Genomic DNA, 57,671 nt, shown 5'->3' on the forward strand with positions numbered 1-57,671 from the left:
CCCCTTCTTTAAGGCTTATAGAATTTACTACACATTTTCCTTGAACAACCTGTAGACCTGCCTCAATAATATCCCATTTGGAGCTATCGATCATGATAGGGACCCGGGCAATATCCGGTTCGGCTACAATAAGGTTCAAGAACTTTACCATAACCTCCTTGCCATCAATAAGGCCATCGTCCATATTAACATCAATGATCTGAGCTCCGCCTTCCACCTGTTCACGAGCTATATCCAGGGCCTCTTCAAACTTCTCCTCCTTGATCAATCTCAAGAATTTTTTGGAACCGGCCACATTGGTACGTTCCCCCACATTTACAAAATTGCTTTCTGGAGTTATCACCAAAGGTTCCAAACCTGAGAGTTTTAAAAACCGCTTAGTACTATGTTGTTCCTTATCCGTAGTATTGCTCATTATTTATGTATTGACCTCAATATTAAAAACACTGTACAGCATCCTTAAAATGGCAAATTTGATAGTTCTACATTACCTCCCGAGAGGATGATTCCTATTTTTTTATTCCTAAACTTCTCTTTCTCTTTCAACAAGGCCGCAAACGGTACTGCACTGGATGGCTCTATTACCAACTTCATCCGCTCCCAAATTAATTTCATGGCACTGATAATTTCATCCTCCTCCACTCTGATTATGTCAGACACCAATTCCATAATAATGGGTAAATTTATATCCCCTAAGTTAGTTTTAAGTCCGTCGGCAATAGTGTTTACTGATATATTGTACTCTATTTTTCCACTCTTAAAAGCCCTATAGGCATCATCCACTTCCATGGGCTCACCACCTACAACCCTGCAATTGTCCCCTAAATAATGGGCTGCCAAGGCTGTACCTGCAATAAGTCCACCACCACCTACCGGGCTCATAATATATTCCAAATTGGGCTGGTCCTGTAATAATTCCAATGCCGCTGTACCTTGCCCCACAATCACATTAAGATCATTGGATGGATGTAAAAAAACAGCTCCTTTTTCCACAACAATGGTTGCTGCCGATTTTTCCCTGGCTTCCAAGGTAGGCTCCGTTATGGTTACCAACCCTCCGTAAGCTTTCACCGCGTCTATTTTTACGGCCGGGGCACTGGATGGCATTACTATATAGGCATCCACCCCCAAATTCTTAGCTGCCAAGGCCAAGGCCTGACCAAAATTTCCTGAGGAATGGGTTACCACTCCTGCTTTTTTCTGCGAATCACTCAATTGCTGAATGGCATTGATAGCTCCCCGCATTTTAAAAGCACCCATTTTTTGGAGGTTCTCACATTTAAAAAAAACCTCCGCCCCGGCTAATTCATTCAGCAAACGGGAGGTGAGCACCGGTGTTCTATGAACAAAGGGTTCTACCCTTTTTCCCGCCTCAAGAACAATCTGCCTGCTAGGTATCATTGTGTATGCGCTTCTAAGGTATTTAAGATTCTAGGGGAATAATCCTTAACCACATCGGCCATTGCCTTTATATGTTCGGGAGTGGTACCGCAACATCCGCCAACTATATTTACCAAGCCTTTTTCGGCATATTCCTTGATCTGTGCAGCCATTTCCTCAGGTGTTTCGTCATATTCCCCAAAAGCATTAGGCAATCCCGCATTAGGGTGGGCAGAAACCGCATGCTCCGTTTTACTGGAGAGCACCTCCAAATGGGGCACTAATTGGCTAGCTCCCAAAGCACAATTGAACCCTACGGACAATATGGGTATATGGCTTATGGATATCAAAAAGGCTTCAGCGGTTTGGCCGGAAAGGGTCCTACCCGAAGCATCGGTTATGGTGCCACTCACCATAATGGGAACATCTATATTTCGTTCTTCCTTTACCTCTTCAATGGCAAATAATGCTGCCTTGGCATTTAAGGTATCAAAAATAGTCTCTACCAATAACATATCCACACCTCCGTCCAAGAGGGCTTCCACCTGTTGCTTGTAAGCAAGCCGTAGCTCTTCAAAGGAAACCCCCCTAAAACCGGGATCGTTCACATCTGGCGACATACTGGCCGTTTTATTGGTAGGACCAATACTCCCAGCAACAAAACGCGGCTTATTTGGTTCTTTGGCAGTAAATTCATCGGCGACAGCCTTGGCTATTTTAGCCGACTCATAATTTAATTCGTAGACCAAATCTTCCATATGATAGTCGGCCATAGCTATGGTAGTACTGGAAAATGTATTGGTTTCAACAATATCGGCTCCTGCGGCAAAATACAATCGGTGTACCTCCGCTATAGCTTCCGGCTGGGTAAGGGACAACAGGTCATTATTTCCCTGTAAGGGGTGTTCCCAATCCTTAAATCGTTCTCCTCTAAAATCTTCCTCCGTAAACTTATGTCGTTGAAGCATGGTCCCCATGGCACCATCCAACACCAAAATCCTTTCCTTTAGTACGTCTTGAATCTTCTTCATATTACTTTTCAAAAATGTTTGCTCGCCTTAGACCAAACAAAGATACCATCACATAAGGCCCCAAACTATTTGGGACCACAAAATTAAAAAATTGACACCCGAAAAACAAAGGATAACAATCCAGTTATCGGTATCAAAAAAATAAATAAAATCAAGTAAGGAAAAGTTTCGGACCTGCGTCTTTCTTTATGTTATCTATTCCCAAGTGAAATTCTAATTAAATAGAATAAAATATAGGATTAGAACGTAGCACCTTCTTTATTCTTACCGATAGTTACCGACAATGAAAAAGGGTTGCTAAGGCTTCACCGGGTCTAGTCCCTCCGCCTTTCTTGATAACGTTTCAAATTGATAATGAACTAGATGCAAAGTAACGCATCAGTGCCCTTAAAAGCAAGGAAACACTACTTTATTTTAATATTCCAAAAATTGAAATACCGGAATATTATGTAAAAACGAAACCTGCCAGATTTTAAGACCTGGCAGGCTAAAAGATTGGTCTAAAATGGTTATTAAGCCAAAATACTTTGAACTACTTCTTTTTTAGCTTCCTTCTTACTACCGTCAAATCCTTCCACCCCACCTACAGTGGTATATTTCATTACATAACGCTTTCCAGGATTGATCAACTGGTAAGCACTCTGACACATAACGGCTGCTTCATGGAAGCCGGACAATATTAATTTAAGCTTTCCAGGATAGGTGTTTACATCCCCAATAGCATATACCCCAGGAATATTGGTCTGATAATCGTAGGCGTTATTTACTTTAATGGCATTTTTCTCTATTTCAAGTCCCCAATCGCCAATTGGTCCTAATTTTGGGGAAAGTCCGAACAAAGGAATAAAATTATCCGCTTCCACATAGGTTTCACCTTTGGCCTCATCGTTATGTTTTACTACAACAGCTTCCAAATTATCGTCTCCGTACAGTCTGACCACCTCAGCTTCGGTAAATAATTTAATTTTACCCAGCTTGGCCAAATCAGCAGCTTTTTCCACTGAATCCAAGGCTCCCCTAAACTCATTTCTTCTGTGCACCAAAGATACCTCAGCAGCAACATCGGACAGGAATATTGCCCAGTCCAAGGCAGAATCACCACCACCAGAAATAACCACTTTCTTATCCCTGTATACTTCAGGATCTTTAATAATATAAGCTACGCCCTTATCCTCAAAATCCATCAAATTGGGAATCAAAGGTTTTCTAGGTTCAAAAGATCCCAATCCCCCTGCAATAACTACCACCGGAGCATGATGTTTTGTCCCTTTATTTGTGGTTACCACAAAGGATCCATCATCCAATTTATCCAAAGTTTCCGCTCTCTCCCCTAAGGTAAACCCAGGTTCGAAAGGTTGAATCTGCTGCATCAGATTCTTAACCAAATCTCCAGCAAGAATTTCAGGGAATGCAGGAATATCATAAATTGGCTTCTTAGGATAAATTTCCGAACATTGGCCCCCAGGTTGAGGCAAAGCATCTATAAGATGCGTCTTCAATTTCAACAATCCCGCTTCAAAAACCGTGAACAACCCTGTTGGACCCGCTCCAATAATAAGTATATCTGTCTTTATCATACTACTTTGATTAATTCCTAATTTATAATTGCACCCTTAAATCCTGAACTATTTTAGATAGGTACTTTTCTTTATTATTTATAACTCCTCTGAGTGTACTTGTAATGTTTGTGCATAATCCAATACCGCCGATCTGTGCTTTACAACTTCTCCTACCACTATAATTGCTGGGTTGCTTAATTGACACTCGACCACTATTTGCTCTATGGTATCTATTGTACCAATACCCAACTTTTCATCTTCGCGAGTACCGTTTTGAATAATCGCAATGGGCATATCCGCTTTACCTTCCAGTTTAAACAACTCAACGATTTCCGCCAGTTTTCCCATCCCCATCAAAATGACTATGGTGGCATTGGACTTGGCAGCTAAAGCTACATCAGTAGATAATTTATGATTCTTGGTGGTACCAGTAATTACCCAAAAACTTTCAGCTGCACCTCTTTTGGTAACAGGTATATTTTGGGAAGCCGGTACGGCCATCGAGGATGAAATTCCCGGTACCATGGCCACTTTTAGACCTTTACTGGCCGCATATTCCATTTCTTCCGCCCCTCTACCAAAAACAAAGGGATCACCTCCTTTTAATCTTACTACGTGCCCGTGGGTTTTGGCCCTACTTACAATAAGATCGTTTATCTGTTCCTGCTGGTAGGCATAGCATCCTTTTCTTTTGCCAACAAATATATGTTCGGCATTTGGAGCATAATCCAACAAGGCTACATCCACCAGGGCATCGTACAATACCACGTCTGCCGCCTGCAAGGCTTTTATGGCCTTTAACGTTATGAGCTCCACATCGCCAGGTCCAGCTCCCACTACGGTCAACTGTCCAAGCTTATTGGCATCCCCATTTAAATCAAGGTCCACCATCGTGGTATTAACGTGAATATTATCTTCCTTCCCGATCATTACTAAGCGTTTGTCAATTCTAATTTCCTATAAGCTTCCACATTGCCCAAAAATTCCTCGGCATCTTTTAAATACGCTTTTGCAAAGGCTTCTGTTGGTGCATTCTGATTTAATTGAAGGACCATTTTCTCAAAACCTTGCTCCAATTTAAATTTCCCTGAGGCCACAAACAACTCATCAAAATCCTTAATAATGCTGATATGGGTATTTACCTTGGTATTTTCGGCAGTCAATAAAGCCTTGGCCGTATTTACCATTGATGAATAGGAATGATAGATACTGGCTGCCCATTTTTCCTCTTCCAAATTCAATTTTGCAGTCTCTATCTTTTCCTCACTGTCAAACAACAAGGTGGCTATCAAATCTATTACTACCCCGGCACATTCTCCTACACCAATGGCTTGTTCATATTTTTCCGAGTTACCCCAATCGATAAAATCGGATGCCGTTAGGTTATCCACATCGGACAATGGCTTTAGAAAATCATAAAAATACATTTGCCCTTTTTCCTCATAATAATCTACAAAGGGTTTACCATTTCCGTTGGCATCGTAATCATTTAAAATAAGTCTTAAAGATTCTGGTCCCCTCTTACTAGGTATCTTAATTACCTTATCTGCAAATCGGCCGTTTCCATTTCCTAAATTACCACCTCCCAAAAGCACTTGAAGTGCTGGGGCCACCAATTTATTCTTTGTTCTAACAGACATACCCTGGAAACCAATATTGGCCATATTGTGCTGGCCACAGGCATTCATACATCCACTAATCTTAATAACCACGTCCGGATTATTGATATAATGGGGGTATTCCGCCTTAATTACCCTTTCCAATTCATCCGCTATCCCAGTACTACTGGCAATTCCCAAATTACAGGTATCGGTTCCTGGACAAGCTGTAATATCCAAGGCAGTATTGTATCCAATCTCTGCGAAGCCTAATTTTTCCAATTCTTGATAGAAAAAAGGTACCAGCGATTCCTTAACATAAGGAATCAAGATATTCTGACGCAGACTCAATCTAATTTCACCTGCAGCATATTTTTCTACTAGATCTGCCAATTGTCTGGCTTTTTCTATATAAAAATCACCCAATAAAACCTTTACCCCAATAGCAACATATCCCTGTTGTTTTTGAGGAACCAAGTTGGTAGCCTTCCATTTATCAAAGGCTTTCTGGTCTTTAATGGTTACTTCAGGAGCAATATTCTCTGCAATATTCACACTTGGATAGGCATCCGCATCTATTTCGTAAGTTTGAACAGGTATTGCCAATTGCTCCTCTTCCAGCAATTGCTTAAATCCGTCCAAACCAATATCCTTCAACAAGAATTTCATTCTTGCCTTTGCCCTACTTTTTCTTTCTCCAAATCGGTCGAAAACACGGACTACTCCTTCCATTAAAGGAATAATCTTGTCGGTAGGCAGAAAAGAATATATTTCATCTGCATGGCGGGGCTGTGAGCCCAATCCTCCACCTAAAAGCACCTTAAAGCCTCTTACTCCATTCTCTATCTTGGCAATAAAGCCAAGGTCGTGCATGTAAGAAAGACCGGTATCCTCATCCGAGGCAGAAAAGGAAACTTTAAACTTCCTTCCCATTTCCTGACTGATGGGGTTTCTTAAAAAATATTGGAAAAGTGCATGTGCATATGGGGAAACATCGAATGGTTCGTTTACGTCTATGCCGGCAGTTTCACTAGCGGTAACGTTTCTCACCGTATTTCCACAGGCTTCCCTGATCGTAATATCATCCTGTTCCAACTGGGCCCATAATTCGGGTGTGCGGTTAATATCCACATAATGGATCTGGATATCCTGACGCGTAGTTATATGAAGTCTGCCCGTAGAGTATTCTTCGGAAACGTCACATATCCTTCTTAACTGCTGAGAGCTTACTTTCCCGTAAGGTAATTTTATACGAATCATTTGGACACCAGGTTGCCTTTGACCGTAAATTCCCCTAGCCAATCTTAGACTACGGAATTTCTCCTCATCCAAACTACCGCCTTGAAATTCACGGATCTTAGCTTCCAATGCTATGATATCCTGTTCTACAACCGGGTTTTCCACTTCTGTTCTGAAAGTCCGCATGCTACTTATATTTTTTATTCGAATTAATTATTAATTTTTAAAAAACCTTTATCCCATAGGAATAATAGGTTAAATTGACAACAACGCCATACCCTAAGGTACGGAAGCAGGGTTTAATTTATAAACCCGACCCCAGCTGTTGTATTGGATTGATTATCTATTAGGATAAAAGAGCCATTGGTTCTGTGATTCTTGAAGGAATCATAAAAAATTGGCTTGTTCAATCTAAAAGTAACCTGTGCTATATCGTTCATCCCCAAGGCATTGATAGAGGTATCTATACCTGAGTAATCAGGATTAATCTTATGATGAATGTTTTCAACCTTCGCCAAAACCTTGTTTACTCCGTGCTGCACCACATATTTGCTTCCCACCGTTAAATTCTGGGAATCCATCCATGAAACCGTAGCTGTAAATTGCTTGTCTATTGTAGGTAAATCACCTGCCTTGACCAACATATCCCCCCTACTTACATTTATTTCATCTTCCAAGGTAATGGTTACGGAAGAACGTCTTGTAGCTGTTTTATATTTTTTGTCGTAAAAATAAATTTCCTTGATTTTTGATTTGGTCATAGATGGCAAGACCACTACTTCATCACCAACACTCAGCTCACCTCCATATACTTTTCCGGCAAATCCTCTAAAATCATGATACTCCTCCGTTTTGGGACGTATCACATATTGCACCGGAAATCTTGGGGTACCTACATTAAAGATATCCTTTCTATCCAATTCCTCAAAATGCTCCAATAGAGTTTGTCCTTTGTACCATGCCATTTTCTCAGACCTGTTTACCACGTTGTCACCCTTAAGTGCACTTACGGGAATAAAGGTTATTTTCTGGTCTTGGTAATCGCGCTTACTCATCAGTTCCTCAAAATCTGCTTTGATTTCATTGTATCTTTCCTCTGAGTAGTCTACCAGGTCCATTTTATTTATGGCAACAATAACATCTTTTATCCTCAATAAGTTATTGATAAAAAAGTGCCTGTTGGTCTGCTCTATCACTCCTTTTCTAGCGTCGATCAAAATAATGGCCGCTTGGGAAGTAGAAGCACCGGTAACCATGTTACGGGTATATTCCACGTGACCAGGGGTATCCGCAATGATATAACTTTTATTGGGTGTAGAGTAATAGATATGTGCCACATCTATAGTAATTCCCTGTTCCCTTTCCGCCACTAAACCATCTGTAGCCAAAGAGAAATCCAGATAATCATATCCTTTTTGCTTACTAGTCTTTTCAATGGCTTCCAACTTATCGTCTGTCAGGGATTTGGTATCATAAAGCAATCTTCCGATCAAGGTACTTTTACCGTCATCTACACTTCCTGCTGTTGCTATTTTTAGTACTTCCATTTCTTTTGTGTTTTGTATTTGACATTGAGATTCCGCTGACAATTTTAACAAGTGCCAACTCACTTCAAATGCCGACTTTAAAAGTATCCTTGTTGTTTTCTTTTCTCCATTGCGGCTTCGGAGCGCTTATCATCTATTCTAGCTCCCCTTTCCGAAATCTTGGATTCCCTAATTTCACCCACTACCTTTTCTATGGTATCTGCGTGGGACAATACCGCTGAAGTACAACTCATATCCCCAACAGTTCTAAAACGAACCATACGCTCTTCCACTTTCTCATCCTCTGCACGGAAAACAACATCATCTTCTGCCGACCATATAAATCCGTCCCTTAGGAAAATCTTTCTCTTATGCGCAAAATAGATAGAAGGTATTTCTATGTTCTCTTTTTGGATATAGCTCCAAACATCCAATTCTGTCCAGTTACTTATTGGAAATACCCTTACGTTCTGACCCAATTCTATCTGACCATTCAACATATCGAACAACTCTGGGCGTTGGTTTTTCTCATCCCATTGACCAAAATCATCACGAACGGAGAAGATACGTTCTTTGGCACGTGCCTTTTCTTCATCCCTTCTAGCTCCACCTATACAGGCATCGAACTTAAATTCCTCAATGGCATCCAATAAAGTAGTGGTCTGCAACATATTCCTACTGGAATATTTACCAGTTTCCTCTACCACTTTCCCCTGATCTATAGAATCCTGAACATTACGAACTATTAACTCCACTCCCAATTCCTTTACCAACTTATCCCTAAAGGCGATGGTTTCCGGGAAATTATGCCCAGTATCAATATGCATTAAAGGGAACGGTATTTTAGCCGGGAAAAAGGCTTTTTGCGCCAATCTTACCAAGGTAATGGAATCCTTACCTCCCGAAAAAAGCAACACCGGCTTTTCAAACTGTGCCGCAACTTCCCTTAAAATATAAATTGCTTCGTTCTCCAAAGCATTATTGTTCAATACTTCCAATTCATTCGATCCGCTCACGTCTACTAGTGTTTCCAATTCTGATTCTACAATGCTCACAATAATTCTGTATTTAATTGGCTTTCCCCTATTGGAATAATTCGCCAATTGTTAATATTCTTTTCTTAGGTATGAAGCCCACATTCCCGGTTTTCCAAAACCTTGGTGGGGTCAAAGTATTTATGCTCATTGGGCAAATTCCTATCCTTGAGGTAAGCATCCAATTGACTATCGTTATAATGATAAAATGGACTCACCTTCAAAACCCCGTCCTTGCTTAAACTTAAAATATCCAACGAATCCCTTAAAGCAGTCTGTCCTTGCCTAAGATTCGTAAACCATACATCTGGCTTATGCTCCTCCATCGCCCTTCTAAACGGTTCCAATTTCACCTGCTCCGTAAAAAGTTGATGCTTGGGATCATCTATACCTGGAATTCCCATGATAGCATCCCTATGTGAGGAAGTTTGCTTGGGAACATATAATTTTACATTTAAATGTAATCTAGCAATTAGCTCTTCGGCATGCTTGTAGGTATTGGGCGTATTATAACCCGTATCGCACCAAACAACAGGAATATGTGGAGAAACATCCGTCACCGCATGCAAAATGGCTACTTCATATGGACGGAAATTTGTGGTTACCAAAGGTTTCTCGGCAGACTGTATTGCCCAGGAAATTATTTCCTCAGGTGGTATACCTTTAAATTGTTGGTTTAATTTATTTATTTGTTCCTCTGTGTATGCCATTGTCCTCAATTCTTAAATTACTTTGAATTTTACCGTTTTACTTTCCCCAACTAATCTTGTTCCAGATTCTTTCATGAAAAAAATACAACAACATCTTGGTAAACAACTCTACTACCCCTATTGAAAATGCCACTGACAATGTCCCGGTTACGATCCAAGAAATAAGAATAGTGTCCAAGGTTCCAATAATTCTCCAACTAATAGATTTAGCAATACTCCTTTTAGGATTTTCGGAAGACTTATCTGCCTTATAGCTTTTAGTTACAGTACTTGAATTATTATTTGCAATTAATTGTTCAGCAATCATATGACAAAAAAACTTAAATTTATTACCCTACTGATTTAATAGAGTAAGCAAAAATAGAAATATTTTACAAACCACAATAAAAAAAAATAGTTAAAATTCAACTTACCCTATAAATTTAGTAGATTAATAAAATTTTGCTTGGATTTTGACGATAATTAATACTTCCGTCGAAATATATGCATAAACTAACGCCCCAGCTAAAAAATACCTTTGTAACCTTATGGTACCAGGTCGGCAAGCGTATTGTTCTTAAATACCTCCAGGGTACTGTCCCTAACCTGTAGCATTAATTTATGTACGGAACAGCTGGCCTCGTCGGGACAATCCTCACATTTCTCGTAGAAGTTTAAACTTACACAGGGCACCATAGCTATAGGACCTTCCAACACCCTCATAACAGTGGTCATCGGAATATCCTTGGGTTCCTTAATAAGGTAATAACCCCCACCTTTTCCTTTTTTGGAACCCAGAAGTCCTGTTTTTCTCAAAGTGAGAAGAATACTCTCCAGAAACTTTTGGGAAATGTTCTCATGCTTGGCTATTTCAGAAATCTGAACGGGAGTGCGTCCCTTTTGAGCAGCCAAGAAGGTTAGTGCCTTTAATCCGTATTTTGTCTTTTTGGAAAGCATGCAGCGAAGATAAGGAAAATTAACATTCGCAATTAGGCATGCCCCAATTTTGCATAAAGAGGTTCAACAACAAGGCAAGCTGGCAATGTTTCCTTCTACCCCAGTGCTTGTTCAATATCTGCGATGATATCATCTATATGCTCCAAGCCTACCGACACCCTTACCATACCATCCGTTATTCCTGATGCCGATCTTTCTTCCACGGACAATTTGCTGTGCGTGGTAGATGCTGGGTGTGTGACTATACTTCTTGAATCCCCTAAATTGGCAGACAAGGACAACATTTTTATAGCGTTGAAGAATTTTTGTCCGGCCTCTACCCCTCCCTTTACTTCAAAAGCTACCACGCAGCCCCCAGCCTTCATCTGTTTCTTGGCCACCTCATATTTAGGATGCGATTTTAAAAAGGGATATTTTACCCAATTAACCTTGGGGTGACCTTCCAAGAACTCAGCCAGCTTCAGTGCATTATCACAGTGTTTATCTACACGCAGCGCCAAAGTTTCCAGACTTTTGGACAGTACCCAAGCATTAAAAGGTGACAAAGAAGGACCCGTAATTCGGGAAAAACGATACACCTTATCTATCAAAGCTTTGCTGCCCACCGTAATACCTGCCAACACCCTACCTTGACCGTCCATTAATTTAGTTCCGGAATGGATTACCAAATCGGCCCCATACTTAATAGGTTGCTGTAAATAGGGCGAAGCAAAACAATTATCTATGATATAGATCAAATTGTGTTTTTTCGCAAATTGGCCCAATACCTCCAGATCCAAAACATCTACTCCAGGATTGGTAGGAGTTTCAGCATATATAATTTTAGTTTTTGGAGTGAGCAATTCCTCCAATTTATCCAGCTCATCTATCTTAAAATAGCTTGTTGAAACATTCCATTTTGGAAAAAACTGAGTAAACAAACTATGGGTAGACCCAAATATACTTCTAGAAGAAATTATGTGATCCCCACTGTCCAACAGGGCAGCAAAAGTGGAAAACACGGCCGCCATACCCGATGCAAAGGCAAAACCATCCTCGGCCCCTTCCATCTTACAAACCTTCTCTATAAACTCGGAAGAATTGGGGTTGCTATACCTCGAATAAATATTGCGTTCCTTTTCCTCTGCAAAGGAAGCACGCATGTCCTCAGCATCCTCAAAGATAAAACTTGAGGTTAAATACATAGGTGTGGAATGTTCCAAAAATTGGGTACGTTCCGTTTGGGTGCGTATAGCTTCCGTTTCAAATTTAAAATTCTTCTTCATTATTTCTGTTCTATCTAATTCTTCTACTTTCTCTTCCTAATATGCATAATTCCGATATGGGATTCACCTCTCTGCCGACATTTCCCCGGTAGCTGAGCGGAGCCGAAGCCAGCAAAATTTAGCCTTTTTCAGCAATACGCAATATATCCCCAAAAACACCTCTGGCCGTTACTGCAGCTCCTGCACCTGCGCCTTGAATAACCAAAGGATGCTGTCCATAAGACTCCGTATATATCTCAATAATGGAATCGGATCCTTTTATTTGACCAAGGGCACTCTCTTTGGGAACAGAGATCAATTTCACCTCCAATTTCCCTTTTTCCTTTTGCAGGTCCCCTGAAAGGTCGCCCACATAACGCAATACGTGACCTGGTTTTTGCGCCTTCTTTATTTTGCTGAATTTCTCATCCAAAATATCCAGTTTTTCCAAAAAGCCTTTTACATCAACATCTTGCAGCGACTCTGGAATTAAATTTTCAATTTGTATATCCGAAAACTCATTGCTAAGATCCAACTCTCTGGCCAAAATGAGCAGTTTCCTACCCACATCGTTACCGGAAAGATCTTCGCGTGGGTCCGGTTCGGTATACCCTAACTCCATAGCTTCTTTTAAAATTACCGAGAATGGGGCTTCCTTTTCCGAAAAAGTGTTGAAAATATAACTTAAAGATCCCGAGAAGACCCCTTTTATTCTTGTAATATTCTCTCCTGAAAGATGCAACAATTTAATGGTGTCTATCAACGGTAGCCCTGCACCAACATTGGTTTCGTATAAATACTGCTTTTGATGCTTGGCAAGTTCCTCCCTAAGCAACTGATAATAATCGAAGCGCAAGGTATTGGCAATCTTATTGGACGACACCAAATCAAAACCGTTATCCACGAAATCAAAATATGAGGCCACAAATTCTTCATTGGCAGTATTGTCTACCGCAATAAGGTTCTCCAAATGATTATCCTTGGCATATTTAAATATATCGTTTAATTTATAGGGTATCGCCTTGGTTTGCATGGCACTTTTCCAATTTTTGGAAATACCATTTTTATTCAATAGAACCTTTTTGGAATTGGCAACTGCAAAAACATTGATATTGATGCCCTTTCTTTTTTCAATGGTCTTATTGGATTTAAGAATTTGATCAATGAGGGTCCCCCCCACATTTCCATGACCAAAAATGGCAATATTTACTTTTTTGCTTATACCAAATATCTGGCCGTGCACTACATTCAATGCCTTGTGCAAATCTGATTTTTTCACCACCAGACTCACATTTTTTCCAGAAACGGTATTGTTGAACAACAAAGGAACCACTTGGTTTTTGATGAGCGCATTGAATGGCTTGTGAAAAGTACTCAAGTCCTGTCCCACAATCGAAATAACCGATACTTGATCTATAACCGTAATATTATTGATGTCCTGTAGTTTAAAATCGGTTTGAAATTCCTCTTCCAAAGCCCTTTTGGCTAAATTGGCATTTTTGGCATCGACCACCAAACCAATCCCTCTTTCCGATGATCCCTGGGAAATAATACTTACACTTATGTTATTATTGCCCATTGTCCTAAAGATACGGGCATCTACCCCTACTTTACCCAATAAACCTCGGCCCTCCAAATTGATCAAGGCCATATTTTCAATGACCGACAAGGATTTGATACCTTCCTTACTGGTCTTGGCACTGATCAAGGTACCCTCGTTATCGTTGTTGAAGGTATTAAGGATCCGCAATGGAATATTCTTTTCTATTAATGGAATAATAGTCTTGGCATGTAGGATATTGGTTCCAAAATTTGCCAACTCATTAGCTTCGCTATAGGAAAGTTCCGAGATTCTTTTAGCCTCTGTCACCAAATCCGGGTTGGCCGTGAATATACCATCTACATGGGTGTAGTTCTGTAACTCCTCGGCATTGAGGTAATTGGCCAACAAAGCAGCAGAGTAATTGCTCCCATTTCTACCCAAGGTGGTTGTTTCATTTAGTTCATTGGAGGCTATAAACCCTGTAGTTACCACTACAGCATCTAGGTCCAATTTCCCGAACTCACTTTTTACATTTTCCTTGGACAAGGTTTCCAATACCTTGGCATCCCCAAAATTGGAATCTGTTTTAATTAGCTGTCTAGAATCAATGAATTTGGCGTTGACACCCCTACCTATAAGTAATTTTGCCACCAATTTAGCCGAAAGCAATTCTCCAAAAGCTAAAACCTGATCTTTTATTTTAGGGCTATAATCGCCCAATAAAGCTACCCCTTCGAACAATTTTACCAATCCCCGAAATTCTTCGGAAAGATTAACATTGTCATAAGTGTGCCTTTGATATTTTTCAAATTGTTCAAAATCCGTTACATAATCAAGCCCCTTGGCCGCTTTGTCCAGCATCCCTTCCAATTCGTCCGTAGCCTTGTTCCTGGCCGATACCACAACCGCAATATTTTCACCATTGGCAACCTTGTCCGTTATTATCTGAAGTACAGTATCCAACCCCTCTCCATTGGCCAATGATTTGCCTCCAAATTTTAGGACCTTGACTTTTTTAGATCTTCCATTGCGCTCAAAAACTCCCTTTAACAACTCCTCCATTTGATTGAACTCGATCAAAAAGGCATCGTGCCCGTGTAAGGAATGTATTTCCCCATAGGTTACATTGCTGTTGGCCTGGGCCAATTTCTTAAAGGTATCCTTGTTTTCCTGGGCCGTAAAAAAAAGGTCGGAATCTACCCCAATGATATGGATATTGGTATCGCTATTTTGAAGATTAATGAATGCCTCTTCCCCATTTCTATTTATATCAATAGTCTTCAGCAGTTGATTCATTAGTTTGTAGGCCGACAATTGAAAACGTTCCTGTAATTTTTTACCATGGTGCGTTAGCCAACTCTCTACATTAAAGACTTTCAGTTCCTCATTGGTGCTTCTCTTAAAACGCTCCTTAAAGGATTCCGGTGTCCTATAGCAAAGCATGGCATGCATACGTGCATCATGTACGGGCTGCTTGGAGTTCACCAAGAACTGTTCCTGAATCTGGCAGTTGGCAATAAGCCAATCCGTAGACTTCCAATCAGATGCTACTGGAATAAGATGTTCCGTTAAGTGCGGATCAATTGCTGCCATTTCCCAAGCGATACCTCCGCCTAAAGATCCCCCTATAAGCGCATATAACTTACCTATTTTTAAAGCCTCAAGTCCCAGAAGGAAAATCTTGGCAATGTCCTTGGCAACAAAATCCTTATAATTATCTATTACAAACCCGTCATACCCATTTCCCGGAATATTAAAGCAAAGAATGGTGTATTTTTTGGTATCAATACATTTTCCTTCTCCTATCAATGTTGTCCACCAGCCATGTTCGCCTGCCACATTGGAATTACCTGTAAGGGCATGGTTCACCATTATTATAGGTGCGGAATGCAATGGTTGGCCAAAGATCTCGTAGGACAAATTAATATCCAAGGTTTTGCCGCTATAGGTAACGTATTTATTTATTGAAAGATGATGTAACATAAGTTGTTTAAACTAATAATTTTCTTGATAGAACTTTGTCATTGATGATGAAATGATCAGGGAGTGCCTTAATATTATACAAATTAATTGCCGCACTCCCTTATCACTTTGTTAATGACTATAAAAGGAAATAAAATAATTTTTATGCTAAAACAGATTTATCAATGACTGAAAATGCTTGAACCAAATCTGCTTTTATATCTTCAATATCCTCCAAACCTACACATAGACGTATTAGATCTTTTGTTACGCCTGTAGATTGCTGGGCTTCATCATCCAATTGTTGGTGCGTGGTGCTTGCAGGGTGAATAATTAAAGACTTGGTATCCCCAATATTTGCCAATAAGGAGAATAGCTTGGTTTCATCCACCACTTTTTTGGCCGATTCGTATCCGCCTTTAACCCCGAAGGTCACTATTCCACTTTGTCCTTTTGGAAGGTATTTTTTGGCCAAGGAATAATATGGACTGGATGAAAGGCCTGGATAGTTTACCCATGCCACTTCCTTTCTATCCTCCAACCATTTAGCTAATTCCAAAGCATTTTCACTGTGTTTCTTGATACGAAGTTCCAATGTTTCCAAACCTTGAATAATTTGAAAGGCATTAAATGGGCTCAAGGCAGCACCGAGATCCCTTAAGCCTTCAATTCTCACCTTTGCAATAAAGGCAGCCGCACCCAAGACATCATGATAAACCAAACCGTGGTATCCGGGAGATGGCTCCGTAAACTCAGGGAATTTACCACTGCTCCAATCGAAAGTACCGGCATCTACAATGACACCTCCCATAGAAGTACCATTGCCATTGATATATTTTGTAAGGGAATGTATTACAATATTTGCCCCGTGTTCAATAGGTTTAACCAAAGCACTTGTGGCAACCGTATTATCCACTATAAAAGGTATTTTTGCTTTTTTGGCCACTTCGGATATTGCCTTCAAATCCAACACGTCCAATTTTGGATTTCCCAGGGATTCTACAAAAATAGCTCTGGTATTTTCCTGAATGGCATTCGCAAAATTCTCCTCGTCCCCTGGCTCAACAAAGGTGGTGGTAATACCCAATCTAGGCAAAGTCACCGCCAACAGATTATAGGTACCTCCATAAAGGCTACTGGAAGCCACTATATGATCTCCCGTTTTAAGCAAAACCAATAATGCTGTGGAAATGGCTGCTGTACCTGATGCGGTAACCACACTGGCAAGACCACCTTCCAAAGCTGCCAAACGCTGCTCCAAGATGTCATTGGTAGGATTGTTCAGCCTAGTGTAAATATATCCAGGTTCCGATAAATTAAAAAGATTGGCCGCATGGTCCGTATTATTAAACACATAGGCGGTATTCTGATAAATAGGTACAGCCCTGGTACCAGCTGTTAATTTTGTGTCATGCCCGGCATGTAAAGCGTTTGTTGAAAATTTTTGAGTACTCATGATTTCTTGTTTTTTTATATTATTAAAATAGATAAAATAAAAAGCCAAAACAAATAATGCGGACAGTGCAATATTATAAAATCAAAAAGTTAAAAAGAAAATCCGTTACAGAAGTAACCGTTAGTGTTATCTGCCATGGATACTGTAAAACAAACCAAAATAATTTGGCCCAGTATTTAGGTAGAATTTAGCACCTTCTTTAATTAAGGATCAAAGGGTTGCTAAGGCTTCAAAGGGTCTATTCCCTCCACCTTTCTTGATAACAATTCAATAAGTGTTTGAACTTTAGGTTTGCAAATATAGGTATGGAAAATTCTTTTTTCCTAATCTTTTCAATAAAATTATAAATCGAAGGCTTCTTTCACCAAATCAACGGCATCCAATTTCTCCCAAGTAAATAATTCTACTTCTTTTTCTACCCGTCCGTTGTATGGCGATTCAAAAACCTTGGTTATTTTCTTAGGTTCCTTGCCCATATGTCCGTAGGCCGCCGTTTCCAAATAAATAGGGTTTCTGAGTTTCAACCTTTCTTCTATGGCAAAAGGACGCATATCGAACAATTGGGCCACTTTCTTGGCAATCTCACCATCGCTCAAAGCTACTTTGGCAGAACCATAGGTATCCACAAAAATAGAAGTAGGCTCCACAACACCAATAGCATAACTAACCTGAACCAAAATTTCATCGGCAACCCCGGCAGCAACAAGATTTTTGGCTGCATGCCTTGCGGCATAAGCTGCACTACGATCTACTTTACTAGGGTCTTTCCCACTAAATGCACCTCCACCATGAGCTCCTTTGCCTCCATAGGTATCTACAATAATCTTTCTTCCGGTTAAACCTGTATCACCGTGGGGACCTCCAATTACAAATTTCCCGGTTGGGTTAATATGATACTTTATAGTATCATTAAAAAGCTTTTGGATTGCCTCTGGCAATTGTTCCTTTACCCTTGGAATAAGAATGGAAATAATATCCTTCTTAATTTTGGCCAACATCAGATCATCATCCTTATCAAACTCGTCATGTTGGGTAGAAACAACAATAGTATCTATACGTTGCGGAACATTATCATCGGAATATTCGATAGTCACCTGTGCCTTGGCATCTGGCCTTAGATATGAAATTGTATCTCCCACCCTTCTCAAATCCGCCAAAACCTGCAATATTTTATGGGAAATATCCAGGGCCAGGGGCATATAGTTTTCCGTTTCCTTAGTGGCATAGCCGAACATCATACCTTGATCTCCTGCCCCTTGATCTTCTTTTGCACCACGATCCACCCCTTGGTTGATCTCTTTGGACTGCTCATGGATCAATGATATTACACCACAGGAATCTCCACTAAACTTATAGTCGCCATTGGTATACCCGATTTTATTGATAACATCCCTCGCTATTTGCTGCACATCAAGATAGGTATGACTCTTAACTTCCCCGGCCAATACCACCTGACCAGTAGTTACCAAGGTTTCGCAAGCCACCTTGCTTTCCGAGTCAAAAGCCAAAAAATGGTCCAATAACGCATCGCTAATTTGATCCGCTATTTTATCTGGATGCCCTTCACTAACCGATTCCGAAGTAAATAAATATGCCATAAATCCTTTCTAAATAAAAATTAATAGGGATTTGACCAAGAACACTAGAGAAGAGTTGATGTTACAGTTCCAACGGAACAGAACAACTTAAACTGCTTTAGCATTTAGTTATGCCGAAACTAATTCAGCACATGAGGTTGCAATCAGTCAAATCCTTCCTCGATATTTTTCGCGTACAAAAGTACAAGAATTCTTGACGTAACTAAAAATGTTTAACAACAATTTTAAAATTGGCCCTAAAAAACTATAAATCGTATTTAACGGTAAACAAGATATACCGGGGTTGAATGAAATAAGAAGAGGTCGTAAAATATAATTCATTGGTGCTATCCCTATTCAAGGTATCCGTTCCAAGTAGATTGGTACCCTTTATTCCAAATTCCCACGGACTGTCCTTTTTCTGGTAACTGAGGTTACCTTCCAAAAAACTATAGGTATTATCAATGGTATTTTCCTTGTCCATGTATTTATAATAGTCATAATCCAAGGTAAAAATGAAGCTCTTTAGAAAGGTAGCATCAAACTTGGCATAGGGCCGATCCGTATAAAAGGTAGTAGTCCTACCCCCATTATCATAGTTATTTACCGTATACCTGTACCCTACCTCCAAATTAGGGGCATTCCTAAAATTGGTAGCTAGGGAAGATGTATAATTCTGGGTAAAGGATTCCGACCTTCTTGGCTGAAGGTCAATAATGTTGTTGGTAGCGGACCAGGAAACATTTGCCCCAACAGAAGCCTTTATTTTACCAAATGTCCGTTGATACCTACCATTGGCACTTAAGGATTCGTCTTCCAAATTTGAATTTATAGTGGTCCCAATCCTGTTTATCCCAATAATTTCCGAAGAACTTTTAAGTGCGTCTATTCGTTTAGTATAGGTAACGTTCCCGAAAATGTTAGTGAAATTGAACATATTAAAACTGAAGAAGTTCAATGATAGGTTATGGTTCAAAGCACTCTCCAAGTCCCTGTTCCCCGAATAAACAGAATTATAGTTGTTGAGCACATAGGCCTCAGCAAAATTATTGACATCCGTAAAAGATCTTGACACCCTATAATTGAAACGGATGTTTTCTGATTTTTTAAGTTGCGCATTTATGTACAGATCAGGTAACAAGGCTGTTAGATTATCCTCAACGGTAGTCCCCAGCTGATCGTTTTTAGTACCGTATTGATGTAAGGTAACACCAGGGTTAAAGGTGAAAATCCCAGCTATTACTTTATAATGAAAACCCAAATACAAATCCGAAATAGTATAGGTAACATCGTTATTGAACTCGCTATCGGTAAAAGTCAATGGTGCCCCTCCATCCAATATTTGAAAAATATCGGAATTAAAATTCTGATGACTCTGTGTAGTACCCAGAGTAAAGTTTAAATTACTCTTTTGGCCCGTTACCCAATAATAATCCAACTTCGCATCCACTTTATTGGTTATGGTATTTTTGCCTTGATTAAGGTTATATATACTCTGACTTTCATCTACCGGAAAAATATCGATAAAGGCAAAATTATCCCTTATGGCGCTGTAAAATGGATCTTCATCCTGATAAATATGTTGGGCTTCAAATGCGAAAATATTCTTTGAATTTAAAGTAGTATAATAAATATTGGCATTTTGATTTACAGAAATAGGCTTTTGCTTCTTCGTTTCCGTAATTTCATCGGTAATCGTGGAAATTGAAATAACATTCTCAATTTCATCATCGTTAGACTGTTTCAAGAGTATGTCGTAATCAAATTGAAATCTCTCATTAGGCTTGTACATGGAACTAAATTTTGCCAATCCCAAATGAGCCGTTTGATCTGTAGAAGTAGTGGCATCCTCCGTTTCGTTGGAGGAGATGTAAACCCTTCTTGTTTGGTTTTCCATTAGGGTCCCGGTATAGGAATAAATACCAAAGCCGCTCAGGTCCCAATTTTCCTTTGGGGAATAACTAAAGTTCACAGCAGCAAACTTAGTATCTATATTTTTCGCCCTATTGTTCTGAAGACTGGAAAGTCCCAAGCCATCCCCACCAATATCTATAGAACTTCCACTAGAGCTACCTAGATTTCTAAATCCGCCGGTAAAACTCTGGTAATCCCGTCTATTAAAAGGAGCTTCCCCAATATTATTGAGATCCGTAATAATATTGATACTATAGTCAGGACTGTAATAAAAGAGTTTTGGATGTGCCAAATAGCTATCATTGGTACCATAGCCTGCCGTAATTTCCCCGAACCAAAATCTCTTTTTCCCTTCTTTCAGTTTAATATTGAGAGCTACATTGTCCGTATCATTGGTCAGACCCTTCATTTGGGTTACTTCGTTAAAATTCCTCAACACCTCTATTTTATCCAATGCATTGGCTGGAATATTGTCTGCCGCCAACTTGGAGTCCCCGTCGAAAAAATCCTTCCCCTCTACCATTACTTTGGTCACTTTTTTTCCTTCTACCTCTATTTGCCCATCATCATTTATTTCCACTCCAGGCAAATTGGCCAGCACATCCTTAAGCTTTTTTTCCGTACCCGTAACAAAGGAATCCGTATCATATACTATGGTATCGCCTTTCACTGAGATAGGCATCTCATAGGTAACCTCAACCTCGTCCAATTGATTGGTTTGCTCGTAAAGAACGATGTCTTTGTTAACATCATTGGTAGGTGCCGTAAAAGAGAATTCTTCCGTTTTAAAACCCAAATAGCTTACGCGAACATTAAAATTTGCCCCCGCTTTTAAATTTAACTTATAGAGTCCACTATGGTTTGTTATGCCGTAAGATTCCAACGCTTTGGTTTCTGTATTTATGGCGATAACATTTGCCATATCGATCCCCACTCCTATGGAATCCTTAACTGTTCCCGTTAGGGTAATTTCTTGACCAAAAGCTGTAGTAAAAGCAAAAATAGCTACCAGTACGGAATAAACATTCTTATTGTACATCTATAAAAAAAATTAAAATACCTAAATTATTTATTGTGACTAAAAACAGTTGAACTATGGCCTGCCACCTCCACCACCTCTATTGCCTCCGCCTCCGCCACCACGACGGAAATTCTCCCTCATCTCGGCCATCTTATCTTTGGATATTTTATCATATTCCTCTTGGGTAACCGTCTTGCCCTTATTGGGCGCCTTTATCTCTTTCTTCTCTGTTGGATTGAGCACCAGTTTTGTACAAAGAATAACCGTAATATCATCTTTAACCTCCAAAATTAGACCGGGAAGCCCCCAATACTCCCCCGGACCTTGATTTACCGGAACATCCGGAGCATACCAAGCTGTTATCTCAATATCCTTTTCTGTAAATTCCTCTTCCTTGTTTTCACTATTCTCCCCTCCTCTACGAAAAATTGCCCGCATATTGGGCCTTTTAATAGTTCTGATGGCAGTGGCCTTAAAAGCTGTATAATTACCAATCTGCTTTGACTCCCCTCCGAGTTTCCAATCCAATTTTGGCAATGTATCATCTACTAGGAAAATCTTTCCGAAAAGTTCATTTTTAACCAAATATCTACCTTCCTTCACATCCTTATAATAATCGCCACCGGCTCCGCTCATCATACCAAATCGTCTACCTCCCCTATCGTTGCCAGGCTGTTCCAATCTTTCCTCCTCCTTATAGATCGAAGTGGATTTGTCAAAGGTTAAAATATAGGTCCGCTCATTGGCTTCCTTCATTCTTTGCATTATTTCCTTTTTTCTATCCTCTGGAATTTGCCTTCCCCCAAAATCCATATTAACCGTAGTTTTACTAAAATAGGTAGCCTCGCCCTGAAAATCCTGGGCATAAATTCCGAAATGGGATGCCAATAGCATCAAAGAGAATAAATAGAAACTTTTCATTTTTTAACATTTTATATTAAGCTTAAGACTGCAACAATTTGATTTGGTTTAATCCGAAATCAATAAAAAATACAATTATCCTTTCCCATAAGTTTTTTATCGGATATTCTAACAAAGATTTTATCATGCACCCGATATCTTGTATATTGTACCTCTTTATTACAAGTGCACAAAACACTAACCATAATTACAAACCTATGCATATCGCCGTTGCAGGAAATATTGGGGCTGGCAAAACAACCTTGACAAGATTACTTTCCAAACACTACCAATGGGAGGCCCAATTTGAAGATGTGGTTGACAATCCCTATTTGGACGACTTTTACAATCAAATGGAAAGATGGAGCTTTAATCTCCAGATATACTTTTTAAACAACAGGTACAGACAAATTTTACAGATAAGGAAGGGCGGCAAAGACACTATTCAGGACAGGACCATTTACGAAGATGCCCACATTTTTGCCCCAAACCTTCATGCCATGGGTTTAATGACCAATAGGGATTTTAGCAATTACACCAGTCTATTCGAATTAATGGAAACTCTGGTACAGCCACCAGATCTATTAATTTATTTAAGAAGTTCCATCCCAAATTTGGTGAATCAAATCCACAAGCGCGGGCGTGAATATGAAAACAGTATTTCCATCGACTACCTAAGCCGTTTGAACGAACGCTATGAAGCATGGGCGCAAAGCTATGAAAAAGGAAATCTATTGGTAATTGATGTAGACAAATTGAATTTCGTGGACGAACCGGAAGATTTAGGCTTGGTCATCAATAAAATTGACGCCGAGATCAATGGCCTTTTTTAAAACATAATCCTATGAAACCTTTCTGGCAATATATAATACACCTGCAGTAGTTCATATTTCATTACCGATAAAAACCAATGGTTAGAAATGCCAAGAACCGGCAGAATAAATGGATTTTAATAGTCCTTACTTAAGAACCCTGCCAAAACCCCTAAAATTGAAATCAGGGCAAAGGTCCGTACCCCCGCCAGTTCACTATTTGCCTTTTCGCGCTGAAGGCAACCAAAAGGCCTAATCCGAAGACAATGCCCAATGTGGTTATATCGTGGTAATCCATTTACCGCGTTATGTAAGAACACCTTAAAAAGTAAAAAACCCCGTTTGAACGGGGTTTTTAATATGATGCCAAAATATAAGTTTTACAACTTACTTTCTAATATCTATTTTCTCTATAACCACTTTATTATCATTTTTATCCGATACTTGAGTAGTCTTTTCAAATGCTTCCAATTGGGCTTTTACTTCCGCCTTGGTTCCATTGAAAGTTTTTTCTTCTGTGGTGGTTTCACCATTCACCGTAGTGCTATAAGTAATTACAGCCTGCGCCAAATCTGCTGATTCCACATTCATTTCAATCTGCACTTCCTGCTCGGCAATCCCTGTTTCCAAATGTCCACCCAATATTGGGGCTATTACCAATCCAATTAAACAGGTAAGTTTTATAAGAATATTCATTGAAGGTCCGGAAGTATCCTTAAATGGATCACCAACCGTATCTCCAGTAACCGCCGCTTTATGGGCATCAGACCCCTTATAGGTCATTTCACCATTAATTTCAACACCGGCTTCAAAAGATTTTTTAGCGTTATCCCAAGCACCACCGGCGTTGTTTTGGAATATAGCCCAAAGCACCCCAGAAACAGTAACACCGGCCATATAACCTCCCAACATTTCAGCAATCAATTGATTATCGCTACCATAAACCAATTTTCCTAAAAGCACAATAGCAATAGGGAAGCCAATGGTCAGAATTCCTGGCAACATCATTTCACGTAATGCTGCTTTGGTTGAAATATCAACACACTTTGCATAATCTGGTTTCCCAGTGCCTTCCATAATTCCTGGAATTTCCTTGAATTGTCTACGCACTTCGTACACCATATCCATAGCCGCTTTACCAACCGAATTCATGGCCAAGGCGGAGAAAACCACCGGAATCATACCACCTACGAACAACATGGCCAAAACTGGCGCTTTAAAAATGTTAATTCCGTCGATACCTGTAAAGGTTACATAAGCTGCAAATAACGCCAATGAGGTCAAAGCAGCGGAGGCAATAGCAAATCCTTTTCCAGTTGCTGCTGTGGTGTTCCCCACGGAATCCAATATATCTGTACGCTCCCTTACAATAGGATCTTGCTCACTCATTTCCGCTATACCACCAGCGTTATCGGAAATAGGTCCAAACGCATCAATAGCCAATTGCATGGCTGTAGTAGCCATCATTGCAGAAGCGGCCAATGCCACCCCATAAAAACCTGCCAAGGCATAGGAAGACCAAATTGCTGCTGCGAAAATTAGAACAGTAGGAAATGTAGAAATCATCCCAGTAGCCAAACCGGCAATAACATTTGTCCCAGCACCAGTACTTGATTTTTGCACAATGGCCATAACCGGCTTTGTACCCAAACCTGTATAATATTCAGTAACCGAGGAAATAACCCCACCTACAACCAAACCAATAACGGTTGCATAAAACACCCTTATGGAAGAAATATCTTTTAAACCTTCACCAAAAAACTCCATTTGCATGGTTTCTGGCAACATGTATTTTACCAATACAAAGCAGGCTATCAATGTTAAACCTATAGAAACCCAGTTTCCTATGTTCAAAGCACCCTGCACTTCTTTTTCCTTGGCTTCGTTGTTTTTTATTTTAACCAACATAGTACCTATAATGGAAAAAATAATTCCAAAGCCGGCAATGGCCATAGGCAATAAAATTGGTCCAATACCACCAAAGGCATCCTGGATGGCACCACCCATATCCTTAATAACATAATTCCCAAGTACCATAGCCGCCAAAACGGTAGCTACGTACGAACCAAATAAATCCGCACCCATACCTGCAACATCCCCAACATTGTCCCCAACGTTATCTGCAATGGTAGCCGGGTTACGCGGATCATCCTCTGGAATACCTGCCTCAACCTTACCAACCAAATCCGCACCTACATCTGCAGCCTTGGTATAGATACCTCCACCAACTCTTGCGAACAAGGCAATAGATTCCGCACCAAGGGAAAAACCGGCCAATGTTTCAAGAACAATGGTCATGTCCTCTGTAGATGTCCAAGTACCGTTCATAAAAAATTGAAACAATAATATAAAGGCGGCAGTTAAGCCCAAAACGGCCAAACCAGCAACCCCAAGTCCCATGACAGTTCCACCACCGAAAGACACCTTTAATGCCTGTGGCAAACTGGTACGGGCAGCCTGCGTGGTTCTAACATTTGTTTTTGTGGCAATTTTCATTCCCATATTACCTGCCAATGCAGAAAAGAATGCACCAAAAATAAAAGCTACTACAATAAGAATATGCGTAGTAGGTACTATAAAAGAAATTGCGGCCAACGCAACACTGGCCCCTATAACGAAGATGGTCAATAATTTATATTCTGCTTTAAGAAAAGCCAAGGCCCCTTCATAGATATAATCTGAAATTTCTTTCATTTTTCCGTCTCCAGCATTTTGTTTTAATACCCAAGACCTTTTTACCGCCATAAAAGCAAGACCTACCAATGCCATAATTATTGGCAAGTAAATAATTATTGATTCCATTTGTTTGATTATTTGTTATATATTTTGAGGGGCAAAAGTAGTAAAATATGCCAGAATAAAAAAAGCAATATTACTTCCGCAATATTGCTTTTTTACTTTTTAAAAAATTAAGGATTAATACTTTATACTTACATCCTGTTTTGGGACATCGCTATCCTTAAACCTTTGGATACATTTTGCGACAATTTCCCTTGCTTCTTGTTGCTCTCCCCATCCACCAACATCGACTTTTTTCTTTTCAAGATCCTTATAAACCTTAAAGAAATGTTCTATTTCCTTTATTAAATGCGGGTTTAATTCGTTTAAATCATTGATCTTGTTCCAGACTGGATCCGATACGGGCACACAGATCACCTTTTCATCCGGACCTTTTTCATCGGTCATATGAAATACGCCGATAGGTTTTACCTCCATTACACAACCGGGAAATGTTGCTTCGGTCACCAAAACAAGGACATCCAATGGATCGCCATCCAATGCTAAGGTTTCTGGGACAAACCCATAATCGGCCGGATACATCATGGATGAAAAAATCATCCTATCGTACCTTATCTTCTTTAGGGCAAAATCGTATTCATATTTGTTTCTACTACCCTTTGGTATTTCGATCAATACATCGAACGACGTAATATCTTCACTGCTCATATGGTTATGTTTATTCTTATAATTTTCTAAAATAACAAATTAATATCAGGTATTGGGCAAAAAGTATATCAGAAGTGAAATCCGAAGGACCCTGTTACCCCAAAAGACCTTGCCCCAGGATTTTCCAAATAATTGCCCCTAAAGTTAAAATCTATCCTTAAAATCTTCAATATATTCCCTACTCCAACGGAATACTCCCAATAAACCTTATCATTTGGAGCTAATAACGGAATGTTTGCCGGGGCGCTCAAGGCCCTATTTTCATCCGAAAGTTCTCCCCAGACTCCTCTTAGTCCAATTATTTCCCTTAGGTTCCATTTTCTCATAAAGGGAATCCTGGAAAAAAATCTACCATTAAAATTGTGTTCCAAATGTGCAGAAACATAAGTATCCGTAACAAATTCGTAAAAATCGAGATTTGAGAAAGTATTGTAAACAGAGAAAAATGTTTGATTTCCGGGAATGGCGTTTAGTAGTCCCAATGGAACCTCCCCATAAGTCTTCCCAATCTCCACGGTACTTAGCAACCTGCCAAGACCACCTACCTGCCAAGGTTGTGTGTAACTAAACTGAACCTTTTTATAATCGAAATCACTGTCCAGAAAGTTTTTAACTCCATTGGTATAGGACAAAAACAAGGTGCTGTAGTTATCGTTCACATCACGCCTTTCCACTCCATTTCCTATGGTTTTCTTTCCTGGAGTATATATAAGAATGGTAGAAAGGTCAAATTGATTGATTTCCGAAGATATCCCTGTAGGTGACGTAGGATCTATATAATCCAAGCTAAAGGCATTGGGCAAGGCAGAACTGAGTGTCCTGTAAGACCCTCCTACCCCTATCCTTAAATTGGTGACCGGTTCCAGCTCAAGATTAAAGGTACTAAGATCTATATTGGTAAGTCGGTCATTGGAACCCACAGTAAACACCGAAGAGGAGGCTATACTCCTTCCCAAGACATCCGTAGTGGCCGTTAAGCTAATCCCCAATTGTTCAATATCCCTTCGTTTGCCACCTGAAATTATAAACCTGGATTTCTTGTCCACCAGCCATTTGCCGGAAATCCCATATTTAAATTTATCATCGCCAAACCCATATGCCAAATAGGCCTGCAATCGCCAAGGATCATTTTGTCCAAAATAAGTCCGGGCCCCGGCCCTTAGTCGAACCCCCTCAGCTTCATTATAACCAAAAATACTGTACACATCCCCTAGGTCCAAATTCCATTTATCTATTTCTACATACCCGGATCCCAGTATACTCACAATGTTATAGTAGCTTTTAAATTTGGGAACTGTCTTTAGGGTATCCAACAATTTATAAATACCTTTTTCATCAGCATTTAAAGACTCCAATCTATTGGCCTCCCAAAAGTCATCTTCCTTATTCAAGACCAGCGGGTCAAATGGGTCTGTCTTGGCCCTATAAAATTCATTGGGTTTTGGCTGATTAAATTTATAATCCCCGTAGACCGTAGTCCTCTTGCCATATACCCCTCTAGAATTTTCCTTTTTATTAAAGCTAAAATCCGATAGCATATAATCCCGGGTCAAAAGAAAAACCGAATCGTTGACCACATCGAACTCCTGTTCAATATAAATTTCCTTTACCCAGTTAATATTGGCACTTTTGGTGACGGCCAAATTTATATTCTTCACCGCGTAGGTAGAATCGTTCACCCAAAAGTCACCTTTAAACGTAAGTTCATTTTTTCGTCTCGGATAATAAATAATATTGTAACACCATTTATTATCTATAAAGGCACTATCTGCCAAGACGTAATTATAGGTATCCACACCTGCCTTGGACAATGGACTGGTAAAACTCTTGTCGAAAAATTTTAAATAATTATTGTAAATATCGTAATCAGAATAAAGATCGGCAATAAAGGCAATTATAGCCTGATTATTGCTGAAGCCAGAATTCTTGCTCCCCAAAACATCCTCCTTTACCACTGCCGTCTCATTATTCCCATAGACCTTGGAAAAGGTTTCATTCAAAAAAATGGGCAAATAGGTCTTCCCTGTTATCCGTGAAGTATCCAAATCGTTAAAAACAAATTCCAACCCCTTAAAAACCCTACTCTTCATAAGGGCACTATCTATAGTATTGAGATCAAACTCTACTTTCTCATACTTGTCATACTGATATTGTTTAAACATATGAACCCCGTTCTTACGCTTTTTGGCCCATATTTTTTTGAGTATATCTATCGCCGGATTATTTTTTTTATCGGTTTTACCAAAATAAACCACCACCTCATCCAACTGTTCGCTGGACTCCGCAAGCACAACATTCATGTTATAGGTAACCTTGGCCGTAAGACTTATTTCCTTGGTTTCGTAACCAATAAAAGACACCAATAAAGTAGCATGGGTATTCTCGGATTCCATATAAAACCTACCGTTGTCATTGGTTATGGTACCCTCCGAGGAATCCTTGAACAGAACATTGGCAAACGAAACGGGTTCACCGGCCTCATCCACTACAATACCCCCAACCTTGGTCTGGGAAACAGAGTATTGAACGATAAACAGAAATAAGATTAAAAGGATTCGTGTCATTTTCTTATTTAAAAAGACTTCTAATAAAAAAGCACCTTTTCATTCTAGCAAGGAACCAAACGTATAGACGTTACCAATAGTCCATACTTACCCTTTTAATTAGATTTATAATATAAAAGCTCCGTCAACCCAAAGCCAACGAAGCCATAACATCATTTTAAGATCTGTATTATAGTTTGTACAATACTTTCTTTACCGCCTTTACTACATCTTCATGGTTTGGCAACCATTCTGCCAATAGCACTGGGGAATATGGTGCTGGCGTATCAGCAGTATTGATCTTCACGATCGGAGCATCCAAATAATCGAATGCGTTGGACTGAACATGATAAGTAATCTCAGTAGCCACATTGCCAAAAGGCCAAGCTTCTTCCAAAATTACCAACCTATTGGTTTTCTTCACCGATTTTAAAACCGCCTCGTAATCCAAAGGCTTAACCGTACGTAAATCAATAATTTCTACACTAATATTTTCCTTGGCCAATTCTTCGGCCGCTTTATCCGCTTCCTTAATTATTTTACCAAAAGAAACAATGGTAACATCAGTACCTTCCCTCCTAATATCGGCAACACCCAAGGGAATGGTAAAATCTCCCTCCGGCACTTCGCCTTTATCGCCGTACATTTGTTCCGACTCCATAAATATAACCGGGTCATTATCGCGTATAGACGCTTTTAAAAGTCCCTTGGCATCTTTTGGGTTGGAAGGAACCACTACTTTTAGCCCAGGACAGTTGGCATACCAACTTTCAAAAGCCTGCGAATGGGTTGCTGCCAATTGACCAGCAGAGGCAGTTGGACCACGGAAAACAATAGGGCAATTAAACTGACCCCCGGACATTTGCCTGATCTTGGCCGCGTTATTGATGATTTGATCAATCCCTACCAAAGCGAAATTAAAAGTCATGAACTCTATAATAGGCCTATTGCCAATCATAGCCGAACCCACACCTATACCGGCAAAACCAAGCTCGGATATAGGGGTATCTATTACTCTTTCCGGTCCAAATTCATCCAACATTCCTTTGGAAGCCTTATAGGCCCCGTTGTATTCAGCAACTTCTTCACCCATTAAATAAATGGACTCGTCCCTCCTCATCTCCTCGGACATTGCCTCCTGTATAGCTTCCCTAAACTGTAGTGTTTTCATCTTTAAAATGGAATCTTTATGTTAAAATGCTTAAAGCGCTAGCAAAAGTAGGAAATAATATATCAAAACTAAGAAGTTAATAATTAAAAATACCTCAAAAAAATACTATGCATGCATAGTATTTTAAAAAATTATTGAGTATCTTAGCCACCATTTCTTAATTAATGGTCAACAAAATATTAATATATGAAAATTTTAGTATGTCTAAGTAATGTCCCGGACACTACTTCAAAAATAAACTTCACGGACGGTGACACCAAATTTGACACCAATGGGGTTCAATTTGTAATTAATCCCAATGATGAATTTGGCCTGACACGCGCCATGTGGTTCAAGGAAAAACAAGGAGCCACTGTACATGTCGCTACTGTTGGCGAGGCAAGCACCGAACCAACCATTAGAAAAGCGCTTGCCATTGGTGCGGATGAAGCAATACGTGTAAACGCAGTTCCCGTAGACGGCTTTTTTGTAGCCGAACAGTTGGCAGAAATTGTTAAAAACGGAGAATATGACCTAGTAATCGCCGGGAGGGAATCCATTGATTACAATGGCGGCATGGTCCCAGGCATTCTAGCCACTTTATTGGGCATGAACTTCGTTAACACCTGTATTAGTTTGGATATTGATGGCAACAATGCCACCGCTACAAGAGAGATAGATGGTGGAAAGGAAAAAATAGCCACCACATTGCCATTGGTGATCGGAGGACAAAAAGGCCTAGTTGCCGAAAGCGACCTAAGAATTCCGAACATGAGGGGAATTATGATGGCGCGCCAGAAAAAACTAAACGTAGTTGAACCCACTTCATCCAATAATTTAACGGCCGATGTTAAATTTGAAAAACCCGCTCCAAAAGGCAAAGTAACGTTGGTGGATGCGGATAATATTGACGAATTGATCAATCTATTGCACAATGAAGCGAAGGTAATCTAAAAAATCTTCCTTCTACAGCACAGCAACCTAGATAAGCATTATTTTTATCAGTCTAAAAGAAAATAATTTATAGCGCCTATTACCATATATCCTTGGAACCGGGCACTTATTAAAAAACCTTAAACTCTATGTCAGTTTTAGTATATACAGAATCCGAAAACGGGAAATTTAAAAAGAATGCCCATGAGGTTGCCTCCTACGCCTATGAGGTAGCAAAGCAAATGGGGACAACGGCTACTGCCATTTCTATTAATGCCAGTGATGCCGCAGGCCTGGGGGACTTTGGAATTTCCAAAGTATTGAATGTTTCCAACGACCAACTAAAGACCTTTAATGCAAAAGCCTTTGCCAACGTAATTGGCCAAGCAGCAGAAAAGGAATCTGCCAAGGTCATTATTCTTAGTTCCAGTGCGGACACTAAATTCTTAGCGCCAATTTTAACTGCACAGCTAAAGGCCGGTTATGTTCCCAATGTGGTATCGGCCCCGGAAAGTACCAGCCCGTTCAAGGTAAAAAGAACTGTTTTTAGCAATAAAGGCTATGCCATTACCGAAATCAGTTCTGAAATCAAAATTGTTGGTGTTTCCAATAATGCTTTTGGGAGTACGGAAAACAAAACTACTGCAGCGGTCGAAAATTTTGACCCCAGCCTAGGAGACGATTCCTTTACCACCAAATCTATAGAAATAGATAAGGTAGTAGGGAAAGCCACTATTGCAGATGCAGATATTGTGGTATCTGGAGGACGTGGACTAAAAGGACCGGAAAACTGGGGAATGATTGAAGAATTGGCAGAAGTATTGGGCGCGGCTACAGCTTGTTCCAAACCTGTCTCCGATCTTGGATGGAGACCTCATGGGGAACATGTTGGACAAACCGGAAAACCGGTTGCCAGTAATTTGTACATTGCCATTGGTATTTCTGGAGCAATCCAACATTTGGCAGGAGTTAGCTCCTCAAAAGTAAAAGTAGTCATCAATACCGACCCGGAAGCTCCCTTTTTTAAAGCTGCCGACTATGGTGTAGTAGGCGATGCTTTTGAAGTTGTTCCCAAGCTAATCGAAAAATTAAAGGAATTTAAGGCACAAAACGCTTAATTTTTGTTAAATTGTGCCCCTTAAAGGGCTGCTCAAACATACTTGGCCCGTCCAGTATTTTGAACAGCCTTTTTTAGTTGATAAATTTCTATGAGTTTAGTTAGATTAAAAATAAAGGGGATTTCCTATAGCCAAACGCAAAATGGCGCATATGCCCTTATATTGAATGAAGTTGATGGTGACCGTAAACTACCTATAGTTATTGGAGCGTTTGAGGCCCAGTCCATAGCTATTGCCCTTGAGAAGGAGATTAAACCTCCAAGACCACTTACCCATGATCTGTTTAAAAATTTTGCCGATCGCTTCGATATCGTAATCAAACAGGTCATCATCCACAAATTGGTCGATGGTGTTTTTTATTCCAGTATTATTTGCGAACGCGATAAAATAGAGGAGATCATAGATGCCAGGACCAGCGATGCCATTGCCCTGGCACTGAGGTTCAACGCACCTATTTTCACCTACAAGACTATATTGGACAAAGCGGGTATATTCCTTAAATTTTCTTCAAAAGAGAAGGACAAGGAAGATTCTGACGACAGCATTATGGTGGATGAAATTCTTCAGGAAGGAGAAACGGTAGAAATAAATCCAGGTGCTTCCGACGGGTACAAAGAATTAAGTACGGATGAATTGTATGCCGAGTTGGACAAGGCCGTTGCCAGCGAAGACTATGAAAAGGCAGCAAAACTCAGGGACGAGATATCCAAACGCAAGTAACTTAAGCATTAATAAGAATTATTGGATGAGAAATAAGCTTTGGGTTTTATTTATTTTCTGCTTTATAGCATTTCCATCCTTGGCCCAAGAAATAAGCAACCCAAACTTACTGCAGAATTCACCAGAGATCATCGCCAATCAAGGGGCATCATTTCAAAGTCTATGGAGGGGAGTTCTTGGAATGATATCGTTGATTTTTATTGCCTACCTCTTTAGCAATAACAAAAAGGCCATTAATTGGAAAACCGCAGGAATCGGACTCTTTATCCAACTGCTTTTAGCCATCTGTATCCTAATTGGCGAAAAAATAGGTTTTAATGCCTTCGGCTATAGATTCGACCTCAGCTTTGTCTCCAAGATCTTTGAGATTGGAGGGAAAATTTTTGTGAGTATTCTAGATTTCACAAGGGCAGGCAGCAAATTCCTGTTTGAAGGGCTGGTGGTGGACATGGATACCTTCGGATTTATTTTTGCATTTCAGGTCCTACCCACTATTATTTTCTTTTCGGCATTGACATCGGTTTTGTTCTATTTGGGCATCATTCAAAAAGTAGTACAGGCATTGGCCTGGTTACTGACCAAATCCCTCGGAATTTCCGGTGCTGAAAGTTTAAGCGTAACAGGGAATATATTTTTAGGTCAAACAGAAGCTCCTTTGCTAATAAAGGCCTATTTGGAAAAAATGACCCGATCGGAAATGCTTTTGGTGATGATCGGAGGCATGGCAACCGTTGCTGGGGCCGTTTTAGCGGCCTATATTGGTTTTTTAGGGGGAGACGACCCAATCCTTAGGTTACAGTTCGCAAAACACCTCCTGGCCGCATCGGTAATGGCAGCTCCGGGAGCCATTGTTATCTCTAAAATTCTTTATCCTCAAACCGAAGCCATTAATACAGACGTACATGTTTCCAATGAAAAAATTGGTTCCAATATTCTGGATTCCATTTCCAACGGAACTACAGAAGGCCTAAAATTAGCCGTAAACGTTGGCGCCATGTTGTTGGTATTTGTAGCCTTTATTGCGATGATAAATGGCATTTTAAATTGGACAGGCGATATTACAGATCTAAACTCATGGATTGCACTAAATTCACCTTACGAGAATTTTTCCTTGGAAGCCATACTCGGAACTATTTTTGCCCCGCTCATGTGGCTAATAGGAGTGGATTCTGTGGACATTATGCTTATGGGACAGCTTTTGGGCATTAAATTGGCCGCCAGTGAATTTATTGGATATATACAATTGGCCGAACTAAAAAATATTGCCAGCAGCACCCATTTCACCTATAACAAATCCGTAATAATGGCTACTTATATGTTATGTGGATTTGCCAATTTTGCCTCTATTGGCATTCAGATCGGAGGCATAGGTTCCTTGGCTCCCGGACAAAGAAAAACATTGTCGGAATTTGGAATGAAAGCTGTTTTGGGCGGATCTATCGCCTCTTTGCTTTCGGCTACCATTGCCGGAATGATTTTGGGGTAACCACCCCCATATATTTCAAAAAAAATTACCCTCTAAGGAAGCATTCCCCTTCAATCCCCGTTAATAAAATTTAATAACTTAAAACGTTTCCCAATCCTACCAAAGGTAGTTTTGCCTAATTTCGCTACACAATTTTTTTTTGGATATAAATCTAAAATACGTTCCCCACATTTTGGAGAACACACAGGCTAAAGCTTATGAAACAGTACCACGACTTACTAAAACATGTATTGGAAAATGGAACCCAAAAGGGCGATAGGACCGGTACAGGTACCAAAAGTGTTTTTGGATATCAAATGCGTTTTGACCTTGCCGAAGGATTCCCCATGGTAACCACAAAAAAACTCCATTTAAAATCCATTGTCCATGAATTGCTTTGGTTCTTGAAAGGGGAAACCAATATTAGCTATTTGCAGGAAAATGGGGTACGCATATGGAACGAATGGGCCGATGAAAATGGGGATTTGGGTCCTGTTTATGGATATCAGTGGCGCAATTGGAATGGCGACGAGATAGATCAAATAAAAGAAGTTGTAAACGCCCTCAAAACCAACCCTAACAGTCGCCGTATGCTGGTTTCCGCATGGAACCCAAGTGTACTTCCAGATACCTCATTATCGTTTTCGGAAAATGTAGCCAACGGAAAAGCCGCGTTGCCGCCTTGCCATGCATTTTTTCAGTTCTATGTTGCCGATGGTAAATTGTCCTGTCAATTATATCAAAGAAGTGCCGATATATTTTTGGGCGTCCCCTTTAATATAGCATCCTATGCCCTATTTACCCTTATGATGGCACAGGTTTGCGGATTGCAACCAGGTGAATTCATTCACACCTTTGGCGACGCACATATCTACAACAACCATTTTGAACAAGTTGAATTGCAATTGAGCAGAAAGCCAAAACCCTTGCCAAAAATGGTCCTGAATCCTGAGGTAAAAGATATATTCGAGTTTACTTTCGAAGATTTTAGTCTGTTGGATTATGATCCACACCCACATATTAAAGGAATTGTGGCAGTTTAGCCAAGTACGGAAGAGCTGTACAAGGAAGCACAAACTATTAAGGATCTATAGTTGCCGATTAAAACAACGGCCATTATTATAGACCTTAAACATGACTATAAATCCAACTTTACTTTTAGTATTCTGTTTAATAGGAAGAGAGAATACCTTAATAAATCCGACACCATTGAAAATATGATTCCAATGGTATCGGATATCGATTAATTAGAGTTCCAATACTGAATTCTCAGCACCGGCAAATTCGTTCCATTGGTAACGATCAGCCTCAGCCTCGTTAACATAATTGCCGTCTACTATATATTTAAACTCATATGTACCTTCTTTTGGCAAATCGAAAGTTCCCTTAAAGGTTCCGTTTTTCAATTTCTTCAATGCACTTCCTTTTGGGCTCCAATCATTAAAATCTCCAACTACAGCCACCTTCTTTGCATCCTCAGCAGGTACAGAAAAAGTTACCTTGCATATTGGCTTACTCTTTAAATATTGTTTTGTAATTCCCATAACCTCTATATTTTAGATTAAAGCGCAAAATTACACCATTAAATGCCTCATTCCCAATGACCAATATCATTTTTATCATTTTCTTAAAATAAGTTTAACAATTGACCTTCTTTGATAATTTTAACAGATAAAATTCCCAAGTAAACAACAATGCCTACCTACTTTTTAAGATTCCAATAATCTTATCTATCTCATTTTCTGTATTGTAGAAATGAAAACTTAAACGAATGCCATTTCCACGTTGTGCACAAACCACATCGTGATCCATAAACTTGGCATACAAATCCTTATCCCCCCGGATATTAAATATAGAACTATGATCTTTTCTTTTGACCACGGACTCTTCCAACAGACCTAAATTTTCAAGTGCGCCCTTTGCCTTTAAGGAAAGCTTTTTGATCTGGTCGGAAATAGTATCCATTCCTATGTCCGAAAGAAACCCCAAGGAATAGTTTAGACTCCCAAAATTGAAAGTGTCCAAATGTCCTGGCTCAAATTGCTTAGCAAAGGAAACCTTCTCCTTAGCTTCCATATTCCCATCCGCAGCATTAAAACCAGTAGACTTACACTTGAATTTGGCGTGAGTGCCATCTGCAAACAACATAAAGCCGTTACCATAGCCGCCAAGCAACCATTTATAGGAACTGGCACCCAGTACGTCTATCCCCGAATCCTCAAAGTTAAAAATCCCAGTGCCCAAAAATTGCGTACCGTCAGCAATGATCAATAGATCCGGAAAATCTTTTTTCAAATTTCTCAGGAACTCCAGATCTATCTTGATCCCATTTAACCACTGCACCAAACTAAGCGCCAAGACATTAATGTTGTCCTTTTTTATCCTATCATAAATATTTTCCTCCAAAGAATCCGTCACCTTAAGATAATAAATGGTATGCCCCCTACTTTCTAAAGGCCAGTTCACGGAAGGATAATCGCCTTCCAACAGTAATACGTTCCTTCTAGCCTCCATGCCTTCCAACAATAAATTAAGCCCGATTGAAAAATTGGGGACCAGTGCCACATTATCAGCTTTGCAGCCAAAGAATTTTCCAATAGTATTTCGAGTTTCAGAAATAAGTACGTGACCTTTCATCTTCATTTTACTTCCTCCAATAAGAAAATCAAGATCATGTTCTTGCCGCCAGTCCAGAAGACCGTCATAAAGAAGGCCAGAAGTTGCAGTATCGACATAGGTATATTGACTTAAAACTGGGAATTGCTTTATAATCTTTTGCATATCAAATCAGGTAAAAATTGTATTTATGGTATCTTTGCCTAAAGATAGGAATTAGGATGTTCTCCAAGAATAAAAAAAAGTCACTTATAGAATTAGAACAGCATGAACTTTTGGAACATGCCCAAACGAGAATAAAGCAAAAAAAGCGACTTTATAATCATTTTGTTGTGTTTTTGATAGGCAGTGTATTCATGGTCATCATCAACAAAATATTAAAGTATGGCGTGGAGTACAACTGGTTTGTCTGGGCCATTACCTTTTGGGCCTTTTTGTTCGCAATACATATTTTTAACGTATTTGTCACCACTAAATTTATGGGTCTGGATTGGGAAAGGGCGCAAAGGGAAAAATTGGTCCTGAAACAGAAGCAAAAAATAGCCGAATTGCAGAAGGAGATTGAAACGGAATTTCCATTATCCAACATCAATAAAAAAAAAGAAGAGTGAATATTCTATCCATTATAGCCGCCGCTGCGGAGAACAACGCTTTGGGACAGGACAACGACCTGCTGTGGCATTTACCCGATGATTTTAAACGCTTCAAAAGCCTCACCTCAGGGCACAAAATAATCATGGGACGCAAAACCTTTGAGAGCTTCCCCAAACCTTTGCCCAATAGAACCCATATCATCATAACCAGAGATCGGAACTACAAGGTAAAACATGAAGATTGCATAGTAGTACACTCCATACAAGAGGCCTTGAATCTTGTAAAAGGAGACCCCTTATCCTTTATTATAGGTGGGGGTGAAATATATAAACTGGGGCTGGAATACGCCAACCAAATAGAACTGACCAGGGTGCATGGAACCTTTGATGCGGATACCTTTTTTCCTGAATTCGACAAAGATAAATGGCAATTATCAAAAGAGGAATACCACCCCAAGGATGAGAAACATAAATATGATTTTACCTATTTAACCTATATAAAAAAAGAAAAGGATCAATAAAGAGTAAAAGTGAATTAGTTAAAAATCTAAATATTGCGCTTTATAATGAACCTTAACATCCTTTAAAAAGGCCTTTAAAACGGAGATATCCCCATTTGTAAAAAATTGATGCTCAATATCCTCTTGATGTAGGCTATTTAATAAATTAAATTGCTGCAGTACATTTTTGGTATGCCTGGCCACTCCTTCACCAGAATCGATTATCTTAATATTATTGGGTAAAATTTCCTTTATCAAAGGAATCAAATAAGGATAATGTGTACAGCCCAATACCAATTGATCCATACCTTGACTCAACATGGGATCCAGATAATTTTGTAACAACTCCCTAGTTTTGGAAGAATTAATCTCCCCTTTCTCGATTTGCTCAACCAGCCCAGTGCCAACTTGATCGAGTACCTTTATACCACTGGCATGTATTTCCGAAGTATTATTGAATAGAGCACTGGACAAGGTACCCTTGGTAGCCAATACTCCGACTGTTTTGGTTTTGGTATTTAGGGCGGCAGGCTTAATCGCCGGCTCAATTCCGATAAGGGGGATGTTATAACTGGCCCTAAGCTCCTTAATAGCGTTGGTGGTAGCCGTGTTACAGGCAACCACTATAAGTTTACATCCCTTTTTCAGAAGTAGCTCAACGTTTTTTATACTAAGTTGAAGTATCTGTTCCTTCGATTTTTCTCCATAGGGTGCATTCTTACTGTCGGCCAGATAAATAGTGGATTCATAGGGAAGAACTCTGTTGATCTCCCGCCATATGGAGGTGCCGCCAATGCCGGAATCAAAAATACCTATGGGTTCTTTATTCATTTAAAATAAAAAGATTAAACAGCCATAAAGTTACATTAATATTGCTTTTTGGAGTAGTCCTTTTTGGGAAATAAAACTCCCCCTTCCCCACAGTTTATTTTATCTCCCTTGATTCAATACAACCAAAAGATCAGCTGCCTAATACTTTTCGACCAACACCTTTACCTCTTCCAAATTCAATCCACCATAATTCCCAGAGCTCATTAAAAGCAGTACGGAATTATCATATTCCTGACCAAACACAAATTTCTTGAAATCTTCCGCATCGGTAAAAATCTGCAAATCGTCCCGAACAAAGGCTTCCGATATTTGTTCCGGTGTAACCTCCTTAAGCTTCTTTATCCTAACCGATTCAGGCAAGTAAAATACCGCCGCTACATCTGCTGCCTCCAAGGCACCTTTATACTCCTTTAAAAATTCCGGGTTAAAACTGCTATAGGTGTGCAGTTCCAAGCACGCAATTAATTTTCTTTCCGGATACTGCTCTTTAACGGCATTGGTAGTAGCCATAACTTTGCTGGGGGAATGCGCAAAATCCTTATAAGCGACACAGGTCCTACCTTCAGCAATTTTTTCCAATCTTTTGGAAGCGCCTTTAAAGGATGCAATGGCCTCATAGAAATCGTCTTCATCCACTCCCATATTTTGACATATCCATTTTGCCCCTGCCAAATTACTGAGGTTATGCTTTCCAAAAACTTCGATAGGCATAGGACCTTCCGGGGTTTCCAAAATGGTTTGTCCATTTTCAACAGTGTATTCGGGAGTGTTATAAGGGAGCTTTCTTATACTGTTCTCAGAAGCTTTTACCACCCTATCCACTTCCAAATCTTCTTCATTGTAGGTAATACTTCCTCCTTTTACAATACTATCCACAAAAATCCGGAATTGCTCCACATAATTGTCATACGTAGGAAATACATTAATGTGATCCCAGGCTATACCGCTCAACAGGGCAATATTGGGTTTGTAAAGATGGAATTTCGGGCGCCTATCTATGGGGGAAGACAAATATTCATCACCCTCCAACACAATAAAATCGTTCTCCTCGGTAAGATGTACCATTCGGTCAAACCCATCCAACTGGGCACCTACCATAAAATCTACAGCTATATCATGATAATTTAAAACATGTAATATCATAGAAGTAATGGTGGTCTTGCCATGACTCCCTCCTATGACCACTCTGGTCTTATTTTTGGATTGTTCGTAAAGAAACTCGGGATAGGAAAATATTTTCAATCCTAATTCCTGGGCTTTTAACAGCTCAGGATTGTCTGCCTTGGCGTGCATACCCAAAATTACGGCATCCAAATTGGAGTTCAATTTCTCTGGAAACCAGCCGAATTGTTCCGGCAATAGCCCTTTAGCTTCCAACCTAGTTTTGGAAGGTTCAAAAATTACGTCATCACTACCTGAAACAATATATCCCTTATGATGTAATGCCAAAGCCAAATTGTGCATAGCACTGCCCCCGATGGCAATAAAATGAATGTGCATGAAAAGATCGGTTTAAGGGGTAAAGATAATCATTGTTCAAGGCTATCAAAAAAAGTTATCGTGCGGTTTTATGCATTAAGAAAAATAAATGACCAAACCCCAGAACAAACCCTACCCCTTTAAAGGAACAGATTCAGGGGTCTGGGCAATTAACCAGATACCCCTACAAACAGGAAGGGTTGGTTCAACCATAGTATTTCAAGGAACCTACGGCTTTTGAAATACGGATCTCAGGAATAAAGACGGGAATAAGATTAAAAACTATATCCGAACCCTGAATATTTTTTAATTTAGTACCAAAGAACACTAACCATGAAAATAAAACTTGCCGAAATTGTCCCCAAGGAAATTATGCCCGGCTACCACGGCAAACTTATTCACACCCAAAATATGAGTCTAGCTTTTTGGGAGGTGGAAGCCGGAGCCAAAGTTCCCGAACATGCACACATGAATGAGCAGGTAATGCAGGTATTGGAAGGGAAATTTAAATTTACCCTTGGCGGCATTACCAAGACCTATGAACCTGGGGATCTGGTAATAATTCCACCCCACGTTTCACATAGCGGTCTAGCACTTACCCCCTGTAAATTGATGGATGTTTTTAGTCCCACAAGGGAAGAATACAAATAAACCCACTTTTGTCCCACTGGCATAGTGTTAAAACATATTAGTAAGATGAAGATATCACTTAAAAACAAAAAAGCATTGGTCGGCGGTAGTAGCCGTGGAATCGGCAGGGCCATTGCCCAACAATTGGCTGCCAGTGGTGCAAGCGTAACCGTCATGGCCCGTAGTGAGGAACAGTTAAAATCCCTGATATCCAATCTGCCTACGGATAGCGGACAACAACACCAGTATTTGGTGGTAGATTATTCCAATTTTGATGCCTATAAGAAAAGTATAGCCACCTTCTTTAAAACAAACACGGTAGATATTTTGGTGAACAATACCCAAGGACCGTCGGCAGGAGGTGCCCTGGACAAAAAGATCGATGATTATCAGGAAGCTTTTGACCTTCTTTTTAAGACCGCGGTATTTACCACTGAACAGGCACTTAAAGGAATGATTTCCCAGAAATATGGTCGTATTATCAATGTTGCCTCAGTTTCAATAAAGGAGCCCCTGTCCTATTTGGCCCTTTCCAATAGCATACGTGCCGCTGTTGTTACCTGGTCCAAAACCCTGGCTTCCGATGTAGGCAAATACAACATCACTGCAAACTGCACCCTAACGGGTTATTTTAACACGGAAAGACTAAAGCAACTTAATGGTGCCAAGGCCAAATCCTTGGGTATTCCTCTTACTGAAGTTGAAAACCAAATGCTCTCCAATGTACCTGTGGGGCGATTTGGAGACCCAACGGAATATGGCCATTTGGTTACTTTTTTGGCCTCTGAACACGCCTCTTTTATAACAGGCACCAATATTCCTATAGATGGTGGTTTGCTAAAGTCGCTTTAAACGGCTGGCAAAAAGACAAAAAGCAGCCCAGAGGGGCCAAGGCTTCCATGGATACAAAAAAATCCCGACACCAATAAAGCAACGTTGGTATTCTTTTTGCATCTAGTCACTTCATGGCATGTTTACTCACTTAAAAGAGTGTTTCACTCATTATGGATTGCAACCCCATGAAATAAACACCAATTTTGTTATATATATTAATAAAAATGAAAAAGATAGCAACAATATTCACCTTAATCCTGTTCTCACAAATGGGACAATCCCAATCTACCAACGATTCCTATTCCTCCCTATGGCAAAGGGTACAAAAATTGGAGAATGAGGCCATGACCAAATCCGCATTGGACATAGTGACCTTAATCTCAAAAAAGGCCAAAAAAGAACAGAATTCCGTTCAGATCATAAGGTCACTTTTATACACCTCCAAATATGCGCTAAACTTGGAGGAGGACGCCCAATTAAAAATTGTACGCGATTTTAAAAAAGAAATAGACCAAAGTCAATTCCCAACCAAGAATATCTTGGAAGGTTATTTGGCAAATATGTATTGGCAATATTTTCAACAAAATAGATATCAATTCTACGACAGGACAACCACAGAGGAAAAAGTGGATAGTATTGATTTTAGAACCTGGGATCTTAGCACTATTTTCAATGAAATAAGTGTGCATTTTGATGCTTCATTGCAAAAGCCATTAGAGTTACAACAGCTAAAAGTGGATGCTTATAAAGAAATACTTAATGAACAAAAAGGCTCCCAGATATACCGGCCAACCCTATTTGATCTTTTGGCCCATTCGGCATTGAATTTTTATAAGACTAGTGAAAACAGCATTACACGTCCGGCAGACAAATTTGAATTGGACAACCCAGAAATTTTATGCGAGGGAAAACAATTTGTTGAGCAACAAATTAGCACCAGGGACAAGACTTCCTTACAATCCAGGGCCCTAATGCTCTATCAGCAACTCTTGGATTTCCATAAACCTAAAGATGAAGCATATGTAGATATTGATATTGAACGTCTGAGGTATATTAAGGAAAATGCGGTATTTCCCAACAAGGACCAACAGTACCTGGAGGTTTTGCAAAACACCGCCGAATCCATTAAAAACAATAAAAACTCGGCGTTATACCAATATGAAATTGCCATGTTGTACCGCGAATGGGGCAATAGTTATCAACCTAACATCAAAGACGAGCAAAGATGGAAGCAGAAAGAGGCTATGGCCTTATGTGAATCTGTAATAGAACAGTTTCCAAACAGTAGGGGCGCCGAAAAATGTAAGGCACTAAAATCTGAGATTTTATCCAGAGACCTACAATTGACCGGGGAACGACATGTACCTGTCAACCTACCTTCCCGTTTACTCGTAGAATACAAAAATCTCCATACACTTCAATTATCGGCCCATAAGATTTCCCAAAAGGAGATAAAGCAGCTCAACAGTCTTTATCCCGAGGAAAAAGTATTGGCTTTTATTAAAAAACTCACGGAAGTTAAAAATTGGAATGCCAAGCTTATCAACGAAAATGATCATCAATCCCACAAAATTGAAATCCTATTGCCAGAGTTAAGTAACGGGTCGTACATTATTTTGGCTACCCCTTATACCGATTCCGAAAACACCTTCGCCTATAGTCCTATCCAAGTCACCAATCTGGCATTGGTGGAGGGGCAAACCAGTACAGACCATAACTTTCAGGTAATTGATCGCAATAGTGGAAAACCCATATCCGGAGCTACCCTGAAATTTTCCTATCAACAAAACTACGAAAGACCCATCCTGACCAAGACCTTGGTTTCCGACGAGAAAGGGTTGGTAACCCTTCCCTTATCCAGCGAGCACTGGAACAACGTGGATATCCTTATCGGTACCAAAAATGAAGAGGCCTTCTTTGAAGATTTTTATGTTAATGCCAAATATGACCAAGGGGAGGAAGACAACCTATACTCCTGTTTTTTATTTACGGACCGAAGTATTTACAGGCCGGGACAACCCCTATATTTTAAAGGGTTGGCAATGGTTCAAAAAGACGATAAATCCTCCGTGCTTACCAATACCAAATTAACGGTAAGCCTTATGGATGTTAATCACCAAGAAGTTTCCCAACAGGAATTTAGAACCAATGATTATGGCTCCATTTCAGGCACATTCATTTTACCCAATAATGGGCTTACAGGGAATTATTATTTGAAATTGGATTCCGAAGAAGTTGACATTAGCGGCAATAGTTATTTTTCAGTGGAGGAATACAAGCGTCCCAAATTTGAAACTTCACTGGAATCCATTACAGAGACGTACAGGGTAAACGATACCATCTCCGTTAAGGGAACGGCCAAGGCCTACGCAGGAAGCCTTATTACAGGCGCCAAGGTAAGCTATACCGTTAGGCGAGTGGTGTACTACCCTAAATGGTATTATTGGCACCTGCCTTATTTTGATGGGACCCCTCAAGAGATTGCCCATGGCGAAACGGTTACCGATGCCAACGGTAAATACGAGATTAACTTCAAAGCCATACCAGATCTAAGTATTGCCAAGGAAAATATGCCCACCTTCAACTATGAGGTTACAGCAGATGTTACGGACCTCAATGGCGAGACCCATAGTGCAACTACCATGGTCAACGTGGGGTATCATGCGCTAACGGCCGATATTCAAATTGATGATCCTTTGAACAAGGATGGCAAAAATCCTAAGATAACCATCTCCACCTATAACCTTAACGGTGAGTTTGTTGCAGCGCAAGGAAGCCTAAAAATGTATAAACTAAAGGCCCCAAACAATGTCCTTAGACCAAGACCTTGGGCTGCTCCGGATTATGATGGCTTTGGAAAAACCAAATTCAAGGAACTTTTTCCCCATGATGCCTTTGGCAAGGAAGATAATCCAGCCTTTTGGGAAAAAGGGGAATTGGTTTGGAAATCCAGCTTTGACACAGGAAAATCCAAGGAAATTGACATGGGCAACGTAAAAAAATGGTTGTCCGGTAAATATGTCATTGAACTGGAAACAAAGGACAAATTTGGTCAACTGGTAAAGGACATTACGCAAACTACTTTTTACAGTGATAAGGACAAGCTACCAGCGGATAATCAGCTTTTTCAAATAAAGACCGATAAAAACTCATATGCCATTGGAGAAAAAGCAAAACTTACTTTGCGCTCCGCTGCGGAAGACCTTACCATATCCTTATTCATTGAAAAGGATCGTAAAATAGTAGCAACACACCTAATTGAATTGCACAATAACTCAAAGACCATTGAAATTCCGGTTACCGCCGATGATTTGGGTGGATTTGCCATAAATTATAGCTTCTCCGCATACAACGCCTTTCAATCGGGTAGCCTTTCTATTACTGTCCCCTATCCCAGTTCTGAGCTAGAAATTGAAACAATTACCTTTCGGGATAAGCTGCAGCCTGGCAAAGAGGAAACCTGGTCCTTTAATATTAAAGGCCCCAAAGGTGATAAGGTAACTGCCGAACTGTTGGCAAGTATGTATGATGCCTCTTTGGATGCCTTTAAAGGACATCATTGGAATTTCTCCCCGAACTACAGGGGGCAATATTACTCCCACAGACACCTCAATGCCTATAAAAGTTACGGGATTACCTCCTTTAATACCTATCTAAATTTTGGAGATAGATTTAGTTATGACCCTCAAGATTATGACTCCTTTGATTGGTTCGGTTTCCACTTTGGATATAGCTATGCCCTATATGACAGAATGGTGATGAAGAGTAGTGCACCAGGTATACAAAGGGCCGAGTTAGCTGAAAGTGAATCCTTGGAGGAAACCGCAGTAACCGGCAGTGCAGCACCAGCCCCGGAAAACAAGGGGAACAATAACCCAATTGCCCCAATAGAGAATGACAACAAAAATAGCTTTGACGATATCCAAATCAGGAAAAACCTTCAGGAAACTGCCTTTTTCTTTCCCCAGCTCCTCACCGATAAAGACGGGAATGTTTCCTTTAGTTTCACTACCCCTGAAGCTTTGACCAAATGGAAGCTACAGCTACTGGCACATACCAAGTCCATGGAAAGCGCCACGTCCACCTTGGAAACCGTTACGCAAAAAGAATTAATGGTTACCCCAAATGCACCCCGTTTCTTACGCGAGGGAGATAAAATAACAATCAGCACCAAAATTGCGAATCTAACCAACAAATTGCTCAGTGGCAATGCCAGGTTGGAATTGGCAGATGCCTTTAGTGGAAAGGATATTACCCGGGAATTATTGATCAGTGACCCACTTTCCGGAACTGTTATGCCCGAAAATACATTTACTGTAGATGCCATGGGAAATACCCAAGTGTCCTGGAACTTGAAAATTCCCGAAGGAATTGGAGCCGTACAGTACAAGGTAATGGCCAAGGCGGGTAATTTTAGCGACGGAGAACAAAATGTACTTCCGGTACTCTCTAACCGAATGTTAGTCACGGAAACCCTGCCAATGTGGGTGCGGGGAAATGAAACCAAGACATTTACTTTGGATAAATTAAAGAACACTACCTCCACTACCCTAAAGCATCATCAACTTAGCTTGGAGATAACTTCCAATCCGGCATGGTATGCCGTTCAGGCTCTGCCTTACTTAATGGAATATCCTTATGACTGTAACGAGCAAATATTTTCGAGATATTACGCCAACACTTTGGGAGGGTATATTGCCAATTCCAATCCGAGAATACAACAGGTATTTAACCAATGGGCCAATTCCGATGCCTTATTGAGCAACCTTGAAAAAAATGAAGAATTAAAATCCATTTTAATCCAGGAAACACCATGGTTGCGCGATGCACAATCTGAAACTGAACAAAAGAAACGAATAGCACTGCTCTTCGATCTCAACAAATTGAAAAATGATCAAGACAATGCCTTCAATAAACTTGTTCAGAATCAAATGTCGTCCGGGGCTTGGGCCTGGTTCAAGGGAGGCCCCGAAAACCGATTTATTACCCAACATATTGTTACTGGCCTAGGGCATCTCAAAAAACTTATACCACCCAGTGGAAGTGAGGAAAAATCCGGGATTGGAAAGAACAGCAATACCAAGGAACAGCAAGTAATAAAAAATGCGGTTGCCTTTTTGGACGATGAGTTTGTGAAAGAATACGAGCAAATGAAAAAATACGCCACAGACCTTAACAATGACCATTTGAGCCATACCCAAATACATTATATGTATATGCGCAGTTATTTTCCAGACATCAAGGTTTCCAAAAAAGTAGCTGAAATTATGGATTACTACACCAGCCAGGTACAAAAATATTGGGTAAAAAGGGACTTGTATTCAAAAGGGCTACTATCCCTAATTCTCCATAGAAACGGAAATACAGCTACAGCCAATAAAATAATTAAGTCCTTGGAGGAAAATAGTATTTTGAGTGATGAATTAGGAATGTATTGGAAAGAAAATAGTAATTCCTGGTATTGGTACCAAGCACCAATTGAGACCCAATCCCTGTTAATAGAAGCCTTTTCTGAAATTAAAGATGATATTAAAACAGTTGACAATCTTAAAATTTGGCTATTGAAGAACAAACAGACCAATCAATGGAAAACTACCAAAGCTACCACTGATGCAGTATATGCCCTACTTTTAAGGGGAAGTGAATGGTTGTCTGTAACAGAAGCTGTAGACGTCCTGGTTGGAGGTAAAAAAATTGAACCCTCCAAACTCGAAAATGTACAAGTGGAAGCCGGAACCGGATATTACAAAACCTCCTGGAGCAAAAACGAAATAAGTCCAAAAATGGCAGAGGTTCAACTGAACAAAAAAGGGGACGGCATTGCTTGGGGAGCTTTGTACTGGCAATATTTTGAAGATTTGGACAAAATAACCCCTGCCGATACACCTTTGAAATTAAAAAAGAAAGTCTTCCTAAAAAAGAACACGGATACAGGTGAGGTATTGTCTGAAATTAATGGCAAAACAGCTTTACATGTTGGCGATTTAGTTCGTATAAGAATTGAATTAAGGGCAGATAGACCAATGGAATTTGTACACATGAAAGATATGAGGGCCGCGGGAATGGAACCCATAAATGTGCTTTCCAGCTATAAATGGCAAGATGGCCTGGGATATTATGAAAGCACAAAAGATGCCAGTACCAATTTCTTTTTCGACTACTTGCCCAAAGGAATATTTGTGTTCGAATATGACTTAAGGGTCAACAATGCCGGGGACTTCAGCAACGGAATTTCCACCATTCAGAGTATGTATGCCCCCGAATTTAGTAGTCATAGCGAGGGAGTGAGGATTCTTATAGAATAACAAAAAAATAAAATATTGTTAAAAAGGTATTGCTTTTTTTCATAAATTCATAAATAACTAACGTAAAATCAACGAATTATGAACTCTACCTTCTTTATTGCCTTGCGCTTTGTTTTTGGAATTTTTCTGATCGTCTTCGGGGCGAATAAATTCTTACATTTTATGCCGGCAGGACAAATGTCCGAAGCTGCCATGAACTATTTTTCCGCCTTAATGAGCACCAATACCCTTTATGTGGTAGCCATAGTGGAGATTCTTTCAGGACTTTCCTTATTGACCAATAAATTTGGTGCGTTAATGATGATTATACTGATGACCGTCTCTGTGAATGCATTATTGTTCAATGCATTTTTGGAACCAGGTTCCATTGGCCTAACTTTGGTATTGCTTGTTCTTAATATAGTAATGTTGTACGCCTACAAAGAAAGATATAAAGACATACTGAGACCATAACCTCTATAATAACATCATAGAATATAAGAAGCGGGAGCCATAACGGCTCCCGCTTCTTATTTATAATATTTTAACGAATAACATTATAACCTTTACAGAGGCTATATGGACTACTTTCTACTTTTAGGTGGGTATTTTTCAAGAGTTTTGGTCACCAATGCCTGTATTTTATCTTCCCTTTCACTGGGAGAACTGTTTTCCCTTAGACTACTTACTGTAATGGCCTGCCAAAAAAGTTCATCCTTTTGACTGTCTACAAAATCGAACTGAATTTCCCGTTCCACATTCGTTGCTCCCACCGGAATACCAATTGTCATTCCACCACCAACGTTTCTCCCTGTACCCCCTATACCTACCCCTACGGTATTATTTCTAGGGGCCTGGAAAGAACTGCTCAAAATATTAATTAAAAATTCAGGCTCTTCGGATAACAAAAAACCTTTTCCCCGCATAGTAGAATCAATGGCCCTTAATAATCGCCGGGCATCCAATTCACTTAAACCAGTATCCATGTCAGAATAGTAGTTATAGGTAGTATATTTAGAATAATCAGTGTCCCGATCATAGTCATAATTTACACGAATAGCACTACAGGAAACTAAAAAGAGCAAGAGTAAGAATGGGATTATACTTTTCATTATTCCAATTTTTATAAGAGCCTGCTTAAGAAATTGTTATTTCCTAAATAGACTCTAAAATAGTGAAAAATATTATGCCGTTTTTTATGAGGGCAAGTATTCGTTAAAACGCAGGGTATTACAACTATTAAAAACGAGCATATGGATATATAAAAAAAATTGGGCTATTTATTCAACATGGCCCACAATCTGTCCTTAAGTTCCACCAGCCCTATTTGGGCCACGGAAGATATGAACATATAGGGCACATCTTTGAAATCTTTATCCAGTTCAATCCTCATTTCTGCAATAAGCTCCTCGTCCAACATATCTGTTTTGGAGATGGCGATCAACCGGTCCTTGTCCAATAGTTCGGGATTATATCTGCGCAGCTCGTCCAACAGGATTTCATATTCCTTGGAAATATCCTTGCTGTCTGCAGGAATCAGGAACAGCAAAGTTGAATTACGCTCTATATGTCTTAAAAAATAATGTCCTAGACCCTTTCCCTCGGCTGCCCCTTCTATAATACCGGGAATATCCGCAATAACAAAACTTTTAAAATCCCTGTATTCCACAATCCCCAAATTGGGTTTTAGGGTCGTAAATTCATAATCTGCTATCTTGGGCTGGGCAGAGGTAAGAACGGATAATAGGGTAGATTTACCAGCATTTGGAAAACCCACCAAACCTACGTCGGCCAATACTTTCAACTCCATGATAAGGTCCAATTCCTGGCCACTTATACCGGGTTGGGCGTATCTTGGCGTCTGGTTGGTAGCTGTTCTAAAATGCCAGTTACCACGACCTCCCATGCCTCCTTCCAAAAGAATTTTCTCTTCCTGGTCCTCGGTAATCTCCATTAAAACTTCTAGGGTTTCAGCATCTTTAATAACAGTCCCCAATGGCACCTCCAAATACACATCCTGTCCGTCTGCACCACTACTTCGGTTCTTACTGCCATGCTCCCCATGACCGGCCCTAAAAGTTCTGGTGAACTTAAAACCCAACAGGGTCCATAAATTTTTATTGCCACGGACAATAATGTGACCACCACGACCACCATCACCACCATCTGGCCCTCCTTTTGTGATAAACTTTTCCCTATGCAAATGCACTGAACCTTTTCCTCCGTTACCGGATTCCAAGTGCACTTTAACATAATCCACAAAATTTCCTTCCGTCATTTTTTTAGTTTATTATTCCAAGTTCTGTCAAAGTAGGATTACAAAATTCCTGTAGTTCAACTTTTAAACCAAGAAATTATGAGTGGGCAGATTATAAGAACCCCTGGGGCATTTTTCAAGGCAATTCCTCTTTACTGGGAGTATATATTTCAGTACACCCCGAAATTAGACTGCCTGCAGCTCCTCTATTACTTTTGCCAAGCGGCTTGTAATGTCTTCTATAGAACCTATTCCGTTGACACTATGAAATTTCCCCTGATCATCATAGTAATCCTTTAAGGGAGCTGTTTTTTCATTGTATTCATCAAAACGGTTACGGATCATTTTTTCGTCCTGGTCGTCGCTTCTACCACTAACTTTACCACGTTCCAATAATCTTTGTATCAATACTTCATCATTGGCTTCCAAGGCAATAGTAGCATCGATCCTCATCTCCTTACTTACCAAAAAATCATCCAATGCTTTGGCCTGTGCCGTAGTTCTTGGGAAACCGTCAAAGATAAATCCGCTGGCTTCGGGGTTTTTCTCCACCTCATCCTGTAGCATTTTAATGGTAACCTCGTCCGGCACCAATTCACCTTTATCTATATATGACTTTGCCAGTGTTCCCAGTTCGGTACCATTCTTAATATTATAACGAAAGACATCTCCAGTTGAAATATGCTTTAAATTATACTTTTCCTTTAAAAATGAAGCCTGCGTGCCCTTTCCTGCACCAGGTTTTCCAAACAAAACTAGGTTTATCATGTGCTTTTGGTTTAGTTGATATACTGCTCTTAAATTTCTTCCCAATTCATTATAATCCAATCCATAGCCTACTATAAACTTATCTTCGATTTTCAAACCAAAATAGTCTATATCATACTCCCCGTTATACACTTCTGATTTGTAAAACAAGGTGGCAATTTTAAATTCCTTTACCTTGGTATTGGAAAATAGGTCTATTAATTTTTTAACGGTCCTACCTGTATCTATAATATCTTCCAGGATAATAACACTTCTGCCCTCAATATTTTCCGGAACATCCAAGAGCGATTCCACAATTCCCGTAGAAGTAAGTCCCTGATAGGAGCTTAAACGAACAAAGGAAACCTCACAAGGGTGTGGATAGGCCTTTAGAAAATCGGAAACGAACATAAATGCCCCGTTTAGGACACCCACAAATATGGGAGTTTCCTTCTTGTAATCCACAGCGACCTGGTCCGCAATCTTTTTAATCGCGGCCATAATCTCACCTTCACTTATAAAAGGCTTAAAATATTTGTCGTGTAGCTTAATCAAGACTAATGTTTTTATAATAAATTCAAGATGCCAAATATAGCACTTTGATTTCTCTTTTTTAATGGTCTAGGCCTAGTTTCTAAGATTTAGCTGTATTTTTGTTCCTAATATACAATCTACTTTAATACAAGCGAATCATTTCCAATGAACTATTTTTCTTCTGATTTTAAACTAGGAATACTAGGAGGCGGTCAATTAGGTAAAATGCTTTTGTACGAAACAAGAAAATTTGACATCCACACCAAGGTATTGGACCCGTCCGACGAAGCTCCTTCCAAAATAGCCTGCAATGAATTTTTTAAGGGCGATTTAATGGATTTTGAGGCGGTTTATGCGCTTGGCAAAAAAGTAGATGTGCTTACCATAGAAATCGAGAACGTAAACCTTGATGCCCTGGAAAAATTAGAGGATGAAGGTCTAAAGGTATTTCCGCCCACTAGAGCACTGCGCATTATTCAGAACAAGGCAAAACAAAAACTGTTTTATGTGGACAACAATATCCCCACTGCAGATTTTCAGCGTTTCGCTTATAAAAGTGAGATTGAAGACAGTGTTGCCAATGGCGGACTAAAATTCCCTTTTATTTGGAAAGCCACACAATTTGGATATGACGGTCAGGGGGTTAAGGTAGTTCGTAAACTGGAAGATCTGAACGGTCTGCCTGCTGGGGAATGCATCACAGAAGAAATGATAAATTTCAAGAATGAACTTGCGGTAATAGTAGCACGGAGTGCCAGCGGTGAAGTTAAAACCTATCCCGTAGTGGAAATGGAATTCCACCCCGAAGCCAATCAGGTGGAATATGTTATTTGTCCCGCACGTATAGATGCCAAAGTCGCCGAAAAAGCTCAGGAAATAGCGCTTCAACTATCCCATAAAATAAAGCATGTTGGACTTTTGGCCGTGGAAATGTTCCAGACCCAGGACGATAAAATTCTGGTAAACGAAGTAGCCCCAAGACCCCACAACAGTGGCCATTACAGTATTGAAGCAAGTTATACCAACCAATTTGAACAACATATCCGTGCCATTTTAGACCTTCCTTTGGGAAATACGGCCAGTAAAGTTGCCGGCATAATGGTGAATTTAGTAGGTGCAGAAGGCCATACAGGAAATGTGGTCTATGAAAATATGGAGGAAATTTTGAGCCTGGATGGTGTTACTCCTCATATTTACGGTAAAAAACAGACCAGGCCTTTCAGAAAAATGGGCCATGTTACCATAGTGAACAACGACATTAAGGAGGCAAGAAAAATAGCCGAACAAGTCAAGAATACAATAAAAGTGATTAGCGAATAAAAATTTTCAATGATATGAGTAAAGTAGCCGTAGTTATGGGAAGTACCAGCGACCTCCCTGTTATGCAAGAAGCCATTGATATATTAAAAGGTTTTGATATTGAGGTAGATGTCGATATTGTCTCTGCCCACCGTACCCCGGAAAAATTGTTCGATTTCAGCAAGAATGCCCATAAAAATGGGTACTCTGTAATTATTGCCGGTGCAGGCGGTGCAGCACATTTACCAGGAATGGTGGCATCCATGTCCCCTTTACCTGTTATAGGTGTTCCCGTAAAAAGCAGTAATTCCATAGACGGCTGGGATTCCGTGCTATCCATTCTCCAAATGCCCGGCGGTGTTCCCGTGGCGACAGTAGCTCTTAATGGCGCAAAAAATGCCGGAATACTGGCAGCCCAGATCATTGGAAGCTCGGACAAATGTGTCCTGGACAAAATTATCTTATACAAAGAAGGCTTAAAGCAAAAGGTCATGGACGGAGCCGAGGAAATGAAAAAAGCAAACCTTAAAAAGTAAACAGTCTTTACAAATCATTTTACCATTAAAAAAAACGCAATACCCTCATATGAATCCATTATTGACCCCATTTGATACAGCACCATTCTCAAAAATAAAAAACGAACATTTTAAACCTGCATTTTTGCAGGCCATTGAGGATGCCAGGGCAGAAATTGATGCCATTGCAAACTCCAAGCAGGTTCCTACTTTTGAGAATACCATAGCTGCCTTGGATTTTGCCGGACAACAATTGGATAGGGTATCCAGCGTCTTTTTTAATTTGAATTCTGCTGAGACCAATCCGGAAATTCAGAAAATAGCCCAGGAGGTATCTCCCCTATTGTCGGAATTCAGCAATGACATTACCCTGAACGAGGATTTATTTAAGCGGGTTAAAGCGGTATACGACCAAAGGAATGATCTGGAATTGACCACCGAGGAACAAACCCTTCTCGACAAAAAATACAAAAGCTTTAGTAGGAACGGTGCCAATTTGCCCTTGGACAAAAAGAAGCGCCTACGCGAAATTGATGCCGAACTGTCCAAACTTAAGCTTCAATTCGGGGAAAATGTTTTGGCCGAGACCAACAAATATGAAATGCACCTTACCAATGAGGAAGATTTGGACGGTCTTCCTGAAGGGGAAAAAGAGGCAGCTGCGCAATTGGCAAAATCAAAGGACAAAGACGGCTGGTTGATTACCTTGGATTATCCCAGCTATATTCCTTTTATGAAATATGCCAGCAATAGGAAATTAAGGAAGGAACTTTCCATTGCATTTGGCAGCAAAGGCTTTCATAACGATGAATTGGATAATCAGAAAAACATAATTAACATTGCCAACCTTCGCCATGAAAGGGCCAATTTGCTTGGCTACAAAACACATGCCCACTATGTATTGGAGGAACGTATGGCAGAAACCCCTGAAAAGGTCCACCAATTTCTTAACGAATTGTTGGAAAAAGCAAAACCGGCAGCTAAGAAAGAATTTGCCGAGTTGGAAGAATTTGCCAAAAAATTGGATAACATAGATCGTTTACAGAAATGGGACGGCGCCTACTATTCCGAAAAATTAAAGCAAAAACTGTTCGACCTGGACGACGAAAAGCTTAAACCCTATTTTAAATTGGAAAATGTAATCGCTGGGGTATTTAAGGTAGCCGAAAAATTATTCGGCCTGCAATTTGAAGAAGTTTTTGATGTTGACAAATATCACCCGGATGTAAAAACGTATCGCATTTACGATAAGGACAAAAACCTAGTATCCCTGTTTTATGCAGATTTCCATCCTAGACCTGGAAAACGTGGAGGAGCCTGGATGACATCCTACAAGACCCAATACGTTCAAAATGGAATTAATGTACGCCCACATATTTCCAATGTCTGCAATTTCACCAAACCTACTGCTAGCAAACCCTCCTTGCTCACATTTAATGAGGTTACTACCTTGTTCCATGAGTTTGGCCACGGATTGCATGGCATGTTGGCAAATACGGTTTATCCCGGACTGTCCGGCACTTCTGTTTATTGGGATTTTGTGGAACTTCCTAGTCAGATAATGGAAAACTGGTGCTTTGAAAAAGAAGCCTTGGAATTATTTGCTATGCATTACGAATCGGGCGAGGTAATACCAATGGATTTAGTACAAAAAATAAAAGACTCGGCCACCTTCCAAGAAGGAATGGCCACGCTTAGACAGATAAGTTTTGGTTTATTGGACATGTCTTGGCATGGCACGGATCCATCCGGCATCAGCAACGTAAAGGAACAGGAAGTAAAAGCTTTTGAGCAAACAGATCTATACCCGGAATGTCCCGAAACCTGTATGAGCACTTCATTTTCCCACATATTTCAAGGTGGATATTCTTCTGGATACTACAGCTACAAGTGGGCGGAAGTTTTGGATGCCGATGCCTTTGCCTACTTTAAGGAGAAAGGTATTTTCAACCAAGAAGTGGCCACTAAGTTTAAGGACAATGTACTGTCTAAAGGCGGAACCGAAAAGCCTATGGAATTGTACAAACGTTTTAGAGGGAGCGAACCAAAGATAGAGGCCTTGTTAAAAAGGGCAGGCCTGTTGGCTGAGACTTCCAATTAATTACAGGTTTCGGTTAAGGCAATAATCTAAACCGCTAAAGGGATATCCCGCTGTTTCCATTTTATCTTGAAACAGAGTAAACAATTTACAATCCCGTATTATCCTGAATATTGGGATTTAGCTGTTTTAAATGGGCTATAAATGCGCGTTTCCCTTTAGGGGAAATGATGACGCTTTCATATTTATTGTAAAACACCTCCAGCCTGTCAAAGGAAGTGGCCGGTGCACTTATGGGATTTTTTGTAGCCTCAATTTTTGTTATAGAACTTATTGGAATGGAACGGTTGAGCAGAAATCCACTTTTAACCCTTAAAACTCCATTACCAATCTCATAATAGGTAGATATAAATATGTAACCAATAAAAAGTGAAGGCAATAACAAAAATATGGGGCCAATACTTAAAGAGTGTTTCAACAACTGGAAAATAGGAGCTAAAAGCAAAATCAGGATTACCACTACCAGAATCCAACCAATTTTTGACTTATATCTTATCATAACCAATAAATTGCCCAGACATCGTATGCCAAATATGGTCTTTATTGTATAGCCGATATCCTAGGTTTAATTGTTCGCCTTAATGGCATCATATCCCCCTTCCAGGTTAACAACATTGGTAAAGCCCAAGGATTTCAACTTTTCCTGTGCCTTCGCACTGCGTCCGCCCATCTTACAATATACATAAATAGTTTTGTTTTTGTCCACTGTTTTAAAACGTTCCGAGAAATCAGCATCATACCAATTTATATTATCGGCATTCTCCAAGTGTCCCGCACTAAATTCCTCAGGAGTCCTAACATCTACCAAAATAGCGTTATCCAATAATTCCTGCTTAAAGTCGCTTATAGGCATTTTGTCCTTATTTTCTTGGGAACAGCCCGTTTGCAGTACCAGTACTACCAAAAAAAGAAATATTGTTCTCATAACTTATTTGCTTAATCAAAAATAAGAATTCTTCTTCAGAAAAAAATCACTTATTTTTGAAACGACAAACATATGAATGACAAAACAAGAATTAAATCCGGATATTTGGGTCGATAGTTATTCCGATTACCTCTTTAACTATGCGGTAAGCCGGGTAAGCGATTCTGAAATTGCCAAAGATTTGGTACAGGAGACTTTTTTTGCCGGATTGAAATCTGCAAAAAATTTTAAAGGGGAGGCCGCTGAACGCACTTGGCTGATCTCTATCCTAAAAAGGAAAGTAATTGATCATTATCGCAAAATAAATTCCAAAAAGGCGAAATCTATGGTCCGCATTACCCAAAACCAAAATAGTGAGGCCGATAGCAACTTTTTGGAGGAACAGGTGGCGGACCCCATGAGTATATTGGAAAACAGCCAAATAGAAAATGAGGAATTGGGCATGGCCATTCAAGACTGTATAGCCAAGCTTCCCAAAAAACACGCTTTGGCATTTACCCTAAAAACAATAAACGGACTCAGTACCGAAGAGGTATGTAAGGAGCTAGACATCAATCCGTCTAATCTTTGGGTAATCCTCCATAGAGCAAGAACTGTTCTCATGGATTGCCTAAACAACAATTGGTTCAAGATATGAAAAGCTGTAAGGACGTTGAAATAATTTGTACTAAAGTTCAGTATAAGGAAGCCTCTTTCTTGGAGAAAATCAAG

The 57,671-nt window shown here is 39.9% G+C and carries 47 protein-coding genes and 2 riboswitches (1 of these 49 cut by a window edge); of the genes, 17 read left to right on the forward strand and 30 right to left on the reverse strand.

Annotation, left to right across the window (positions count from 1 at the left end):
- The 17 genes from metH to KO529_RS01130 form a co-directional block, all read right to left on the reverse strand.
- Nucleotides 1–415, reverse strand: partial view of a methionine synthase gene (metH, locus tag KO529_RS01050; protein ID WP_215946074.1) — the start only. Its footprint begins 2,300 nt before the window's first position; 415 of the gene's 2,715 nt are visible here — the first part of the coding sequence; the start codon lies at nt 413–415; the stop codon falls past the left edge of the window.
- Nucleotides 416–459: 44 nt separating this feature from the next.
- A complete protein-coding gene (locus tag KO529_RS01055; RefSeq protein ID WP_215946075.1) occupies nt 460–1,401 on the reverse strand; it encodes a pyridoxal-phosphate dependent enzyme in 942 nt (313 codons plus the stop codon).
- Nucleotides 1,398–2,411, reverse strand: a complete 1,014-nt coding sequence (locus tag KO529_RS01060) for a homocysteine S-methyltransferase family protein (protein ID WP_215946076.1) — start codon at nt 2,409–2,411, stop codon at nt 1,398–1,400. Before KO529_RS01060 ends, KO529_RS01055 begins: the two co-directional genes overlap by 4 nt.
- Before the next feature lie 188 nt (nt 2,412–2,599).
- A riboswitch (SAM riboswitch) is annotated at nt 2,600–2,753 on the reverse strand.
- Nucleotides 2,754–2,923: 170 nt separating this feature from the next.
- Complete coding sequence (locus KO529_RS01065; RefSeq protein ID WP_215946077.1) at nt 2,924–3,988, reverse strand: NAD(P)/FAD-dependent oxidoreductase; 1,065 nt, start codon at nt 3,986–3,988, stop codon at nt 2,924–2,926.
- 78 nt (nt 3,989–4,066) lie between these two features.
- Nucleotides 4,067–4,861 (reverse strand): uroporphyrinogen-III C-methyltransferase, encoded by a 795-nt coding sequence (gene cobA, locus KO529_RS01070; protein ID WP_215946206.1) that lies wholly within the window; start codon nt 4,859–4,861, stop codon nt 4,067–4,069.
- Nucleotides 4,862–4,902: 41 nt separating this feature from the next.
- Entirely contained in the window at nt 4,903–6,993 is a 2,091-nt protein-coding gene (locus KO529_RS01075) for a HEPN domain-containing protein (RefSeq protein ID WP_215946078.1), read from the reverse strand.
- 113 nt (nt 6,994–7,106) lie between these two features.
- Nucleotides 7,107–8,354, reverse strand: a complete 1,248-nt coding sequence (locus KO529_RS01080) for a sulfate adenylyltransferase subunit 1 (RefSeq protein WP_215946079.1) — start codon at nt 8,352–8,354, stop codon at nt 7,107–7,109.
- Nucleotides 8,355–8,431: 77 nt separating this feature from the next.
- Nucleotides 8,432–9,331 carry a sulfate adenylyltransferase subunit CysD gene (gene cysD / locus KO529_RS01085; protein WP_436835190.1) on the reverse strand — a complete coding sequence of 300 codons (900 nt, stop codon included), beginning with the start codon at nt 9,329–9,331 and terminating at the stop codon, nt 8,432–8,434.
- Between the two features lie 122 nt (nt 9,332–9,453).
- Nucleotides 9,454–10,077, reverse strand: coding sequence for a phosphoadenosine phosphosulfate reductase domain-containing protein (locus KO529_RS01090; protein WP_215946080.1), 624 nt, complete (start codon nt 10,075–10,077; stop codon nt 9,454–9,456).
- A gap of 37 nt (nt 10,078–10,114) precedes the next feature.
- Nucleotides 10,115–10,384: a DUF2061 domain-containing protein gene (locus tag KO529_RS01095; RefSeq protein WP_215946081.1), complete on the reverse strand. Its 270-nt coding sequence runs from the start codon at nt 10,382–10,384 to the stop codon at nt 10,115–10,117.
- A gap of 218 nt (nt 10,385–10,602) precedes the next feature.
- Nucleotides 10,603–11,013: an RrF2 family transcriptional regulator gene (locus KO529_RS01100; RefSeq protein ID WP_215946082.1), complete on the reverse strand. Its 411-nt coding sequence runs from the start codon at nt 11,011–11,013 to the stop codon at nt 10,603–10,605.
- A gap of 95 nt (nt 11,014–11,108) precedes the next feature.
- A complete protein-coding gene (locus KO529_RS01105) occupies nt 11,109–12,278 on the reverse strand; it encodes a trans-sulfuration enzyme family protein (protein ID WP_215946083.1) in 1,170 nt (389 codons plus the stop codon).
- A gap of 118 nt (nt 12,279–12,396) precedes the next feature.
- Complete coding sequence (thrA, locus tag KO529_RS01110; protein WP_215946084.1) at nt 12,397–15,783, reverse strand: bifunctional aspartate kinase/homoserine dehydrogenase I; 3,387 nt, start codon at nt 15,781–15,783, stop codon at nt 12,397–12,399.
- A gap of 142 nt (nt 15,784–15,925) precedes the next feature.
- Nucleotides 15,926–17,218 (reverse strand): O-acetylhomoserine aminocarboxypropyltransferase/cysteine synthase family protein, encoded by a 1,293-nt coding sequence (locus tag KO529_RS01115; protein WP_215946085.1) that lies wholly within the window; start codon nt 17,216–17,218, stop codon nt 15,926–15,928.
- Between the two features lie 157 nt (nt 17,219–17,375).
- Nucleotides 17,376–17,484: riboswitch (SAM riboswitch) on the reverse strand.
- 75 nt (nt 17,485–17,559) lie between these two features.
- A complete protein-coding gene (gene metK / locus KO529_RS01120; protein WP_215946086.1) occupies nt 17,560–18,816 on the reverse strand; it encodes a methionine adenosyltransferase in 1,257 nt (418 codons plus the stop codon).
- Nucleotides 18,817–19,060: 244 nt separating this feature from the next.
- Nucleotides 19,061–21,748 carry a carboxypeptidase regulatory-like domain-containing protein gene (locus tag KO529_RS01125; RefSeq protein ID WP_215946087.1) on the reverse strand — a complete coding sequence of 896 codons (2,688 nt, stop codon included), beginning with the start codon at nt 21,746–21,748 and terminating at the stop codon, nt 19,061–19,063.
- 54 nt (nt 21,749–21,802) lie between these two features.
- On the reverse strand, nt 21,803–22,651 hold the full coding sequence (locus tag KO529_RS01130; RefSeq protein WP_215946088.1) for a GLPGLI family protein: 849 nt from the start codon (nt 22,649–22,651) through the stop codon (nt 21,803–21,805).
- 197 nt (nt 22,652–22,848) lie between these two features.
- Between KO529_RS01130 and KO529_RS01135 the strand changes: the two genes are divergently transcribed.
- Nucleotides 22,849–23,463 (forward strand): deoxynucleoside kinase, encoded by a 615-nt coding sequence (locus KO529_RS01135; protein WP_031445163.1) that lies wholly within the window; start codon nt 22,849–22,851, stop codon nt 23,461–23,463.
- 366 nt (nt 23,464–23,829) lie between these two features.
- On the opposite strand, the gene KO529_RS01140 is transcribed toward KO529_RS01135, so the two are convergent.
- The 4 genes from KO529_RS01140 to KO529_RS01155 form a co-directional block, all read right to left on the reverse strand.
- Nucleotides 23,830–26,244 (reverse strand): sodium-translocating pyrophosphatase, encoded by a 2,415-nt coding sequence (locus KO529_RS01140; protein WP_215946089.1) that lies wholly within the window; start codon nt 26,242–26,244, stop codon nt 23,830–23,832.
- Nucleotides 26,245–26,358: 114 nt separating this feature from the next.
- Nucleotides 26,359–26,889, reverse strand: a complete 531-nt coding sequence (locus tag KO529_RS01145) for an inorganic diphosphatase (protein ID WP_111624331.1) — start codon at nt 26,887–26,889, stop codon at nt 26,359–26,361.
- Nucleotides 26,890–26,957: 68 nt separating this feature from the next.
- A complete protein-coding gene (locus KO529_RS01150) occupies nt 26,958–29,453 on the reverse strand; it encodes a DUF5686 family protein (RefSeq protein ID WP_215946090.1) in 2,496 nt (831 codons plus the stop codon).
- A 169-nt stretch (nt 29,454–29,622) separates the two neighbouring features.
- Nucleotides 29,623–30,603 (reverse strand): pyruvate dehydrogenase complex E1 component subunit beta, encoded by a 981-nt coding sequence (locus KO529_RS01155; RefSeq protein WP_215946091.1) that lies wholly within the window; start codon nt 30,601–30,603, stop codon nt 29,623–29,625.
- A 186-nt stretch (nt 30,604–30,789) separates the two neighbouring features.
- On the opposite strand from KO529_RS01155, the gene KO529_RS01160 reads away from it, so the two are divergent.
- The 5 genes from KO529_RS01160 (at nt 30,790) to KO529_RS01180 (ending at nt 35,861) form a co-directional block, all read left to right on the forward strand.
- A complete protein-coding gene (locus KO529_RS01160; RefSeq protein ID WP_215946092.1) occupies nt 30,790–31,536 on the forward strand; it encodes an electron transfer flavoprotein subunit beta/FixA family protein in 747 nt (248 codons plus the stop codon).
- A gap of 128 nt (nt 31,537–31,664) precedes the next feature.
- Nucleotides 31,665–32,633 carry an electron transfer flavoprotein subunit alpha/FixB family protein gene (locus KO529_RS01165; protein WP_215946093.1) on the forward strand — a complete coding sequence of 323 codons (969 nt, stop codon included), beginning with the start codon at nt 31,665–31,667 and terminating at the stop codon, nt 32,631–32,633.
- 90 nt (nt 32,634–32,723) lie between these two features.
- Entirely contained in the window at nt 32,724–33,353 is a 630-nt protein-coding gene (locus KO529_RS01170) for a bifunctional nuclease family protein (RefSeq protein ID WP_215946094.1), read from the forward strand.
- A gap of 25 nt (nt 33,354–33,378) precedes the next feature.
- On the forward strand, nt 33,379–34,839 hold the full coding sequence (locus tag KO529_RS01175; protein ID WP_215946095.1) for a NupC/NupG family nucleoside CNT transporter: 1,461 nt from the start codon (nt 33,379–33,381) through the stop codon (nt 34,837–34,839).
- A 197-nt stretch (nt 34,840–35,036) separates the two neighbouring features.
- Nucleotides 35,037–35,861, forward strand: coding sequence for a thymidylate synthase (locus KO529_RS01180; RefSeq protein WP_215946096.1), 825 nt, complete (start codon nt 35,037–35,039; stop codon nt 35,859–35,861).
- A 204-nt stretch (nt 35,862–36,065) separates the two neighbouring features.
- On the opposite strand, the gene KO529_RS01185 is transcribed toward KO529_RS01180, so the two are convergent.
- Nucleotides 36,066–36,362, reverse strand: coding sequence for an isoamylase early set domain-containing protein (locus tag KO529_RS01185; RefSeq protein WP_215946097.1), 297 nt, complete (start codon nt 36,360–36,362; stop codon nt 36,066–36,068).
- Between the two features lie 154 nt (nt 36,363–36,516).
- Nucleotides 36,517–37,599 carry an aminotransferase class V-fold PLP-dependent enzyme gene (locus KO529_RS01190; protein WP_215946098.1) on the reverse strand — a complete coding sequence of 361 codons (1,083 nt, stop codon included), beginning with the start codon at nt 37,597–37,599 and terminating at the stop codon, nt 36,517–36,519.
- A 56-nt stretch (nt 37,600–37,655) separates the two neighbouring features.
- Here KO529_RS01190 and KO529_RS01195 point away from each other — a divergent pair, with 56 nt between their 5' ends.
- Together KO529_RS01195 and KO529_RS01200 are read left to right on the forward strand one after the other, a co-directional pair.
- Nucleotides 37,656–38,045: a 2TM domain-containing protein gene (locus KO529_RS01195; protein WP_215946099.1), complete on the forward strand. Its 390-nt coding sequence runs from the start codon at nt 37,656–37,658 to the stop codon at nt 38,043–38,045.
- 2 nt (nt 38,046–38,047) lie between these two features.
- Entirely contained in the window at nt 38,048–38,548 is a 501-nt protein-coding gene (locus tag KO529_RS01200; protein ID WP_436835191.1) for a dihydrofolate reductase, read from the forward strand.
- Between the two features lie 18 nt (nt 38,549–38,566).
- Here KO529_RS01200 and murI read toward each other — a convergent pair whose 3' ends face one another.
- The gene (gene murI, locus KO529_RS01205; RefSeq protein WP_215946101.1) at nt 38,567–39,358 is read right to left on the reverse strand and encodes a glutamate racemase; all 792 of its coding nucleotides are present in this window, start codon (nt 39,356–39,358) and stop codon (nt 38,567–38,569) included.
- Between the two features lie 138 nt (nt 39,359–39,496).
- Nucleotides 39,497–40,858: a UDP-N-acetylmuramate--L-alanine ligase gene (locus KO529_RS01210; RefSeq protein WP_215946102.1), complete on the reverse strand. Its 1,362-nt coding sequence runs from the start codon at nt 40,856–40,858 to the stop codon at nt 39,497–39,499.
- 88 nt (nt 40,859–40,946) lie between these two features.
- On the opposite strand from KO529_RS01210, the gene KO529_RS23555 reads away from it, so the two are divergent.
- The 5 genes from KO529_RS23555 to KO529_RS01230 all read left to right on the forward strand — a co-directional run bounded on the left by KO529_RS23555 (nt 40,947) and on the right by KO529_RS01230 (nt 49,059).
- Nucleotides 40,947–41,078 carry a hypothetical protein gene (locus KO529_RS23555; RefSeq protein WP_289847736.1) on the forward strand — a complete coding sequence of 44 codons (132 nt, stop codon included), beginning with the start codon at nt 40,947–40,949 and terminating at the stop codon, nt 41,076–41,078.
- Between the two features lie 92 nt (nt 41,079–41,170).
- The gene (locus KO529_RS01215) at nt 41,171–41,488 is read left to right on the forward strand and encodes a cupin domain-containing protein (RefSeq protein ID WP_215946103.1); all 318 of its coding nucleotides are present in this window, start codon (nt 41,171–41,173) and stop codon (nt 41,486–41,488) included.
- A 45-nt stretch (nt 41,489–41,533) separates the two neighbouring features.
- On the forward strand, nt 41,534–42,319 hold the full coding sequence (locus KO529_RS01220) for an SDR family oxidoreductase (RefSeq protein ID WP_215946104.1): 786 nt from the start codon (nt 41,534–41,536) through the stop codon (nt 42,317–42,319).
- A gap of 206 nt (nt 42,320–42,525) precedes the next feature.
- Nucleotides 42,526–48,606: an alpha-2-macroglobulin family protein gene (locus KO529_RS01225; RefSeq protein WP_215946105.1), complete on the forward strand. Its 6,081-nt coding sequence runs from the start codon at nt 42,526–42,528 to the stop codon at nt 48,604–48,606.
- Between the two features lie 78 nt (nt 48,607–48,684).
- Complete coding sequence (locus KO529_RS01230; protein WP_215946106.1) at nt 48,685–49,059, forward strand: DoxX family membrane protein; 375 nt, start codon at nt 48,685–48,687, stop codon at nt 49,057–49,059.
- Between the two features lie 110 nt (nt 49,060–49,169).
- On the opposite strand, the gene KO529_RS01235 is transcribed toward KO529_RS01230, so the two are convergent.
- The 3 genes from KO529_RS01235 to KO529_RS01245 form a co-directional block, all read right to left on the reverse strand.
- Nucleotides 49,170–49,697 (reverse strand): DUF4136 domain-containing protein, encoded by a 528-nt coding sequence (locus KO529_RS01235; RefSeq protein ID WP_215946107.1) that lies wholly within the window; start codon nt 49,695–49,697, stop codon nt 49,170–49,172.
- Between the two features lie 164 nt (nt 49,698–49,861).
- Nucleotides 49,862–50,863 carry a GTPase ObgE gene (obgE, locus tag KO529_RS01240; protein ID WP_215946108.1) on the reverse strand — a complete coding sequence of 334 codons (1,002 nt, stop codon included), beginning with the start codon at nt 50,861–50,863 and terminating at the stop codon, nt 49,862–49,864.
- Nucleotides 50,864–51,028: 165 nt separating this feature from the next.
- Nucleotides 51,029–52,144: an adenylate kinase gene (locus KO529_RS01245; protein WP_215946109.1), complete on the reverse strand. Its 1,116-nt coding sequence runs from the start codon at nt 52,142–52,144 to the stop codon at nt 51,029–51,031.
- A gap of 144 nt (nt 52,145–52,288) precedes the next feature.
- Here KO529_RS01245 and KO529_RS01250 point away from each other — a divergent pair, with 144 nt between their 5' ends.
- The 3 genes from KO529_RS01250 to KO529_RS01260 are packed head-to-tail and all read left to right on the forward strand — an operon-like array spanning nt 52,289 to nt 56,038.
- The gene (locus KO529_RS01250; protein WP_215946110.1) at nt 52,289–53,443 is read left to right on the forward strand and encodes a 5-(carboxyamino)imidazole ribonucleotide synthase; all 1,155 of its coding nucleotides are present in this window, start codon (nt 52,289–52,291) and stop codon (nt 53,441–53,443) included.
- Nucleotides 53,444–53,457: 14 nt separating this feature from the next.
- Nucleotides 53,458–53,958, forward strand: a complete 501-nt coding sequence (gene purE, locus KO529_RS01255) for a 5-(carboxyamino)imidazole ribonucleotide mutase (RefSeq protein WP_215946111.1) — start codon at nt 53,458–53,460, stop codon at nt 53,956–53,958.
- Between the two features lie 49 nt (nt 53,959–54,007).
- Entirely contained in the window at nt 54,008–56,038 is a 2,031-nt protein-coding gene (locus tag KO529_RS01260; RefSeq protein WP_215946112.1) for a M3 family metallopeptidase, read from the forward strand.
- 85 nt (nt 56,039–56,123) lie between these two features.
- On the opposite strand, the gene KO529_RS01265 is transcribed toward KO529_RS01260, so the two are convergent.
- Both KO529_RS01265 and KO529_RS01270 read right to left on the reverse strand, forming a co-directional pair.
- Nucleotides 56,124–56,534, reverse strand: a complete 411-nt coding sequence (locus tag KO529_RS01265; RefSeq protein WP_215946113.1) for a PH domain-containing protein — start codon at nt 56,532–56,534, stop codon at nt 56,124–56,126.
- A gap of 66 nt (nt 56,535–56,600) precedes the next feature.
- A complete protein-coding gene (locus tag KO529_RS01270; RefSeq protein WP_215946114.1) occupies nt 56,601–56,960 on the reverse strand; it encodes a rhodanese-like domain-containing protein in 360 nt (119 codons plus the stop codon).
- Nucleotides 56,961–57,036: 76 nt separating this feature from the next.
- On the opposite strand from KO529_RS01270, the gene KO529_RS01275 reads away from it, so the two are divergent.
- On the forward strand, nt 57,037–57,597 hold the full coding sequence (locus tag KO529_RS01275; RefSeq protein ID WP_215946115.1) for a sigma-70 family RNA polymerase sigma factor: 561 nt from the start codon (nt 57,037–57,039) through the stop codon (nt 57,595–57,597).
- Nucleotides 57,598–57,671: the final 74 nt, after the last annotated feature.

Origin of the sequence: Arenibacter algicola (assembly GCF_018860365.1) — a bacterium.
Lineage (GTDB): Bacteria > Bacteroidota > Bacteroidia > Flavobacteriales > Flavobacteriaceae > Arenibacter > Arenibacter algicola_B.

Coding starts and splice junctions, on each gene's coding strand:
- KO529_RS01100 (WP_215946082.1), bottom strand. CDS start 11,013: ATGCTTTCCAAAAAGACAAAATACGGATTAAAGGCACTAACCTTCTTG.
- thrA (WP_215946084.1), bottom strand. CDS start 15,783: ATGTTACATCATCTTTCAATAAATAAATACGTTACCTATAGCGGCAAA.
- KO529_RS01150 (WP_215946090.1), bottom strand. CDS start 29,453: ATGACACGAATCCTTTTAATCTTATTTCTGTTTATCGTTCAATACTCT.
- KO529_RS01060 (WP_215946076.1), bottom strand. CDS start 2,411: ATGAAGAAGATTCAAGACGTACTAAAGGAAAGGATTTTGGTGTTGGAT.
- KO529_RS01160 (WP_215946092.1), top strand. CDS start 30,790: ATGAAAATTTTAGTATGTCTAAGTAATGTCCCGGACACTACTTCAAAA.
- KO529_RS01210 (WP_215946102.1), bottom strand. CDS start 40,858: ATGCACATTCATTTTATTGCCATCGGGGGCAGTGCTATGCACAATTTG.
- obgE (WP_215946108.1), bottom strand. CDS start 50,863: ATGACGGAAGGAAATTTTGTGGATTATGTTAAAGTGCACTTGGAATCC.
- KO529_RS01195 (WP_215946099.1), top strand. CDS start 37,656: ATGTTCTCCAAGAATAAAAAAAAGTCACTTATAGAATTAGAACAGCAT.
- KO529_RS01225 (WP_215946105.1), top strand. CDS start 42,526: ATGAAAAAGATAGCAACAATATTCACCTTAATCCTGTTCTCACAAATG.
- KO529_RS01165 (WP_215946093.1), top strand. CDS start 31,665: ATGTCAGTTTTAGTATATACAGAATCCGAAAACGGGAAATTTAAAAAG.
- KO529_RS01175 (WP_215946095.1), top strand. CDS start 33,379: ATGAGAAATAAGCTTTGGGTTTTATTTATTTTCTGCTTTATAGCATTT.
- KO529_RS01235 (WP_215946107.1), bottom strand. CDS start 49,697: ATGAAAAGTATAATCCCATTCTTACTCTTGCTCTTTTTAGTTTCCTGT.
- purE (WP_215946111.1), top strand. CDS start 53,458: ATGAGTAAAGTAGCCGTAGTTATGGGAAGTACCAGCGACCTCCCTGTT.
- KO529_RS01065 (WP_215946077.1), bottom strand. CDS start 3,988: ATGATAAAGACAGATATACTTATTATTGGAGCGGGTCCAACAGGGTTG.
- KO529_RS01115 (WP_215946085.1), bottom strand. CDS start 17,218: ATGAGTACTCAAAAATTTTCAACAAACGCTTTACATGCCGGGCATGAC.
- KO529_RS23555 (WP_289847736.1), top strand. CDS start 40,947: ATGACCAAACCCCAGAACAAACCCTACCCCTTTAAAGGAACAGATTCA.
- KO529_RS01230 (WP_215946106.1), top strand. CDS start 48,685: ATGAACTCTACCTTCTTTATTGCCTTGCGCTTTGTTTTTGGAATTTTT.
- KO529_RS01215 (WP_215946103.1), top strand. CDS start 41,171: ATGAAAATAAAACTTGCCGAAATTGTCCCCAAGGAAATTATGCCCGGC.
- KO529_RS01145 (WP_111624331.1), bottom strand. CDS start 26,889: ATGAGCAGTGAAGATATTACGTCGTTCGATGTATTGATCGAAATACCA.
- KO529_RS01095 (WP_215946081.1), bottom strand. CDS start 10,384: ATGATTGCTGAACAATTAATTGCAAATAATAATTCAAGTACTGTAACT.
- KO529_RS01265 (WP_215946113.1), bottom strand. CDS start 56,534: ATGATAAGATATAAGTCAAAAATTGGTTGGATTCTGGTAGTGGTAATC.
- KO529_RS01155 (WP_215946091.1), bottom strand. CDS start 30,603: ATGAAAACACTACAGTTTAGGGAAGCTATACAGGAGGCAATGTCCGAG.
- KO529_RS01220 (WP_215946104.1), top strand. CDS start 41,534: ATGAAGATATCACTTAAAAACAAAAAAGCATTGGTCGGCGGTAGTAGC.
- KO529_RS01185 (WP_215946097.1), bottom strand. CDS start 36,362: ATGGGAATTACAAAACAATATTTAAAGAGTAAGCCAATATGCAAGGTA.
- KO529_RS01140 (WP_215946089.1), bottom strand. CDS start 26,244: ATGGAATCAATAATTATTTACTTGCCAATAATTATGGCATTGGTAGGT.
- KO529_RS01130 (WP_215946088.1), bottom strand. CDS start 22,651: ATGAAAAGTTTCTATTTATTCTCTTTGATGCTATTGGCATCCCATTTC.
- KO529_RS01270 (WP_215946114.1), bottom strand. CDS start 56,960: ATGAGAACAATATTTCTTTTTTTGGTAGTACTGGTACTGCAAACGGGC.
- KO529_RS01105 (WP_215946083.1), bottom strand. CDS start 12,278: ATGAAGAAGAATTTTAAATTTGAAACGGAAGCTATACGCACCCAAACG.
- KO529_RS01275 (WP_215946115.1), top strand. CDS start 57,037: ATGACAAAACAAGAATTAAATCCGGATATTTGGGTCGATAGTTATTCC.
- KO529_RS01090 (WP_215946080.1), bottom strand. CDS start 10,077: ATGGCATACACAGAGGAACAAATAAATAAATTAAACCAACAATTTAAA.
- KO529_RS01080 (WP_215946079.1), bottom strand. CDS start 8,354: ATGGAAGTACTAAAAATAGCAACAGCAGGAAGTGTAGATGACGGTAAA.
- KO529_RS01260 (WP_215946112.1), top strand. CDS start 54,008: ATGAATCCATTATTGACCCCATTTGATACAGCACCATTCTCAAAAATA.
- KO529_RS01170 (WP_215946094.1), top strand. CDS start 32,724: ATGAGTTTAGTTAGATTAAAAATAAAGGGGATTTCCTATAGCCAAACG.
- KO529_RS01190 (WP_215946098.1), bottom strand. CDS start 37,599: ATGCAAAAGATTATAAAGCAATTCCCAGTTTTAAGTCAATATACCTAT.
- KO529_RS01125 (WP_215946087.1), bottom strand. CDS start 21,748: ATGTACAATAAGAATGTTTATTCCGTACTGGTAGCTATTTTTGCTTTT.
- KO529_RS01180 (WP_215946096.1), top strand. CDS start 35,037: ATGAAACAGTACCACGACTTACTAAAACATGTATTGGAAAATGGAACC.
- cobA (WP_215946206.1), bottom strand. CDS start 4,861: ATGGTGGACCTTGATTTAAATGGGGATGCCAATAAGCTTGGACAGTTG.
- KO529_RS01250 (WP_215946110.1), top strand. CDS start 52,289: ATGAACTATTTTTCTTCTGATTTTAAACTAGGAATACTAGGAGGCGGT.
- KO529_RS01135 (WP_031445163.1), top strand. CDS start 22,849: ATGCATATCGCCGTTGCAGGAAATATTGGGGCTGGCAAAACAACCTTG.
- murI (WP_215946101.1), bottom strand. CDS start 39,358: ATGAATAAAGAACCCATAGGTATTTTTGATTCCGGCATTGGCGGCACC.
- KO529_RS01055 (WP_215946075.1), bottom strand. CDS start 1,401: ATGATACCTAGCAGGCAGATTGTTCTTGAGGCGGGAAAAAGGGTAGAA.
- KO529_RS01075 (WP_215946078.1), bottom strand. CDS start 6,993: ATGCGGACTTTCAGAACAGAAGTGGAAAACCCGGTTGTAGAACAGGAT.
- metK (WP_215946086.1), bottom strand. CDS start 18,816: ATGGCATATTTATTTACTTCGGAATCGGTTAGTGAAGGGCATCCAGAT.